Here is a 57671-nt window from a genome sequence, read left to right on the forward strand (position 1 = left end):
TCGACGCCCTCTACACCGACAACCTCATCCAGGAGACCACGCTCGGTCGATATTGCATGCACGACCTGGTACGCGAATACATCCGCGCCCTCACCGCCGCGTCGCCCAGCGACGGAGCCGGTGCGCTACAGCGACTGCTGGACTATTACCAGCGCACCGCGGCGGCGGCGGACCGATGGCTGACGCGAAAAGCGCGCCCCGCAGACGGCAACCACACCGCTGGCGTGACCGGTGCCCTGGTGCGGGAATTCGACGACGCGGTGCCCGCGCTGGCCTGGATGCGTACCGAACGAGCCAACCTGCTCGCCTGCGTCGAGTACACCGGAGAACACGATCCGGTGCGAATGGTCGAGCTGACCGAGGTGCTTGCGGAATTGCTGGAACGCGAAGGACCGTGGCCCTCGGCCCTGCGACTACACCAGCGCGCCGCCACGGCCGCGGACCACCTCGGCAACCACCTCGGCCAGGCCAACGCCCTCACCAACCTCGGCGTCCTGCAGTGGCAGACCGGAAACTACGACCGAGCCATCGACCTGCTCTGGCAGGCACGCGCCTGGTACCGGGAAACCGGCTACCCCCTCGGCGAAGCCGACACCCTGGCCAACCTCGGCGGCTTCTACCGATACGCCGGTGACAACGGGCAGGCCGCCGACATGCTCCGGCAGGCGCGCACCCTGTATCAGGCGGCCGGTTATCCCGCCGGCGAAGCCGGCGCACTGACGAGACTCGGCGGCGTACTCCGAGACAACGGGGACTATCGGCAAGCCGCTGACCTGATCCAGCAGGCCGTGATCCTGTTCCAGGGGACCGACTCTCCCCTCGGTACCGCCGACGCCCTCGGCTTCCTCGGCAGCGTGCGCCGCGAAACCGGGGACTTCGAGCAGGCCGCCGACTTGTTTCTGCGCGCCACGACCGCATTCCAGAAGATCGGCCATCGCAGAAGCGAAGCCCGCTGGATCGGCAACCTCGGCCTGGTGCGCCGGGATACCGGCGACTACCGCCAGGCCGCCGACCTGATCCAGCAGGCCTTGGCCATGTTCCGGGACATGGGCTACCGCCTCGGCGAAGCCATCAACCTCAACAACCTCGCCACCGTGTACCAGGAGACCCGGGACTACGAGCAGGCTGCCGATCTCTCCCGTCAAGCCCTGACCATGTTCCGCAAGGTCGGTTACCGCATCGGTGAGGCCGAAGCACTCGCCAACCTGGGTGCCGTGTGCCGGGAAACCGGGAAACACGCGGAGGCCGCCGACCTCTCCGGGCAAGCCCTGGCCTTGTTCCGCGAGATCGGTTACCGCATAGGCGAAGCCGACGCACTGAACGACATCGCGAAAATCCTACTGGCCACCGGCGACCCCGGCGAGGCGTTGACGATGTTCACCGACGCATTGAACATAGCCCTCGACACCGACAGCCGAATCCAGCAAGCCCGTGCCTCGGAAGGCCTCGCCCGCTGCCACGCCGCGCTCGGCGACAGTGCCACCGCCGTCACCCACCTGCGCCACGCCATCGACCTCTACCGCCACCTCGGCGCCGCCGAAACCGATACCGCGACAACCTATCTCGCCACGCTCGAACCCCCACCGCACCAAGGGTGAGAGGTCGTCTCTCATGCGGCATAAGCCTGCCTGCTGCGGCATTGCTCGTCGGCCGTCCTGCCGGGCGATTACTACCGAACAAGTTAGCACGCTAGGCTAGGCAAACCTAAATTTAAACCTTGCTCGAGGATTGTGTTCCTGCCCGGCGGCACCTTCGCCGAAGGCCTTGTTACAGCTCGGAAGTCGTGGAGAAATTACCAGATGGAAGGTACGCGCGCACGGACTAGGCGCTGGCCGGGGTGGCTGCTGGCGGCTGCCGTACTGATGGCCGTCTGTTTGCTCAGCCTCATGGTCGGCACCAAGGCCATTCCGATCGGGCAGGTGTGGGATGCGCTGTCGGGCACCGACGGGTCGGCGGACGCGCTGGTCATCACCGAGTATCGGGTGCCACGCACACTGCTCGGACTGCTCGCCGGACTGGCGCTGGGCGTGGCAGGCTGCCTCATGCAGGGGTTGACGCGCAATCCGCTGGCCGATCCCGGACTGCTCGGCATCAATGCCGGAGCGGCGTTCGTCATCGCGATGGCGGTCGCTTTCCTGGGCGTCACCCAGATCACTTCGTACGTGTGGTTCGGGTTCATCGGTGCGGCGGTGGCCTCGGTGGTGGTGTATCGGCTTGGCACCGCGGGCAGGCAGGGGGCGGATCCGATCCGGCTGACGCTGGCCGGCGTCGCGATCACGGCCGTGCTGTCCGGAGTCACCAAGGGGTTGATACTGCTGAACCCCAAGGCCTTCGACCAGATGCGGAACTGGGACGCAGGCGCGTTGACCGGGCGCGGGCACGACGTCATCGCAGGCGCCACGCCGTTCATTCTCGTCGGCCTGGTGGCGGCGGTGATCGCCGCGCGCTCGCTCAATGCCGTCGCCCTCGGTGACGACCTCGCCCACGCGCTCGGAGTGCACATCCGGCGAACCCGGCTGCTCACCGTCGCGGCGCTGACCCTGCTGTGCGGCACCGCGACCGCCGCGGTGGGGCCGATCACCTTCGTCGGCTTGGCGGTGCCGCATATCGCGCGCTGGATCGTCGGACCCGACCAGCGCTGGATCATCGCCTACTCCATGCTGCTCGCACCGATTCTGGTGCTGGGCGCGGACATACTGGGGCGGATAATCATTCGGCCCGATGAAGTGGCGGCGGGATTGGTGACCGCCTTCCTCGGTGCCCCCGTCCTGATCTGGCTGGCGCGGCGGCCCCGGGTGAGTACGCAATGACCGCCATCGATTTCGGCCGTTCGGTGCTGGTGGTCCGAACCCGCCGCGTCGCGGCTCGCGTGGGTGTGCGCACCGTGGTGGTGTGCGCGATCCTCGTCATCGCGGCGCTGGCCGTGGCCGTATTGTCGCTCGGCACCGGCGATTACCCGATTCCGCCGGATCGGGTGCTGCGCGCGCTGTTCGTCGGGGATCAGCGTTTCGACCGACTCGTGGTGTGGGACTGGCGCTTTCCGCGCGTGGTGCTCGCGCTGGCGCTGGGCGCGGCCCTCGGCGTGAGCGGCGCGATCCTGCAGTCGGTGACCCGTAATCCACTCGGCAGCCCGGATCTGGTCGGCTTCACCACCGGCGCTTACACCGGTGCGCTCGTCGTCATGCTGGTGCTCGGCGGCGGCGGATTCCAGACCTCGGCGGGGGCGTTCGTCGGCGGATCGGCTGCGGCCCTTGCCATTCAGCTGCTGGCCTTCCGGCACAACGTCACCGGCTTCCGGCTCATCATCGTCGGCATCGGCGTCAGCGCCATGCTCGCCTCGGTCAATACCTGGCTCATTCTGCGCGCCGATCTCACCACCGCCATGTCGGCGGCCGCCTGGGGCGCGGGGTCGCTGAGCAAGGTCACCTCGGCACAGGTCGCGCCCGCGCTCATCCTGCTCGCGGTACTGGGCGTGGCCGCGGTCGCCGCCGCGCCCCGCCTGCGGATCCTGGAATTGGGTGACGATCTGGCGCAGGCGTTCGGCCTCCGGGTCGGCCGCGACCGCCTGCTATTGATCGGGCTGAGCGTCGCGTTCTGCTCGGTGGCCACGGCCGTCGCCGGACCCATCGCCTTCCTGGCCTTGGCCGCACCACAATTGGGCCGGCGCCTGGCCCGCACGGCCTCCACCGCATTGGCTCCGGCCGCCGCCATGGGTGCGCTGCTGCTGGTGACCTGCGACTGGATCTCGCAGCGGATATTCGCACCGACCACGCTGCCGGTCGGCGTCGTCACCGTGTCGGCGAGTGGGCTATATCTGGCGTATGTGCTGGTCGCCGAGGCGCGACGGAACTAGGGGGAAGCGACGATGAACGAGAACCACAGCGCGGGGATCCGAGTGCGGGCCGACCAGGTGCGCCTCGGCTATCGCGGCCGAACCGTGAGCGAGCAACTCTCGGTGGATATTCCGGACGGGGCCTTCACGGTGATCATCGGCCCCAATGCCTGCGGGAAGTCCACTCTGCTGCGGGCGCTGGCGCGGTTGCTCACCCCGGAGGACGGTGCCGTGCTGCTCGACGGCAAGGCCATCACCGCCTATCCGGCCAAGGAGGTGGCGCGGCGCATCGGTCTGCTTCCGCAGTCCGCCACCGCGCCGGACGGCATCCGGGTCGCCGATCTGGTTGCGCGCGGCCGTTATCCGCACCAGACCCTGCTCCGCCAGTGGTCGCAGGCGGACGAGGACGCAGTAACCGCGGCCATGGCGGCCACCGGCGTCACCGACCTGTCGGCCCGCTCGGTGGACGAGTTGTCCGGTGGGCAGCGGCAACGCGTCTGGATCGCGATGGTGCTGGCGCAGGAGACGCCGATCGTGCTGCTCGACGAGCCGACCACCTACCTGGACATCGCGCATCAGATCCAGCTGCTGGATCTGTGCCGCACGCTCAACCGGGAATCCGGCCGGACCGTGGTCGCCGTGCTGCACGACCTGAACCACGCCTTCCGCTACGCCGATCACCTCATCGCCATGCGGGACGGCCAGGTGATCGCGGCCGGTGCGCCGCGCGAGATCGTGACGGCCGAGCTGGTGCGGGAGGTCTTCGCCCTCGGCTGCCGGATCATCGACGACCCGGAAACCGGTGCGCCACTGGTGATCCCGCTCGCCGAGAATGCGGCGGGCGTGAGCTGACGCCGCATCGGGCAGCGGCCGATGCGGTGGTGCGGGATTTCTATTTCCCATGGGAATTGAATTTAGGTTAGCCTATGTTTCCCTCCTCCGCCGGTGGACTCGCGTCGAGCCCCGGGCGGACCGAGGGTGGGGTCGCAATACGTTGATGGTGAAGGGGTTGGGGTGGGACTGGTGGAAGTGGTCGACGCGCGCGCAGGTCATCCCGGCTTACCGCGCACCGGAGCGCAATTGGACTGCTGGCACGCCCGGCACCTCGACCCCGCATCGCCCAGTTACCCGCGGGTCTGCCCGACAAGACAGAAAGAACACCCAGCCATGTCGCTTCACCGAATGACGGCACGCGTCCGTGCCGCCGCCGCTCTGCTCATCCTCGCGCTGGTCGCGCTGCTGGCAGGCTGCGGAAGCTCGGCCTCCGACGAGTCGAGCAAGTCCGGCACCCGCCAGGTGCAGACCGCCAAGGGCGCGGTCACCGTGCCCGCCGATCCGCAGCGGATCGTGGTCGTCAACGGCGGGCTCGCCGGATTCCTCTTCGACCTGGGCGCGAAGGTCAAGGCCGCGGATCCGCGCATCCTCGGTGTCACGTTGAAGCCCGGCGAGTTCCCCACCGCCTGGGCCGCGGACGCCAAGCAGCAGGGCACCGTGACGGTGCCGTCCGGTGACAGCATCAACATGGAGTTCATCGCCGCCCAGCAGCCGGACCTGATCATCGGTGGCGGGCCGGGCTTCCCGGGCCAGCAGTCGATCAACGACTACGACAAGCTCACCGCCATCGCGCCGACCGCACTGGTGCCGTCCAACTTCAGCAATTGGCAGGACCAGCTGAAGTCGGTGGCCGACATCGTGAATCGGTCCGCGAAGGTGGACGACCTGATCGGCGCGTACAACGACAAGGTCGCGAAGGTCAAGGCCGGGCTGAAGGCGCCGAAGGGCGCGGCGTCGGTGTTCCAGTCGCGCGGCGATCTCAAGCCCTCCGTCATCGCCCCCACCACGCCGCTCGCTTCCCTGCTGACCGCGGTCGGCATCACCGTCGACGACAAGGTCGAGGCGAAGGCAGGCAACCCGAGCCGCCCCGCGGCCGCCGACTGGGTGTCCTTCAGCCCCGAACTGCTGAGCACCGTCGTCGACGCCCCGGTGCTGTTCGTCGTGCGGCTCGACGGCGGCCGGACCGTCGCCCAGCTGAAGGATGATCCGATGCTGGCCAAGCTGCCGGCGTTCCAGGCGGGCCAGGTCTACGAACTGCCCGCGACCAGTCAGCGTCCCGACTACCGCAACGCCATGGCCACCCTCGACCTGCTGGCAGAGCGCTTCAAGTGACAGCCGTGGGGGGCCTGCTCATCGATACCACGCCGCTGCGCGCCAGCCGGGAGTTCCGGAATGCGTTCGCGGCCAGGCTGATATCGGTACTCGGGATCGGCCTGCTGATGGTTGCCCTGCCCGTGCAGGTCTACCAGCTCACCGGATCGTCCCTGCACGTCGCCGGCGTCACCGCCACCACCGCGGTCGCCCTGTTCGCCGGAAGTCTGGCGGGCGGGGTGATCGCGGACCGGTACGACCGGCGCGATGTCATCCAATGGGCGCGTAGTGCAGCGGGTTTCGGCTTCCTCGCCCTGGGGCTCAACGCCCTGCTACCGCATCCGAGCCTCGCCGTCATCTATGCCGCCGGTGTAGTGGACGGACTGGCCGGTGGGGTCAGCGGATCGGCGCTGATGGCCCTCGTCCCGATGCTTGTCGGGCGGGAGAAGGTGGCGGCCGCCGGGGCACTGACCTCGCTCACCACCGATCTGGGCACCATGGTCACCCCGGCGATCGCCGGTCTGCTGATCGCGAAAACCGGTGTGGCACTGCCGTTCTTCCTCTGTGCGTGCGCCACCGTGGCCACGGTGGGACTGATCCGATCCATCGGGCCGCAGCCACCACCCGTCCGGGACATCGCGCATCCGCTGCGCGAGCTGGCCATCGGCATCGCGTTCGCGGCCCGGCACAAGGTTATTCGGGCGGCCCTGTTGACCGGCACCATCGCCATGATGGTGAGCGGTCCGCTGGTATTGCTGCCCGCCTTGGCCGAGAACGAACTCGGCGTCGGGGACACCGCGCTCGGCCTGCTCTACGCCGCACCCGGTGCCGGTGCGGTACTCGGCTCACTTACCAGCGGGTGGATCGGCCGCAGTCACCGTCCTGGCCGCGCACTGCTGATCTCGTTGGCGCTCATGCCGATCGGCGTCATCGTCGCCGGGCTCGCACCACACGCCGCGCTGGTATTCCTCGGCCTGGCCGGATTCGGTTTGGCCCGTGCGCTGAATATCGTGCTGCGCTACGCGATTCTGCAGCGGGACGCCCCCGAGGAACTGCGCGGCCGCATCTCGGGCCTGCTCATGGTCCAGTCCGTCGCCGGTGCCGCCGTCGGATCCATGGTAGCCGGGATCGTTGGCCAATTCTTCACGCCCGCAACCGCTCTCGTAGTTTACGGACTGGCAACACTGATACTCGTCGCAGTGACGTCGCTGGCCTGCGCGCCGCTGTTGGGAAAGGAAATGCCTTGATGGATCGTGCCGCCTACGCCGAACGCATCGTGGAGGTGCTGTCGGGTGAACACGGAGCCAAGGTCGGATATCCGATCGGATTGTGCGAGGTGGCGGTGCTCCGCACCGAAAAGGTCGGTGCGGGCCTGCTGCGCATCACCTTCGGCGGCGCGGATCTGGCCGGATTCCACAGCTACGTTCCGGATGAGCATGTGCGCCTGATCTTTCCGGACGAACAGGGTGTGCTGCTGCTGCCCCGCAAGGACGGGCTCTCCCTCGAATGGGGCTCGCCGCGACCGATATCGCGTGAATACACGGTGCGCCGCTTCAGCGCCGAGGACCGCGAACTCGATATCGATTTCGCCATCCACCCCGGCGGCCTCGCCTCGGACTGGGCGCTGAACGTGCAGCCGGGCACCAGGATTCACATCGCGGGCCCGCCCGGCGGTGTGGTGGTGCCGAAGACCTACGACAAGTATCTGCTCGTCGGTGACATCACCGCCCTGCCCGCCATCGCCCGCTGGCTGGAATGGTTGCCGCGCACGGCAGCCGGGTGGGCGATCATCGAGGTGCGCGGGCCTGAGGAGGAGATTCCCCTCGATCCACCTGCCGCCGTCGACGTGCGCTGGGTGCATCGCGGCGCGGCCGAACCCAGCACCGGAGATGCCTTCGAAAAGGCGGTCCGCAGTATCGAAGTGCCTGCCGGAGAACGGGTTTACGCGTGGCTGGCCAGCGAGTCCGGCGTGCTGAAACCCTTGCGCCGCTGGGTGCGCAACGACCTCGGCATCGATCCGAAGGACTACCTGATCGCCGGGTACTGGAAACGCGGCGTCGCCGATTACGACCGAGACGAATAAGTAACGTCGACAGCGAGGTCGACCTCGGGAGTTGGTCGACAGGAGGGTTGAGCACCTTATGAACGAACGTTCCCCGCGCCACCGGCCGGAGCGGTCCGCCCGTCGACGGGTACTGCGGGCTGTGGCCGGTTGTGCGGCGGCGGTGTCGGTGCTGCTGGCGACGGGCTGCACCACCGGCGGGCAGTCCACCGACACTTCCAGCGCTCCGGCTGGCGGAGGCTTCCCGGTCACCCTCCAGTCGGCGCTCGGACCGGCGACGATTCCCAAGGCGCCGAAGCGAGTGGTCACCCTCGGGTGGGGTTCCACCGAGGTGGCCGTCGCGCTGGGCGTTACCCCGGTCGGCATGCCGAGCATGAAGTCCGATTCGGGTTCCGATGACTCCGTATTGCCTTGGGTGCGAGAGAAACTCGGATCGGCGACCCCCGAGGTGTTCGAGGCGACGAGCAAGTCGATGCCCTACGAGAAGATCGCCGCCCTGCGCCCGGATGTGATCTTGGCCGTGCAATCCGGAGTCACCGCGGACCAGTTCGCCAAGCTGTCGGCGATCGCCCCTACCGTGGGTTACCCGGGCAGGCCGTGGCAGACCAGCTGGCAGGACCAGACCATGCTGGCAGGCAAGGCCCTCGACAAGGAGCAGGAGGCCACCGCGCTCGTCGCTGAGGCGAATGCGCAACTCGCACAGGCACGTTCGCAGCACCCCGAGTTCGCCGGGAAGACCGCGACGGTGGTCAGCGCGACCAAGCCGGACGGGCTGAACGTCTACCTGGATACCGATCCACGCATCGAACTGCTGAAGACCCTCGGCTTCACCCCGCTGCCCGAACTCGCGCAGCTGCGCCAGCAGACGGATCCGGCCAAGTTCGCCGCCGAGGTCAGCTGGGAGAACATCCCTCGCTACAACCCGGATGTGCTGCTCAGCTGGTATCTGCAACCGGCTCTCCAGTCGAGCGTGGAGGCCAATTCCATCTTCCGCTCGCTGACCGCGGTGAAGGGGAATTCATATGTGGCGCTGACCGATCCGCCGCTGGTGTACGCGATCAGCGCGCCGAATGTGCTGAACATCCCCTGGCTCGTCACGCACGCACTGCCGAAGCTGAGCGCCGCCGCTCATGGCACGCCGTAGCCGCACCATCGCCGCACCGCTCGCCCTCGGGCTACTGGCGGCGGGGCTGGTGGCGGCCATGGCGCTGTCCCTGGTGATCGGGTCGGGATCGCTGACACCGGGGCAGGTGTGGGACGGCTTGTCCGGTGCGCCGGGTGAGGCCGCCGATATCCTTGGCACGATTCGCATTCCACGCACCGTCTTCGCGGTGGTCCTCGGGGCGGCACTCGGCCTCGCCGGTGCCCTGACACAGGGGTACACGCGCAATCCGCTGGCCGATCCCGGCCTGCTCGGCATCACGCAGGGCGCGGCGCTGGCCGTGGTGCTGGCGATCACCGTATTCGGTTTCACCTCCCCTACGGCCTACGTCTGGTTCGCGTTCCTCGGCGCGGCCCTAGCTGCGGCAATGGTTTTCGCCATCGCGGGGCTCGGGTCTGGTGCATCGCCGCTGTCGGTGGTGCTGGTGGGGGCCGGTATCTCGGTGTCGCTGTCGGCGGTGACCGGTGCGATCGCGCTGAGTGACCGCACGTCGATGGATGCGCTGCGGTTCTGGGGCGCCGGATCGGTGGGCGGCTTGGCCTGGCCGGTGCTGCGGGTGGTGCTGCCGTTCCTGGTGGTCGGCTTCGTGCTCGCGGCGCTGTGCGCGCCGGTGCTCAATGCGCTGGATCTGGGTGATGATGTCGCGGCGGCATTGGGCGTCCATGTGTTTCGGGGTCGGCTGGTCGGCATCTTGACCGTTACCCTGCTCGCCGGAGCGGCGACCGCGGCGTGCGGGAGTATCGCCTTTCTGGGACTGATGGTTCCGCAGTTGGCGCGCGCGCTGACCGGACCCGACTATCGGTGGCTGCTGCCGTGCTCGGCCCTCATCGGTGCGGTAGTCCTGCTGGCGGCCGATATCGTCGGCCGCGTGACGGTGCGGCCGGGCGAGTTGCAGGCCGGGATCGTTGTCGCGTTGATCGGGGCTCCGTTCTTTCTCGCGGTCGTGCTGTGGCGCAAGGCTGGTACGCGATGACCGCGCAGCTCGAGGTCCGGCGACCGACGTCCGCCGTACGCATACCGGGTACTCGGATCTCGGTCCGCTGGCGCTTGCGGCCTGTTGTGGTCACCGTGACGGCCGCCGTGACGACGTTCGCGCTGTTCTGCGTGAGTCTCGGCACGGGTGATCTCGCGATCTCACTGCCGGATGTGCTGGCCACCCTGTTCGGGCGCGGAGACACTATGCACGCCTTCGTTATTCACGATCTCCGGCTGCCGCGCGCCGTACTCGGCGTGCTGGTGGGACTGGCGTTGGGGGTGAGCGGAGCGATCGTGCAGACCATCGCCCGCAATCCGCTCGCGTCACCCGACGTGCTGGGTGTCACCGCTGGCGCGGGCGCTGCGGCCGTCGCCGTGGTGACCGGGGTCGGCGGCCACACCATATCGACGTTGTCCGCGCTCGGCCTACCGCTGGCCGCGATGATCGGCGGATTGCTCACCGGGATATTCGTTCTCGCGGTCAGCGCCCTGAGCAAGGGGGGAAATCAGCGGCTGGTGCTCGTTGGCGTGGCGGTCACCGCGATCATGTCGGCGCTGACGCAGTGGATGTTGGTGAAGGCCGATATTCGCGACGTCGGCCAGGCGCAGCTGTGGCTCGTCGGGGCGTTGGAGCCGCGACAGTGGTCGCAGGTGTGGATGACGTTGTGGGGCATCGGCGGGCTGACGATTCTCGCGATCGCCCTTGCCTTTCCGCTGCGTGCGATCGCCCTGGGCGAGGATGTCGCCGTCATGCTGGGCGTCCGGCTCACCGTCGTGCGGCTGTCGCTGTTGCTCACCGCGGTGTTGTTGACAGGTATCGCGGTCGCGGCGGCCGGACCGGTCTTCGCCGTGGCATTGATCGCACCCCAGGTGACGGTCCGGCTGAGCCGACTCGCGTCGCCGCCGCTACTCGCCTCCGGAATCATGGGTGCGCTGCTGCTGACCGCGGCGGATCTCTGCTCCCGGACCATGTTCGCCGATCCACTCCCGGTCGGGGTGGTGACGGCGGCGATCGGCGGTCCCTTCCTGGTGTTGGTGATCCTGCGCGCGAACCTGGCCACCGCCTTCGGGCGCGCGCCGTTGCGGCGATGGTGGAAATCGCGGAAGTGAAAGTGCTGGGGCACAGTGCAGTTCAGTGGACGCAGTGCAGTTCAGTGGACGCAGTGCAGTTCAGTGGTCGCCTTCGTCGTCTTCGTCGAAGTCCGCCTGCCCTGCCTTCCAGTAGGCCGACACCTCGGCGTCGCCGGGCTCGGCTCGCAGAACCTCACGCACCCACCGACGCAACGGACGGACCACGCCCGCCTCCGCGGCGATCCACGCGTACACCCGCTCGCCCTCGGACAGCGATACCGCGCGCACGGCCTGCTCGAGCAGGTCCGAACGCTCGGCAGGCACGGCACCGCGATGCAGCCACTGCACCTGAACGTCTTCGGGGGCTACCAGGTCGATCTCTTCACTGGCATCGACCACCTCGATGAACACCCAGCCTGCCGCGTCCGCGGGCAACGCCTCCAGCCAGGCGGCGATGGCGGGCAATGCGGTGATGTCACCCGCGAGCAGGTATCGGTCGTAGGTGAACGGCACGATCAATCCGCCGGGTGGGCCCGCGATGTAAACGGTGTCCCCCGGCGCCGCCGCCGCGGCCCACTCGGCCGCGTGCCCACCGGGATGCAGCGCGAAATCGATGTCGAGTTCCCCGGCGACCGGGTCGTAGCGGCGCACCGTGTATTCCCGCGAAATCGGCAGCGGGCGCGGCCATTTCAGCCTGAAATCGACCTGCTCGGGTAGGCGCAGCGTGCCGTCGGCGTCGGGATAGATCAGCCGGACGTGCTCGGTGGGCGCGTGATTCTCGAACCCGGCCAGCTCCGGCCCGACGAAGGTCAACCGCCGCAGTCCGGCACCGACCATCCGCGCGTCCCGCACCGCCAACTCACGCAGCCCGATCGGATACGGCACCTTGGCCGCACCGGCCGCCCCCTCGAGCACCTCGGCGATTCGTTCGCGATGAGCAGCTCGGTTCATTCGGCCGCGCCGATCTTTGTCATGTGCCTGATATCCCTTGCGTTGCACGGAAACCCATCGACCGGACGGGTCGACCGTGCGCCCTCTAGCGCAAGAAAGAAGGTTAGCCTAACTTAATTTTAGGAGCAAGGTGGCCGTGCTCAGCGCGCCGGTTGGTACCGGTTCTTCAGGAAGTAGTCGACGACCGTGCGGCCGAGGGTGTAGCCGTTGTCGAGGGAGAGCCGGAAACCCGCGGACTGCTGCTCGAGGTGATCGAGCACGCTCTGGCCGGGATAGGGCTGGTCGAAGTTGCTCACCGTGCGCAGCGACAGATACCGGTCGAGGTAGCCGTGACGGTCCAGCACGGCGGCGGTGGCGTTGTCTTCCATCTGCGTCGTGCAGTAGTTGCCCTGGCCGTTGGTGCGCACGCCCATGATGTGGCGCGCGGTGTCGGAGAGTTCCTTGCCGGAGTACCAGTTGTCGCCGGTCATGGTGTCGCACTTGACAACCGACGGCTTGCGGTCGCCTTGTCCGAACTGGGCACGTTCGGCGCCAGCCGCGGGACTGTCCGCCAGGGTGGCGTGTTCGGTCAGGCCGAACGCGGTGTCGACCAGCTGCTCGTTCAGGTGGTAGGCGGCGGTGTTGTAGTTCTCGACCGGGCGGTAGCCGTGCGGCAGGCTCGGCGCCTCGGCCGGGACGAGGTGGTTGCCGAGGTCGAAGTCGACGATCCAGCGGGCCCAGGTCGCGGAGCCGAGGGTGGCCTGGTCCGGCGGCGCGCCCGCGGTGCCGACGGTGAGGAAGTGGGCGTTGCCGAAGTCGAGTTTCGGGCTGTCCAGCACGGCCATCATGGTGGCCGCGGCATTGGTCTTGCCCTGTCCGGTCTCGGCGACGCACAGTCCGTCGGCGTTGCAGTGCACCGGCTTGTACGAGGTGGGCACGTCCACGGTGATCGGCAGCGACTCGCGCTGCAGCCACGGCTCGACCTCCGGATCGAACATCGTGATCACCAGCACACCGACCTTGACCGGTGCCACGCTCGACTCGCCCCCGCCGCCGCAACCGGCCGCCATGGCGACCGTCGTGAACACCGTCAGTGCGACTATCCAGCGACGTAGAGGCATCGGATGATCCTATGACAAGCCCCCCTTGTCACCATCTGGCGGACCGCGACCTGCCCGAACGCCTGCTCGCGCCAACCGAGGCCGACCCGACAAGCGCGAAACGCCACCCATGTAGGTTGGACGGCAGGTTCTCTTGCGGCACAAGCGGAACCATCGGACCGTCGCTACCTGCGGTTTCGGTGGGCTCGCTTGGTCGAGCGGTCAGCTGCACGCTCGTTTGTCGAACAGTCGGTGGAGCGCGGCGAGGTCCGCGCCGAGTGAAAGGCCCATCAGCATGACGTCATCGGCGGGATCGAACGCACGCGCCCACATCGGGGTTACCGGCCTCGCAGTGATGGGGAGCAATATCGCGCGCAACTTCGCCCGGCACGGACACACTGTCGCGCTGCACAACCGCAGCATCGCCAAGACCGACGCGCTGCTCGCGGCGCACGGCGACGAGGGTGACTTCGTCCGCACCGAGACGATCGAGGAGTTCGTCGGCGCGCTGCAGAAGCCGCGCCGCGTGCTGATCATGGTCAAGGCCGGCGACCCGACCGACGCGGTGATCGAGGAGCTCGCCGCCGCGATGGACGAGGGCGACATCATCATCGACGGCGGCAACGCGCTGTTCACCGACACCATCCGCCGGGAGAAGTCGCTGCGTGAGCGCGGCCTGCACTTCGTCGGCGCCGGTATCTCCGGTGGCGAAGAGGGCGCGCTCAACGGTCCGGCCATCATGCCGGGCGGGCCCAAGGAGTCCTACGAGGTGCTCGGCCCGCTGCTCGAGTCGATCGCGGCGCAGGTCGACGGCACCCCGTGCTGCACGCACATCGGGCCGGACGGCTCGGGCCACTTCGTGAAGATGGTGCACAACGGCATCGAGTACGCCGACATGCAGCTCATCGGCGAGGCTTACCACCTGTTGCGCGACGCGCTCGGCTTCGACGCCAAGCAGATCGCGGACGTGTTCACCGGCTGGAACCAGGGCGAGCTGGAAAGCTACCTGGTCGAGATCACCGCCGAGGTGCTCAACCAGACCGACGCCAAGACCGGCAAGCCACTCGTCGACGTCATCCTGGACGCGGCCGAGCAGAAGGGCACCGGCCGCTGGACCGTCAAGGCGGCGCTCGATCTCGGCGTCCCGGTGACCGGCATCGCCGAGGCCGTGTTCGCCCGCGCGCTGTCCGGCGCCACCGATCAGCGCCGCGCCGCCGTCGGCCTCGCCTCGGGACAGCTCGCTGAAAAGCCCACCGACACCGAGCAATTCACCAAGGACATCGAGCGCGCGCTGTACGCGTCCAAGGTGGTCGCCTACGCCCAGGGCTTCGACCAGATCGCCGCCGCCAGCACCGAATACGACTGGGACCTGCACCCCGGCGATCTCGCCACCATCTGGCGCGGCGGCTGCATCATCCGCGCCCAGTTCCTCAACCGCATCAAAGACGCCTACGACACCAACGCCCAGCTGCCGAGCCTCATCCTCGACCCCTTCTTCCAGGAAGCCATCGAGAACGCCATCGACAGCTGGCGCCGCGTCGTCGCCGCCGCCGTCCAACTCGGCATCCCCGTCCCCGCCTTCGCCTCCTCCCTCGCCTACTACGACGGCCTGCGCGCCAAGCGCCTCCCCGCCGCCCTCACCCAGGCCCAACGCGACTACTTCGGCGCCCACACCTATGAGCGCATCGATATCCCCGGCAAGTACCACACCCTCTGGAGCGGCGACCGCACCGAAATCCAAGCCGACTGACCAACCCCCAACCCGAGTGCCCGGCGGACCAATCGGCCGGGCTCTCGCCATTTCTCCCCAAGTCCATGCCGCGCAACACTTCGCCCGCCGCATTCGATTCAGCCAATGATTTCGCGCACGCTGCCCGAAAAGACTTGCGTGACAGTCGGTCTCGACTACGTGTCGATGGTGGCGCAGTGCGCGGCCACGGTGTCGACGAGCCGCGTACGCAATGGCGCTAATAGGGGGTAAGTGGTGCCGCGATCGACATCGGCCAGTGCCCCGGGCAGTCCGGCGGCGATCTCACGTGTCCGTACGACGAGTCGATCAGGATCCGTCCCCGCCTTCTGCGCGAACTTCTCGACGTGATGCAAGGTGACCTCACCGAACTTCGACCGACCACCGATCGGCATCGCTACACGACCCAGATCCGATCCGCGTTCTGGATCGTATGGCAGTGAACTCGCTACGTCGTAGATCGGTGCAAGGGTGATGTCGAGTCCGTTGAGGAGCACCGAGTAGTTCTTGGCGTGAGCATCCGGTGCGCCGAGCAAGTATTGGGCGACAACGATATCGGTGAATCGGTCGACGTCGCGCTGACCGGCCTCGCGAGCGAGCAGGCCCGCGATCGCAGTGGCCGACGGCCCACCTTCGGAGGCATATTTGCGCTCGGGCGGCACCGACAACGCTTGGCACATGTCCTCCTGATGTAGCCGGAGCACCTGGCCGTCCGCACCCCGTAGCCGGTCGTACCGCTCGACAACAATCGCCGCGACGCCATCGAACTCGATGAATTCAGATGCCGCTGCAACGATCCCGAGCGCCTCCAGTGCACGCAGGCACAGATGCTCGTTGAACGCCTGCCCCGGAAAGCGTTCGATTCCCGGTTTGATGATGTGCGTGCTGGCCGCGTTGCCATGCGCATATCCCCACCCGCCCCCGGTACGCACGGCAGCGAACTTGGACTGCGCTCCCGCCAAACTCCAACGCTCGTCGGAGCGGGTCCACTGCGCCGGCGCACTCCGCAGGCCGCGCAACCGCGCACCGATCTGCACGTCAGTGACTTCTTCCACGCTGCCCGGCCGGGTCAGCACATCCTCGACGTCCTCGGGTGCCGCCAATTGCACAGCGCCGGCACAGTCGCGACCGATGTGTTCGAGCAGCGCGGTCGCACTGCGCGACGACACATCGAACTCGCGGGCCAGCCGCTCGCGCACATTGGCATCGTCGGGCAGCAGGTTCATCAGCCACGGCGCAGTGACGCGATGGTCGTAGGTGCGTCCCACCGCCGGAGGCATCGACAGCGACAACGGGGTGGCGTCGAGGTCGACGGCGTAGTCGTCGACGTAGGTGAAGCGGGGCCGCCCGCCGGCATGCGTGACGGCGCCGACCAACACTCCGTTGAGGATCACCACCAGATCACTCATGCGACTCCAGCGATTCCAGGTTTTCCGGGTTCGGCGGCTCCGCACCCTGCTGGATCCGGGCGAAGACATCCTGAATCGCCTGTTGATCACGTGAGGTCGTGGTGCGGGGCGACATGGGCACAGTGACCACTTGCAGGCCTAATGCACTGGCGATTTGAATGACACGACCGATTTCTCCGTTCGGGCTACCGGTCTCGACCCGACTGACAAGTTGGCGGGAGACCCCCGCCAACTCCCCCAGCTGATCCTGAGTCAACCCCGCGTCAACGCGCGCCTTACGCAACGCCGCGCCGAGCTGGACCAGCTGGCGTCGTGTCCGCGGTTGCGTCATGACGTTACGGTACCATCACCAGCACAGCATGTTGTGGATCTATAACATTGCCTGTAGCAGAAAGGGCTCAGCAGTGCATAATGTTCCAGATCCATTACATTGTGCACGTGTTATAGATCCATAACACAGACGGCGCATAACAGTGCCGGTCAGCTGGCTCACACGATCGCGAAGTCCGGCTGGAGGGTCAGCTGGCTTGGTACTCGGCGCTGCATTCGCCGTTGGTGTAGTTCAGGCCTTCGCCGTGGTTGAAGACGCCTAGGTTCAGTAGGATTCGGCCGGGCTTGGCGGGGAGGCCGATGATGGTGAGGGTATTGTCGGGGCCTTTTACCCGGGCGGAGGTGTCGGCTACGCCGCTCTTACCGGTGGTGATGTTTGCCCAGTTGACGGTTAATTTCTGGTCGTAGGCGAAATCTGTGCCTGCATTGGTGTGCAGTTTCAGGTCGACGGTGCCATTGCTGGAGGTGGCGAAGACGTCGCTGGTGGCCGGGGTTTGGAACGGTTCCACCGGGACCGGGTAGCTCATTGTGCATATCGGCGCCGAGGGATCGTTCGGGGCGGCGAAGGCGGCGGGTGCGCCTGCGGCGGTTACGGCGATCGCGGCGATCCGCAATAGGGCAGAGCGGGTTCCTGAATTCATCGAACCGTCCCATCAATCATCGAGATGTACTGGATGAACGTGGTTGCCGCGCTGTGGAATAACGGTCGACAACGTCGGCAACCGACACAAGCCTAGCGAGCACAACGGCGGCGTGACAACGCCCGAGAATTCGAAACATGCTCTAGCAAAAGGGATCTCGACCAGCAAGACCTCAATATATTTGGGGCACAGCAATTCTGGTGATGACCTGCTAAGACAGCGCTAACGGTCGCGCTGCGCGCCGCGCCGCTCGCGAACCGATCACCGTTGTCCGGCGGGTCCGAATCCGTATTCGGCAAACCCGGCCGGGCGTCACGAGTGTGATCCACGACACGATCGCCGGAGAAATTGCTGGCAGCTTGCAGTTGTCCCGGTCGCCGTTGCGCATCGGGGTGGCGGCACTTTGCACGTCAGGCGCGAATTTTGCCGAACGGCGCGGCATCATGGCAGATATGCGCGTACTTATTCAGCTTCGTCCGTCCGTCGATCTGATTACCGCAGTGGCCGACCGTGCGGTTCCGGTCGCCTCCGCCGATGTTGCCGGGCATCTGCCCGGGATCGTGTTGGATCACTCCTATGCACCGGTCGCGGTGCCGAAATCCGTTCCCCGGGTGTCCGATACCGGTCCGCTGCGCTATTCGCTCGACCCGGCGGACGCCTCGGTGCTGGTGCGCGGCGAGATCGACGATGACGGCATCGCCCATAGCGTGTCGCAATTGTCGGCGGCGCGAGGTGTCACCGGAGTTTTCGCCGATCCGGTTGTCCAGACCAACCTCACGTGTGGCGACACCCCCGCGGTCGGCAACTGGCACGATGTCGAAACCCTGTTGCACCACGGCGATCTGGCGGCCGCAGGGTTGGACGGTACGTCGGTGGCCTTGGCCATCGTCGACACCGGCATCAACGCCGCGAAGGTCAAGCAGGTGCGCGGCGGGCAGGTGACCATCGACAAGGCGCGCAGCTGGAATCCGGCCGGGGTCACCGGCACGGCGGGCGAGTTCCCGGTGGACCACGGCTCGATGTGCGCGTTCGACGCGCTCATCGCCGCCCCGAAGGCGACGCTGCTCGACCTGCCGGTGCTGCAGAGCAAACGGCAGGGCGGCACCGTGATGGAGGGCCTGCTGTCGGACGCGCTGGCCGGGTACGCCCACCTGCGCACGGTGCTCACCGATCAGCCTGCCGCGTCGCGGGCCTTGGTGATCAGCAACAGCTGGGGATCGTTCTCGCCCAGTTGGGATTTCCCCGTCGGCCAGCCCGGCAACTACTCGGACAATCCGTCCCATCCGTTCAACGTGATCGTCGGCTCGCTCGAGGCCGCGGGCGCCGACATCCTCTTCGCCGCGGGCAATTGCGGACGCGAGTGCCCGGACGGCCGGTGCGCGTACACCGACAAGCCGATCGGCGGCGCCAACTCGCATCCGAGCGTCCTGTCCATCGCGGGCGTCGACACCAAGGGCCAGCGGGTCGGCTATTCCTCGCAGGGCCCCGGCCGATTGACCGACCGCAAGCCGGATATCTGCTCCTACACCCACTTCCTCGGGTCGACGGTGTTCGGCGCCACCGAACCGGACACCGGCACCTCGGCGGCCACGCCGGTCGCGGCGGGCCTCGTCACGGCCATCCGTACCCGATGGTCGGCCACCGAGCTGCCGCCCGCGCAGCTGCGAGCGTTGTTGCAGCGCACCGCGATCGCGCAGGCCGGTGGCTACAACTACGACTACGGATACGGCGTCGCCGACGCCGCCGCGATCCTCGCGGAGCTGAATCGAACGGCGGCCCGCGCGTAACGTAGGGGCCATGCCGTTGCTCACCATTCGGCTCCCGCAGGAGGCGACCCTGGAGGCCGCCCTGCGGGAGCTGAAGCTCACCGCTGATGACGTCGATACCGCCTACGGCCTGGTCGCCGTGGATCCAGCGAACGGTCTGTACGCGCTGCGGGTGACCGACGCGGCCGCCGCACGCATGACCACCGCCGGACCCGGCGTCGTTGTCTTCGCCGACCCGCGCATCGAACCGGGCAACGGATCGATCGATCCGAAACCCCGTACGTAAGAATAAGTTCCGAAAACCGGCGGCACCGATCGGTGCCGCCGGGACGCGGACTGCTATCGGGCGATCGAGTCCGCCCAGTCGATGACGGCCGCCCGATACTCGGCCGTGTTCGGTGCGAGATTCACCGAATGCCCGGCACCGGGCAAGACAAAGGTGCGCAACTTCGCGTCGGGACCGAAGTACGGCGCCTCCGCCGCCTGCAGGGCCGCGCTATCGGTGCAGATCGAGAAACCCGGCCCGCAGGACAGGATGTCCTTGCTGCCGTTGACCACCATGGTGGGTGCGGTGATGAAGCTGGACATGCCGGGCAGCGTGGACAGCAGACCGTCGGGATATTCGGTGAGCGAGAAGGTTTCCTTGGTCGCCTCGTCGGCCGCGACCACCTGCGGATCGAAGTTGTCGGGACCGTAGAAATCGGCTCGGCGAGCACCCGGCCGCGACACCAGATAACCGGGGTCGTATCCGCGACCGGCGAAGGCCGGATCCTGGACGGCCGGGTAATACGTGCTGATCACGCCGAGGACCCCGGGCACGTACAGGGTGTGTGAGTATCCGGTGAGCAGCACACCGTCGACGTCGTGATACTTGGTGGCCTCCATGACGGAGGTGCCCGAGCTCAGCGAGTGCCCACCGGTGATGATCTTGCCGAACGGCCGTGCGCCACCGAGACCCTGCCGCAGCTGCTGCACGATGAGGTGCAACGCTTCCGCGGTGGCCGTGGCGGTCAGCGTCACGCTCGGCGGCCGAGTGCTCGCGCCGTTGCCGAGCCGGTCGACCACGAGCGTCGCATAGCCCGCGCCGTTCATCGCACGCCGGAAGTTGTAAGTGTCCGGCTGGTATTGGAAATCCCAGTACGAGCCGTTGTAATTGGAACCCGCCATCAACACCATGACGGCGTCCGCCGGCTTGTCCGTCGCCTGGCACAGCGTCCCGGCCAAAGTTCCCTGCGGCACCGGGAAAGTGATCTCCCGGCATTGATCCGGTGGCGAAACTTGATCGGCCAGGGCAACTCCCGGCGTCAGACAGAGAATTGTTGACATGACAAAAGCCCGTATTGAGGCCCGCACGCGACGCGCTCCCCTCGGAGGTACACGAGGATAACCACTTTGGCATCCTTGTTGAGTCATCAACCGGGAGGCTAACCCGCGCCCCGGTTGATGCGCAATACCTATCGCGAAGAGATGGCTACCTCGACGGCGCGCCGCCGACGACGCAGATGTGTTGCCGCACTTGGCAACCGGTGCTACCGGTCGGGCAATCGGGAGGACTTCACTTTTCGGGCAAGCCGGGCGGCAACCGCCTGAGGGCGGGAGCCGCACCGGCTCCCGCCCTCAGGTCGGTAGATTGTCGTCAGAACGTCGAGGCCAGCCAATCCCTAACTGCGGCTTGATAAGCCGCGGTGTTCGAGGCGAGATTCACCGAATGCCCGCTACCGGGTAACACAAAGGTGCGCAGCCTCGCAGCGGGAGTGAAATACGGTGCCTCTTCGGCCGCCAACGTCGCGGTACTCGCGCACGCGTTCAGACACAACCGATCCAGACTGCCATTGACAACCATCACCGGGACATTGATGAGATTGGTCGCGGGCGGCAGGGTGGACGTCAGACCATCGGGATACTCGGTCAGCGAGAAGACTTCCTTGGTGGCCTCATCGGTCGCGAGTACCGCGGGGTCGTAGTCACCGGCACCGTAGAAATCCGCCGCCCTGGTACCGGGTCGAGTGGTCAGATAGCCGGGGTCGTAGCCCTGGCCTGCGAAATGCGGATCTCCGGCCGCCGGATAGTAGGTGGCTACCACGCCGAGCGTGCCGATCAGGTCGAGACTGTGCGAAAACCCGGTCAGCAGAACACCATCCACATCGTGGTGGGTGCTCGCCTCGATCACCGCGACGCCGGAACTGAGCGAATGGCCGCCGGTAATGATCTTGCTGAACGGCTGCACACCGGGCAGCCCCTGCCGTACCGCGCCGACGAGCTGATGCAGGGCGATGACCGAGCCGGTCGCCGTCAGCAGCGCGCTCGGCGGCCTGGTGCTCGCACCGTCGCCGAACCGATCGACCACCAGCGTCGCATAGCCCGCCGCGTTCATCGCGCGCCGAAAGTTATACGTCTCCGGCGCATACGGGAAATCCCAATAGGTGTGGTTGTAATTGGAGCCCGGCATCAACACCAGGATGGTACTCGTCAGTGTCGCCGGCATGCAGAGAGTTGCGGCCAACGTGCCCGTCGGCGGCACCGGAAAAGAAACCGCCGTACAGGTATTCGGTGGAGGGTTGTTGTCGGCGTGGGCAACCCCAGGCACCAGACACAGAATTGTTGACACGACAAATGCTTTTAAGAAGGCCCGCACGAGACGCGCTCCCCTCGGTGTTACACGAGGATAACCATTTTGGCACCCTACTTCAGTGATAAACCGGAGGCTAGCTCGCAATCTGGTTGATGCGCAACACCTATCGCAAATATCTACACCCATTCGTGACTGTCGGAACAGCCGACGGAGAGACTTTGCGACACTTGCAAATACCGCACCAACCAGTTGGACAAATGCTCAGTTATTGATCGGCGGAATGATTTTCGCGAAGTCGACCTCGAAGGCGTCCGGATTCACCGCCCCGGCGACGACCTCGAAGGCCCGCGCGTCCAGCGCCGTACAGCCCAGTTCGGCGAGGCTTGCGAACCGAAACTCGCTGCCGGACTCCCGCATCGCGTTGTCGAGGTCTTCCTGTGTGTCGTAGATCGTGATGGAGAAGATCTGCCGCGCACCGTGATCGGCCATAGCGTGCGGGCTGATTGTGCTTCGAGCCATCATTCGGCGAATCATGCTACTCCCCAACATGATTCGCGGCAGCCGTATGGTAAAGCAGGTCGAGCACGCGGCCTCCCGTCCGCGAGAGGTAACAGTACGACAACGAGTCGTATCGCACAGCTCGCACGATCGCGCGCAGCAAACCGTCGGTCTAGTATCCGACCATGGGTACGCGAGCGGTGCACTTCGTGGGAAGTTTTCCGGCCGAGAGCACTGACGCAGCGATGAGAGCGATGCTGGACAGCGCCGGGCCACAGCTACGGACACTGCCCACGGGCGAGACGGCCCGCTACGAGTTCTACATCCGCCCCATCATCGACGATCTGGTGCGGCAGGGCGCGCTGGAATCGAAGCGACCCGGCCAGTGGCGCACGAGCCGGGAACGGACTATTTATCAAGGCGCGGGCGGCAAGAAGCTCACCGGCGACATGATGGATCTCGGATATTTCCGCGAGGCCGAGGAAGCGCTGCCGGTATTCAACGCACTGCGCGCCGAGCGGGATTTGTCCGGTATCACCCTCCAGCTCGGGATGCCGACCGATTTCACCATGGCGTTCATTACGATGGGTGCCGCCGGTCTGCTGCGCAACAAAAAGGCCTTCACCGACGCGACGGTGCGCGACATCGCCGCGATTCGTGAATTGGCCGGGGACGACGTCGTTTTCCAGTTCGAAGCGACCGCGGAACTGGTGCTGATGGCGCAGACGCAGCCGCTGCACAAACTCGCCAACCGAGTGCTGGGATTGGGCAAGGGCATCGCCGAACTGGCTGCGGCCTGCCCGCCGGGTACCCGCTTCGGCGTGCACCTCTGCCTCGGCAGCATGAACAACAAGGCCCGGGCAACGTTGCGGAATGTGCGGCCGTTCGTGGATCTCGCCAATTCGATAGTCCGGCATTGGCCCGCGGATCGCACCCTGGCCTTCGTGCACGCACCGTTCGCGGCCGGCGACATCCCGCCGTCTGAGCGGCCCAAATTCTATGCGCCCCTTAAGAATCTGTCGCTCGACGCGGGCACCGACTTCTATGCGGGCATGGTGCACGATACTCCCACCGAGGCGGAGCAGCTGCACACGTTGCAGGTCATCGAGCAGGCGCTGGGCCGGCCGGTCGATGGCGTGGCCACCGCATGCGGTCTCGGCCGCCGCCCACGTCCGGTGGCCGACACACTGATGGCAAGAGCGAATACACTTGCCGCGAAAGGGTGATTCGCCAAGTGGTTTTCGGCGCGTATGCGCCACTGTGGCATAGCACAACATCCAGCCGGGAAGATCGCTACGATTGTGGTCGAGGATCGGGAGGACACCTTGTCGGACGTAGACCGAGCGCCAGGACTCAATCCGAACGTGCCGAGCTCGGCCCGGATCTATGACTACATGCTCGGCGGCAAAGACAACTACGACATAGACCGCGAAATCGCGCACCGCATGCTGGCCATCGCCCCGGACACCAAGACCTTGGCGTGGTTCATCCGCCAGTTCCTGGTGAAGGCGGTCGAGCTGGCCGCCGACGCGGGCGTCCGGCAGTTCATCGATCTGGGTGCGGGCATCCCCACCTCGCCGAACGTGCACGAGACGGCGCGCAAGATCGAACCGTCGTCCAACGTGGTCTATATCGACAACGATCCGATCGTGCACGCGCACTGCGATGCGCTGCTGGCGCATTCGCCCGGCGTGACCGCGTTGAAGGCCGACATCCGCCAGCCGGACGACATCATCGATCGGCTGAAAACCGGCTCGCTCATCGATTTCAACGAGCCGGTCGCCCTGCTGATCATCGGCGTGCTGCATTACGTGATGGACGACGAAGACCCGTACGGGATCGTCGCCAAGTTCCGCGATGTGATGGCGCCGGGCAGCTATCTCGCACTCACGCACGGCTCCAACGACACTCACCCCGACTTCATCAGCCAGTCGCAGGACGACACCAACCACAGCCCGTCTCAGGTCTTGTACAGATCGAAGGAACAGACGGAGGCGTTCTTCGACGGCTTCGACATGCTCGCTCCCGGTGTGGTGCCTGCGCAGGAATGGCTCGACGACGATCTGCCTGCCACCCGACTGGTGATCTACGGCGGCATCGGCCACAAGTCGGCCTGACCCGTCAGCTGCGGCGACGACGCCCGTCCGCCTGCTCCATCGGTGGAAGCCGGAAACCGATCCGTGCCCCGGGACCGTGCTCGGCGAACACCGTGCCGTGATGTGCGGTGATGATGTCTCCGACGATGGCGAGACCGAGCCCGGAACCCGGTGTGCCCTGGGTGTTCGCGGCGCGATAGAACCGATCGAAGATCGCGGCGGTGTCGTCGGCGGCGATGCCGGGTCCCTGGTCGCGCACCGTCAATTCGGTGCGGTGAATGTGCACGTCGACCGGGGTGTCCGGCGGGCTGAACTTGATCGCATTGCTGAGCAGATTGTCGATGCACCGGGCGAGGGCTCGCGGCCTGGCCAGCACGGGTCCGGGATGGTCCGCGGTGACGGTGATGGTGCGGCCGCTGCGGTGACGGAAGCGTTGTGCGCAGTCCTCGGCCAGCGTCGGCAGGTCGAGTTCGGTGGGTTCCTCGGCGGTGTGCTGGTCGGTGGCGAGTTCGACGAGCTCGGCGACCAGATCGTCGAGCGCGGCCGACTCTTGCACGAGGGTGTTGAGGACCTGGGTTTCGTCCTCGGGTCCGAGTCGGCCGCGGGCGCGCTGCAGGAGTTCGGCGCTGCCGCGGATGGAGGTCAATGGGGTACGCAGCTCGTGGCTGGCGTCCTGAACGAGCCGGTGTTGCTGCGCGCGGGAGCGGCGCAGGGCGGTCAGCATGGTGTCGAAACTGCCGGTGAGCCTGCCGATTTCGTCGCGGCCGGTGGGCGGCAGCGGCACCGACAGGTCCTGGGTGGAGCTGATGTGCTCGGTAGCGGCGAGCAAGCGGCGGACCGGTCGCAGGATGCGGCCGATGGCCAGCCAGCTCAGCAAGGCCGACAGCGCCACCGCGATCGCGGTGATACCGCCGGTGCGCCACAGGAATTCGTTGTCGATCCGTTCCGGCTCGTGATAGCGCTGCGCCACCATCACCGCACCGCCGCCGGGGCGCGGCTTGGTGAGGATCCCGTAGGGCTCGCCGTCCAGGTCGAGATTGTATTCGGCGGTGCCGCTACCGGTTCGGGCCACCACGCGATCCGCCTCGGCCACCGGCAGCGGCATCCGGTCCGGTGCCAACGGGTGGGCCGTACCGTCGGCCGACAGCAGCTGCTCGATGGTGTCGGACCGCTCGGGCAACACCGCGGGCAGCACGGCGACGACGGCGTCGACCCGGTCGTTGAGGCTGCGGTCGATCTGATTACCGACCAGCTCACTGACCCCGCGATACGACGTCGCGAGCGTGACGACGATCGCCGCCACCACGGCGACGATGACCACGAGGGTGATCCTGGCGCGCAGCATCACGCGGGACGAACGGCGTAACCGACGTTGCGGACAGTGTGAATCAAGCGGGATTCGCCCTCCTGCTCGGTCTTGCGGCGCAGGTAACCGATGTACACATCGAGCGAACGGGAATCGGTGTCGAAGTCGAATCCCCAGATGTGTTCGTAGATCCGACTGCGCGTCAACACGATTCGCGCGTTGCGCAGCAGCAGCTCGAGCACGTCGAACTCGGTCTTGGTGAGCTCGATGGCCCGATCCCCGCGATGCACCTCGCGGGTCGCCGGGTTCAGCGTCAGGTCCGCGACGGACAGCACCTCGGTGTCCTCGTCCTGGGTGCTGCGCCGCAGCAGCGCGCGCAGCCGGGCGAGCAGTTCATCGGTGGCGAACGGTTTGGGCAGATAATCGTCGGCGCCCGCGTCCAGCCCGGCGACCCGATCGCCGATCTGGTGGCGCGCGGTGAGCACCAGGATCGGCAGCCGATCCCCGCGGCGGCGCAGCAGCCGGCACAGCGACAGCCCGTCCATCCGCGGCATGACCACGTCCACCACGGCCATGTCCGGCTGTATTTCGGCCAGCATTTCCAGCGCCTGCTGCCCGTCCGCGGCCAGGTGCACGGTGTAGCCCTCGAAGCGCAGCAGCTGATCGAGGGTGCTGCGCACGTGCGGGTCGTCCTCTACGACGAGCACCGATGCGGCGGGTACGGACGAGTTCGGTGTGGTCACGTTGCCATTGTTGCTGGTGAGTAGCGAGTTCGCGGGTATCGGGCGGTTCACTTCGTGACCGCTATCACCAGCACGCCTACCTGGCATCATCTGCACGCATCCTTTCATTGCGGCGAACCCGCACACCCCCTACCTTCGCCGACCTACGGCAAGGAATCGCGAACCGGACGAAAGAACCGCGTAAGAATCCGGAGCGCGGCACCCGCCGCGGATTCTTACGTGATTCTGTCGCGGCCCTCGCCGAGCATTGACTTCTACCGCCCAGGATTCTCCTCAACACCCCGCCCAACGCGGGAGTTGCACTGAGGGAAGGAATTTCGAGATGCGCAAAGGAATGCGGGCAGTCGCATGTCTGGTAGCCGCACTCGCCGCCACGACTCTGGTCACGGCATGCGGCGAGACCAAGCCGGCCGGCCCCGACTGGTGCCCGACCGTGCCGGGACATCAGGTCGATTGCGGCGTGCAGTCCCGGCCGCTGGTCGCGGATAAGCCCGAATTGGGCACGGTCGCAGTGAGTTACGCGCTCATCAAGCGCAGCAAGCTGGACGCGCCCGCCGCGGGCACGATCGCCCCGAACCCGGGCGGGCCCGGTGTCCCGCTGATCGACCATGCCGAGCAGGCCACCCAGCTGTCCGCGCACTTGCTCAACGATCACGACCTGCTGCTCATCGACCCGCGCGGCACCGGCCTGTCCAGCCCGTTGGACTGCGGCGCGGACGAGGCGGGCTACGAGGTCGGCACCCGCGAATACCAGCAGCAGACGGTGGCCCGCTGCGCCGAACAGCTCGGCCCGCGCGCCGCCGGCTACACCTCGGCCGCCACCGCCGACGACTTCGACGCGATCCGCGCGCGGCTCGGCATCCCCAAACTGGTGCTCTACGGCATCTCCTACGGCACCTACCTGATGCCGATCTACGCCGAACGCCACCCCGACACCGTGCAGTCCATCGTGCTTTCCGGCGCCTACCCGCCCGAGATGGACCTGCTGTCGCGGCCCAATGCCGAAGCGGTATCGCTTGCGCTGCAACGGATCTGCGATCGCAGCCGGGCTTGTGACGGCGCGACCGCCGTCGCCGATCTGCGCACCGTTGCGCAGCGATTGGCCGTTGCGCCGCTGACCATCACCGGCCGGACTCCGTTGCAGCTCAGCGAGAGCAAGCTCGCGACCCTGGTCTTCGAGGTGGCCAGCACCAATGTCGGCGCCGATCCGACCCAGCCGACCTTGATGGGCGCGCTACCCGCCGCGCTGCACGGCGCCGCCAACGGCGACGACACCGGGCTGCGGCAGTGGGCCGAGCAGGCAGGCAGTGAGCCGACCGCCGAGAACATCGACCTGTTCATCACCGTCGCCTGCAACGACTACCCCAACTCCTGGAAGCGTCAGTCGTCGCCGTCCGAGCGGATGCAGCAGTACCGGGACGGGCTCGCCACGGCCGGACCCGACGGCGTCGGCGCCTTCAGCGCCGAGGGATTCAACGCGGGCCTGCGCGACGGCGGCGACGCCTGCATCCAGTGGCCGGCCGTCACCAGCGCATACCCCGGACGCCCGGCCGCCGCGCTGCCGAACGTCCCGGTGCTGGTCATGTCCGGCGACCTCGACGCCATCACTCCTGACGCGAACGGCAAGCGGGTAGCCGCAGGCTTCCCGAACGCGACCTTCCTGTCCGTCCCGAACACCGGCCACGTCCCCGACCTGGAGCCGAGCGGCTGCGTCACCGACCTGGTAGCCCGCTTCATCCGAACCGGCAACACCGGACCGACCGCCTGCGTGGATTCGATCCCGGCCATCGCGGTCACCCCGGTCCCCCGCTGATCCAGCCTGCCCAACGCCCAGCCCGGACACAGCGCGCGCTGATCGAAAGTCGAACAGCCGCAATGCCATTCCCGTGACAGCGGGAGGCAGAAGCTGTCGTCGGGGCTGGGCGCTTCCGCATGTTCACGGCCTCGACACTCGCGTGTCCCCAGTCACTCCTCTCCACTTGCGTGACCGCCATCACTTGGTTATCTTGTGCAATGTCACACGTCACATGACATTCGGATCGGCTGCTGATCCGGACAATCGCGCAGATGGAGGCCTTACATGTCCGAACCGATCACCTCAGCCGTGACCAAGCCTTGGCACGGCATCCTGGTCGCGACGACGCTGCCGTTCGCTGCGGACTACTCGGTCGACTACGACGCCTACGCTCAGCACGTGCAGTGGCTGGCCGCGAACGGCTGCCACGGGGTGAGCCCGAACGGGTCGCTCGGCGAATACCAGACCCTCGACGACGAGGAGCGGGCCAGGGTGGTGACGACGGCCATCGCGGCCGCACCGGACGGCTTCACCGTGATGCCGGGCATCGCGGCCTACGGGGCATTGCAGGCGCGCAAGTGGGCCGCGCAGGCCGCCGAGGCCGGGGCGCAGGCCGTGATGCTGTTGCCGCCGAACACCTATCGCGGCGGACGCGACTCGATCCTCGATCACTACCGCACGGTGGCCCAGGTGGGTCTGCCGATCGTGGCTTACAACAACCCGTTCGATACGCGCATCGACCTGACGCCCGACATCCTGGCCGAACTGTACGGCGAGGGCTTGATCGTCGGGGTCAAGGAGTTCACCGGCGACGTGCGGCGCTTCTACGAGATCAAGGAACTGGCACCCGAACTCGACGTCCTGGTCGGCTCGGACGACGTGGTCCTGGAACTCGGCATCGCGGGCGCGGTCGGCTGGGTGTCCGGGTACCCGAACGCGATCCCGCGTTCGACGGTCGAGCTGTACAACGCCTCGGTGAACCGGGATCTGGACAAGGCTCTTCCGCTATACCGCGAACTGCACAAGCTACTGCGCTGGGACTCGAAGCCGCAGTTCGTGCACGCCATCAAGCTGTCCATGGACCTGGCCGGTCGACCGGGCGGTAAGTGCCGCCCACCGCGGGTTCCGCTGGCGCCGGAGCTGGTCGCGAAGATCAGCGAGGACACCCGCGACGTGCTCGCCAAGGGCTACCGGTAGGCAGTTCGTAGCCGGTGCACACGAAAGATGAGGAGGCAGGCGATGACCGAGAGCACGGTCGAATCCGTTCGCGACACCACCGCGGCGGAGGTCGATGCCATTGCTGCGGCAGCCGCCGCGGCCGCAGGGCGTTGGGCGGCAATGGCGCTGACCGAGCGAGCCAGGTTGCTACGCGATATCGCCGACCGGCTCGATGCGCATGCCGCCGAGCTGATTCCGTTGGCGATGCGGGAGACGCACCTGTCCGAACAGCGGCTGGTCGGTGAGCTGAAGCGCACCAGTTTCCAGTTGCGACTGTTCGCGCAGGTCGTGCTCGACGGTGATTTCCTCGACGTGCGCATCGACACCGCGGACGCCGAGTGGCCGATGGGTGCGCCGCGGCCGGACCTGCGGCGGATGAATATCGCGCTCGGCCCGGTGGTCAACTTCGCGGCGAGCAACTTCCCGTTCGCCTTTTCGGTCGCGGGTGGCGATACCGCCGCCGCGCTCGCCGCGGGGTGCCCGGTGATCGTCAAGGCGAGCCCCGGGCATCCTGCGGTCTCCCGCGCGGTCGGGCAGCTGATAGCTCAGGCGCTTGCCGAATGTGGTGCGCCGAGTGGGACTTTCGGGCTCGTCTTCGGCCGCGACGCCGGGGTGCAGGTGCTCACCCATCCTGCCGTCGCCGCCGCGGCGTTCACCGGCTCCGCTGCGGGCGGGCGGGCGCTGTACGACCTGGCGTCGCGTCGGCCGGTGCCGATCCCGTTCTACGGTGAACTCGGTTCCATCAACCCGGTATTCGTCACCGACCAGGCCGCGCGGAGCCGAACCGTGGAGATCGCGTCGGGACTGCTGACTGCGGTCAGTGCGAGCGCGGGTCAGTTGTGTACCAAGCCGGGATTGGTCGCGATACCCGAGGAGTCAGCGGTTTTCAGCGAGCTGGCCGAGCTGATCCGGAGCCGTCCGGTGCCGACCGGGGACATGCTCAACGCGGAGATCGCCGCCGGCTTCGCCCGCTCGGTCGAACAGGTACGTGCGCACCCCAACGTGGAATTGCTCGCAGGAGGCGGGCCGGGCGAGGCACTGCTGCTCGCCACGACGGCGCGCACCGTGCTGGCCGATCGCGACGCGCTTTTGCACGAGATGTTCGGTCCGGCAACGCTTCTGGTCAGCTATCGGAACACTGACGAACTGCTCGAGCTGGCCCGCTCGGTCGGCGGCCAACTGACGGTCTCCATCTTCGGTGACCAGATCGACGACACCGTCCGCGCGCTGACCGCCGCCGCGGTGGGCGCGGCCGGGCGGGTGCTGTGGAACAGCTGGCCCACCGGACTCTCGGTGACCTTCGCCCAACAGCACGGCGGTCCCTACCCGGCGACAACGGCTCCGACGGCGACCTCCGTTGGTACCGCGGCGATTTCGCGTTTCCTGCGCCCGGTGACGTACCAGTCGGTGCCGGAAGACCTGTTGCCGCTCGAATTGCGCACGGACAACCCGCTTTCCGTGCCACGCTCGGTGAACGGGGCACGCGCACAATGACCGGAGCCTCGCCCGGCGCCACCTCCCTGCGGGGAACCGACGTCCTGATCATCGGTGGCGGCATGATCGGGTGCGCACTCGCGGATCGGCTTGCACTGGACGGTGCCTCGGTCCGGGTGTGCGAGCGGGGCGGGGTTGCCTCCGGCACCACGGCGCACGGTGAAGGCAATGTGCTCGTCTCGGACAAGGGGCCGGGCCCCGAGTTGGCGCTCGCCCAGTTGTCCCGGCGGCTGTGGCCCGCCGTCCTCGAACGGCTATCCGCCAGCGCGGCAGTCGAATGGGAACCCAAGGGCGGCATAGTCGTTGCCACCACCGATGCCGGTGCCACCGCGTTGACCGAGTTCGCCGACGGCCAGCGTGGCGCCGGGGTTCGTTGCGAGCACCTCGACGCGAATCAGTTGGCCGCGGCCGAGCCCGCACTCACTCGCGACGTGTGCGCGGCTGTGTACTACCCCGAGGACGCCCAAGTTCAACCGGCCGGTGCCGCGACCGCACTGCTCGAATCGGCAATAACGGCAGGCGCGGTCGTCGAGACCAGCTGCGAGGTCACCGGGCCACTGATCCACGGCGGCCGACTGATCGGCGTGCAGACCACCCGCGGACCACGGCACGCCGACGTCGTGATCAATGCGGCGGGCCCGTGGTCGGGCGTGGTGTCAGACCTACTCGGCGCGCCTATCGCGATCAAACCCCGACGCGGAGATGTGCTCATCACCGCACCCATGCCACCAACGGTGTTCCACAAGGTCTACGACGCGGATTATGTTGGCGCCGTAGGCAGCTCAGATGCGACCTTGCAGTCTTCTGCGGTGGTCGAATCGACCAGAGGCGGCCCACTACTGCTCGGTTCATCACGCCGTCAGTGCGGCTTCGACGATCGGATACGCCCGGACAGTCTGGCCGCCATCGCCCGAAAGGCCTTACGTCTGTACCCGATCCTCGCCGACGTTGCGATCATGCGGGCCTACGGCGGCTTCCGACCCTACGTAGACGACCACCTCCCGGTCATCGGCCCGGACCCAAGGCTCCCCGGTCTGTGGCACGCGACCGGCCACGAGGGCGCAGGCATCGGCCTGTCCGTCGGTACCGCCCAACTGATTTCGTCAGCACTGGCCGGACAACCAGACGAGGTCGACATCGCGGCCTTCGCCGTCGACCGCCCCGCCGTCCTCCCCAGTCCCACCGAACCGACCACCGCAAAGGTATCTCGATGACCGAACTCGCCAACCCCCACTCGACTGAAGGGCGCATTCAGTCGTCCAGACCGACCGAAAGCGCCCTTCAGTCGGTGGTGGATGTTCGACAGCGGGCGACCTTTGGTCGGTTGTACGGGGTGAAGGGCGCCTTCGGTCGGGATGGGGTGGTGGGGTGAGCGCGCGATTGGTTGGGGCGGAGGGTGATTCGGTTGGGCGGGATGATCGGGCGCTGGTGGTGACGGTCGATGGCACGCCTGTTGCTGGTGTGCATGGTCAGACGCTTGCGACGGTGTTGTTGGCCGATGGTCGTTCGCATTGGCGCACCGCGCCTAACGGCGGTCCGCGCGGTGTGTTCTGTGGCATTGGTGTGTGTTTCGACTGTGTCGCCACCGTCAACGGGGTGCCGGATATTCGGCTGTGCTGTCGTCCGGCTCGGGATGGCGACAGCGTCACCACGCAAAACCGGTCGGCCGCACAATGAGCCGGCATGTAGTGGTGATCGGTGGCGGTCCGGCAGGCACCGCGGCGGCTGAATCCGCGCTGCGACATGGCGCGACGGTGACGCTGATCGACTCGAACGAGGCGCTCGGCGGGCAGTACAACCGGCGTATCCCGGCCGCGTATGGAGTTCGTCAGCCGCTCAGCATCGGGCACGGATATGTCGCGGCCGCGCGCCGTGCCCGCCTGCTGGTCGAGCACCCGCGCTGCGAGTACCTGCCGTGGGCGGCCGTGTATCAGGTCGAGCGGCATCTCGAAGGTGGTTGCCCCGCAGTGCGTTTGCTGATCGGTGTTGAAGGAGACCGACGGGAGCATCGCGTAGTGCAAGGCGACGCAATGGTTCTCGCCACCGGCGCCTACGACCGGGTATGCCCGTTCCCCGGTTGGGATCTGCCTGGCGTCTATACCGCCGGTGCCGCACAGACTCTCGCGAAGACACAGCGGCTGCTGGTCGGCCGGTCCGTATTGCTTTCCGGCACCGGCCCGTTCCTCCTTCCGGTCGCACAATCGCTGGCCGAGAACGGAGCTCAGGTGCGGGCGGTGCTCGAGGCCAACCCCGGTCGCAGCATCGCCAAGCACTGGGCCACCAAGCCCTGGGAACTCCGGCACAGTGCGAGCAAAGCCCTCGAACTGATCGAATATGTGGCATCCGGTGTGCGGCACAGGATTCCGTTACGCACCGCGCACGCGGTGGTCGCGGTCGCGGGTGACGGCCAAGTGGAAGAAGCCACCGTCGCCCGGCTCGACGAGAACTGGACGCCGATCCCCGGCAGCCACACCACGGTGCCGGTGGACGCGGTCGCGGTCTCGCACGGCTTCACCCCGCAGCACGAGCTCGCCGTCGCCGCCGGGGCGATGCTCACCGCGAACGGCTTCGTGCAGGTCGACGACAATCAGCAGACCAGCGCCGAATGTGTTTGGGCCGCAGGGGAAATCACCGGAATCGGTGGTGCCCAGGTCGCTGCCGTCGAGGGAACCGTCGCCGGTCTGGCCGCTGCAGGCGCCGCCCCGGACCGGGCGCTGCAGGCACGCCATCGCACGTCCGAACAGTTCGTGGCCCGCCTCGCGGCCGCGCATCCCATCCGGCCAGGCGTGCTCACTTGGTCCCGACCGGACACTGTCATCTGCCGCTGCGAAGGCACCACCTGCGGCGAGCTGACCAGCGCCTGGTCCAGCGCCGCGGGCGACGGCTACCGCGCCGCCAAGCTGGCCACCCGCGCCGGACTCGGCCCGTGCCAGGGTCGGATGTGCGCGGCGAACATCGAGGCGTTGCGCGGCCGACCATCCGCCGACGAGGCCACCGCGACAACAGGTCTCGCCGCAGCCAGTCCCGCCTGGCGTCCGCTGGCCGCTCCCGTGCGCTTACGTGAGCTCGCCGAAATCGACAGTGACGCGGTGAGCGTGGCAGGCCCGGAGGCGGCAGCTTGCGTGAACTCGCCCAAATCGACAGTGAAGGACAGTCCTGATGCGTAGCAACACCATCATCTCCGCGATCGACACCCACACCGAGGGCATGCCGACCCGGGTGATCACCGGCGGCGTCGGCACCATCCCCGGTGACACCATGGCGGCCAAGCGAATCCACTTCATCGAGCACCTCGATGGATTGCGCAAGCTGCTGGTCAACGAGCCGCGCGGGCACGCGTCGATGAGCGGCGCCATCCTGCAGCAGGCGACCACCGACGACGGTCACTACGGCGTGCTGTTCATCGAGGTCAGCGGCCTGCTGCCGATGTGCGGACACGGCACCATCGGCGTCGCGACCGCCTTGGTCGAGGCGGGCATGGTGCCGGTCACCGAGCCGGTCACCGAGATCCGCCTCGACACTCCCGCCGGACGCGTCGTCGCCTCGGTCGCGGTCAGCGGCGGCCACGCGGATTCGGTCACCCTGCGCAATGTGCCCGCCTACTGCGACAGCCTGGACAACGAGGTCGAGGTCCCCGGCCTCGGCACGGTGCGCTACGACATGGCCTACGGCGGCAACTTCTACGCCATCGTCGACCTCGGCAAGCTCGGACTGCCGTTCGACCGCGCGCACAAGGACCGCGTCCTCGACGCGGGCCTGCGAATCATGGCCTCCATCAACGAGTTCCGCCGCCCGGTGCACCTCGAGGACGAGCGCATCGCCGGATGCAAACACGTACTGTTCCTCGACCCCGCATCCGAACCGGCGCACACCCGCCACGCCATGGCCATCCACCCCGGCTGGTTCGACCGCTCCCCCTGCGGCACCGGCACCTCCGCCCTGCTCGCCCGCCAGCACGCCCGCGGCTTCCTCAACGAAGACCAAGTGCTGCGGAACGATTCGTTCATCGGCACCACCTTCTACGCACGCGCCGTAGAAACCACCACCGTCGGCGACCGCCCCGCGATCGTGCCGACCATCACCGGCCGCGCCTGGCTCACCGGTACCGCGAACTACCTCCTCGACCCCACCGATCCCTTCCCCGAGGGCTTCGTCTTCTAACCATCGCCACCCGCTCCACAGCTCCTCGAAAGGCCGTCGATGAAGACAGTCACCAGACCCGCCCGCCCGCCGCTGACCAAGAGCGGCGTCATGCGCCGAATGCCGGTAATCGTCGCCGACACAGGCGATTTCAAAAGGAGCATGGGGCTGTGGCAACTGGTCGCGCTGAGCCTCGGCGGACTGGTCGGCGCGGGGGTGTTCTCGCTGGCCGGTGTGGTGGCCAACGAGGTCGCGGGTCCGGCGGTGCTGGTCTCGTTCGCCATCGCGATCATCGCGTCCGGTGCGGCCGGGCTCTGCTACGCCGAATTCGCGGGCATGGTCCCGCGTGCCGGTTCGGCTTACACCTACTCCTATGTGGCGCTCGGCGAGATCATCGGCTTCATGATCGGCTGGGATCTGTTGCTGGAGTACACCGCCATCGTGTCGGTCGTCGCGATCGCGGTGTCCGGGTACCTGAACTACATCACCCACTACATCGGATTCGATTTGCCCACTTGGGCGCTCGGCGCACCGGGCACCGGATCGGGGCACAAGGTCGACCTGTTCGCCGTCCTGCTCTGCCTGCTCTTGGCGTTCCTGCTGTCACGGGGCACCCGCGAATCCGCCCGTGTGCAAACGGGACTCGTCGCGTTGAAGATGGTGATCGTCGCGATCGTGGTGGTGGCGGGCGCATTTCATATCAAGTCGGGTAACTATCAGCCGTTCTTCCCGTTCGGCGTCGGCGGGGCGGTTTCCGGTGCGGCGCTGGCCTTCTTCGCGGTCTACGGCTACGACGCGATGAGCGCCGCGGCGGAGGAGTCCAAGGACGGCAAGAAGCTGATGCCCAAGGCGATCATGATCAGCCTCGGCATCGCGTCTGTGGTCTACCTGCTGGTCTGTCTCGTCATCGTCGGGATGGTCAATTACACCGACATCAATGTCTCCTCGCCGTTCTCCAGCGCGTTCGACTCGGTCGGCATGGGCGTCCTCGGCCTGATCATCGCGGTCGGCGCGGTCGTCGGCGTCACCACCTCGGCGTTCGCCAATATGCTCGCGGTGACCAGGGTCGGCTTCGCGATGAGCCGCGACGGCCTGCTGCCGTCCTACTTCGCCAAGTCCAGCCCGGTGCGCAAGGTGCCGTCGCGGGTGATCTGGCCGGTCGGCGTCGTGTCGGCGCTGATCGCCGGCTTCCTGCCGATCCGGGAGGCCGCCGAGCTCACCAATGTCGGCATCCTGATGGCGTTCATCGTGGTGGCGCTCGGTGTCATGCGGCTGCGCCGGACCCGCCCTGAGGTCGAGCGCGCGTTCCGCACGCCATGGGTGCCGGTGGTGCCGCTGATTGGCATCGTCTTCTCCGTCTGGCTGATCAGCCACCTCACCTGGGTCACCTGGCTGCGGTTCGTCGTCTGGCTGCTACTCGGCCTCGGCGTGTACGTAGCCTTCAGCTACCGGCAGTCGAAGCTGAACGACCTCGAAAGTTAACTAATCTGATAGAAGTCGTGCTCGCACACAGGAGAAACCCGGAGCGCCTTTGATGATCGAACGGTTGGATATACCCAAGCGGCCAACGCTGCGCGATCACGTGTCCGATGCGCTGCGGGCGGCGATCATCTCCGGTGAGCTCGAGCCCGGGGTGTTGTACTCGGCGCCGTGGTTGTCGGAGCGCTTCGGGGTCTCGCCGACGCCGGTGCGCGAGGCGATGCTGGATCTGGTCAAGCAGGGGCTGGTGATCTCGGTGCCGAACAAGGGTTTCCGGGTCACCGAGATCTCCGATGCCGATCTCGATTCGATCGCCAAGATCCGGATGCTGCTGGAGCCGCCGAGCGTGCGCTCGATCGTCGGCGATATCCCCGAGTCCGATATTCCGGGACTGCGGAATCAGGCCGACAAGATCGTCGATGCGGCCAAGCGGGGCGATCTGGTCGAATACGTCGACGCCGACCGGCAGTTCCACCTGATGCTGCTGGACTACTGCCACAACCCGCGGCTGTCGCAGATCGTCGGCGACCTGCGCGCGCAGACCCGGCTGTTCGGCCTCGCCGCGCTCGTCGAGCGCGGCGAGCTGGACAAGTCGGCGCAGGAGCACCACACGATCATCGACCTGATCGAGCAGCGCCACGACGAGCAGCTAGAGCTGTTCCTGCGCAAGCACATCGGCCACGTTCGCGGCATCTGGGCGGCGGGGAACGCACCGGACCAAGACGTCCCGTAGTCGCTATCGGCTGCGCATCTTTCGCGTCTCGAGGTCGCTGGTCACCTCCGACTGCAGCAGGTAATCGGCGGTCCGCTTCGCCAGCGCGTCGGCCCACCAGAACGCGCTGCTGATCTGGAGGAACCCGTGCACGTCGTAATTGATCGCCATGAACGACACCCGGGTGCCCTTGCCCGCGGCATAGAACAGCGTTTGGATGTGCAGATCATCGCCCGCGTCGATCAGCATTGCCATCGCGGGCTCGTGGTCGGTCAGCAGCCTGCGGGCGTCGCCGGGATTCAGCGCGCGCACCGTCCAGAACTCGCCGATCCCCGGCGTCTTGAAGTACCGCAGCCTGCGTTCGGTGAACGACGGCTTCTTCGTGGCCGCCATGTGCACCGCGGCGGCGACCGTGGTGATCGGTGCCGCGGCGGTGAGCACGACGCCGACCTTCGCGGGAGCGATCAGACCTGACATGCGGTTCCTAAGTTGAGCCATGTACGGCCAACGGTAGGGGTCGCAGCGACCGGTCTGTATCCGTCGTTCGACCGACTACGCCAATCGTCCTGGCTTGCGCCCGAACACCATTGATGTGGGCCCGATCAGATGCTGCCTCTTGATGTGCACGAAGCCCGCTTCCCGCAGCCAGCCCGCGCACTGGGTGGTGGTGGCCTCGAAGCCTTCGCGCATCTCCAACATGATGTTCAAGCTCGACAGGGAGCTGATCAGGTTGTTCTTGCGACCGGGATCGGTCATCGCGTCGTAGACGAGCAGTGCGCCGCCGGGCGGGACGGCCTCGTAGGCCTTGGCGATCAATTCGCGCCGCACGGTCTCGCTGTAGCCGTGCAGCACGTGGCCGAAGCTGATCACGTCCGCACTGGGCAGCGGACCGCCGAACATGTCACCGGACACGAACCGGATCCGGTCGGCGAGTCCGAACGACGCGACGTATTCCTCGAAGATCGGCTGCACCGCGGGCAGGTCGTAGCTGACGCCGCTGATGTGGGAGTGGGTGAGCGCGATCCGGACCGGCAGGGCCCCTTGGGCCGCACCGACATCCAAGAAGGTCTGGAACCGTCGCCACGGAAAGCGCGCGGCGATGAGCATCGCCTCGCCGGTCGAGATTCCGGTCATGCCCGCCAGGAACTTTCGCAGCGCAACTTGATCGCCGTAGAGCGAGGAAAAGAATTCGCTCTCCCCCTGTTCCTCTTCGGCTCCTGGCTTGCCGGTCCGGAGCAGATCCCCCAGTCCGGACCACAGGTCGTAGAGTCGCGTGCTCGACAGCTCCATCAGCCCGCCGATGTAGCTCGGCTTGGCGCGGTCCAGGAACAGTGCGGCCTGCCGCGAATTCGTATATATCCCAGCACGATCGCGCCGCAGCAGACCGATGTCGACCAGCGCGCTGAGGAACGGGCCCGCCGCGCGCGGCTGCCAATCCAGTCGGTCCATCAGCTCCTGCTGCGACAGCGGACGCACCGCCAGCTCGGTGAACACGCCGTACTCGACCGCGGTGAGCACGACCCGGGAGGGCCAGAACCCCATTCCGGTCTCCAGGATCTGTTGTGGATCGGCGAAGAGTCGCAGCAGCGGGCCGCCGATCCGGCTCTGAAATGCCCGCATCAGCAACTGCTCGCGGCGCAGGTCGCCCTTACGCGAGCCGGGGGCCGGGTCGAGCACGGCGGGAATCGCCGGATCCGGCACCGGTGCGCGGTCCTCGGTCGGGCTCTTGGGATGTGCCATCGTGCAACTCCTCAGATGTACTGACCTCGGGCCACTAGCTGCTGATCATCGGGCGATCACGTAGCCGTCGTCCGGGCGGTGGTCGCGGGAGCGGCGGAGGTCGGCCACGGCGAACGTGCGTTGTACCCAGCGGTCCGCGCCGTCGTAGCGGGGTTGGAAGGCGGTGCGGCCGTGCACGGTGACTCGATTGTCCACGATGACGAGGTCGCCGGGGGCGAGTCGGGTGATGTGCGCGACCGTGTTGCAGGCCTGGCCGAATTCGGTCAGTGCCGCTTCGGCGCGCGGGGTGAGCGAGGTGGTCGCGATGGTGGCCATGCGGATGTCCGGGTCTTCGATGGCGCCGGACAGCAAGGGTTTCGGTGCGCGGGCTTCGCTGTCCGACGGGAAGGACGGGGGCGGCGCGGTGATGAACTCCGGGGCGAACAGCGTTTCGCGGCTCGCGGATGTCAGCAGTGGCAGCACTTCGCGCAGACAGGCGGTGCGCAGGCCGGCGATCCGGTCGTGGTCGGCGCGCAGGCACAGCAGCAGTACGTAGTCGGGTTCGTGCTGGTGGAAGGCGTTCTCGTTGTGGAAGGTCAGCAGCACCGAACCGGCGTTGCCCGAGAAGGTCTCCTTGCCGCGCACCGGCACGACGTCCTGCACGAGAGCGCCGGACTTCTCGGCGAGGTAGGCGGCGGGATCGCCGAGCCCGCAGGCCAGCATGGTGAGGACTGCGGCGGAGACGGTCGCCGCTCGCTGCACCGAGTCCGGTGTCGACGGCGTGGCGGGCAGCATCGCCTCGTCGACCGGCAGGCCCTTGATCACCAGCGTGCCGCGCAGGCCGGAACGGCGTCGGAATTCGCGCACGCCGCGACGCAGCGGAAGCGGCAGCGCATCCCAGGAATGCCTTGCGCGAGCGACCCATTCGGGATCGTCCACCCGATCCTGCGCACCGCAGAGCGCGCGCGCCAACTGGTCGATCTCAGCCGTGTCGCCAGGGGCCAATTCCACATCGACGGCAGCGGTTTCGGTGATCTCGTACGTCAACGCTCGCTCCTGGATCGGAAATATAAAGGCGGCGAATCACTCTCGACTGATCAGCGATGCCTGCGGGTCGTTATGACGTCGGCGAGGTAGTGGTCGCCGAAGCGGATCAGCGGAGCGTATTGGGCGGCGCGACGGTGCCGCATCAGCCGGAGTTCGCCGACGGCGTTGTCGGGGCCGGAAGGCAACTGCGCGATGGAGCGCCGCAACCGCACCATCGAATAGGCCAGCGTGACATGGCGTTCGCTGTCCACCAGGTCGGCTTCGAGCAACGCGTCCCTGGCTTCGGCGAGTTCCGGGTCGCGGGCATGCAGCTCGGTGAAGGTGTCCGGGACCACGGCGAGCAGGTCTTTCATCGCGCCGCGGAAGGTCTTGTAGCCGCGATGTTGGCGGCCGCTCAACGGCATCGAGACATCCGGCGGCTGCATGGTCGGTCGAACCGAGGCCATGTAGTACTCCACCGGGATGGTGCTGGCGTGCGTCATCGCCGCAGGGAAGCCACGCACGTAGGTGGTCGCGTGTTCGAGTCTGGCCAATGCGGCCTCGGTCGCGCCATCGCGAAGATGTTGTGCGGCATCGGTTACCGCGACCGCAGCGCAGATGTTGAACAGGACGTGGACTTGGTGTCCGACGAGCCAGCGCGCGGTCCACTCGCGCTCCAGCGAGATGTTGTCGGTTGCTTGCGAGTCGGGCAGAGCCTCGATGGGCGGCCCGTCGGAGGCGGAGGCGCCGGTGAGGTCGAGCGCGGCCTGCCGCATTCCCGCGACCTCCACCGCCAAGTCGGCACCGGACAGCGGCGCACGACACAGGTCACGCAGACCGCGGTGGACAACCAGGACGCCGTGCAGGGCGGCCTGCTGGTCGGTCAGGTCTACCTCGCGGACCCGAAAGAACGACTGGCTCACCGATTCCGCGGGCAGCTTCTCGCCGACGATGGCCCCTGCCTCCGCTGCCAGCGCGTTGACCAGCTCGCCTGCGGCGGCCGCCGCTCGTTGCAGAGCCGCGGTGCGTTCACTCGGACCGGCGTGCGTCGGCACTTCGGTCAGTGTGCGCGCTGTTCGTTGTGCTTCCGATCGAATACGAGAGTTCAGCTTTGGGACGGTTCCGCCGTCCTTCAGTCCCCGGAATACGGCCACGGGCGGATGCGGGTCTGCCACGGAGGTACCCATGCGATGAGGATATCCGGAACAAGGTCGTTCCGCTGGGTTGTCGCATTGGTCGATGCCACGAATTCCGTTGTCCGGTCAGCTATCTCGAGCGCGGCTCGATCGACCCGGATGCTAGGTGGTCTGCCTGCGGCGCGGTTCGGCTGATCGCGTGCAGCAGGTAGCCGCCGGTCTGTCTACCCGGTGCTCAGTCTTCGATCCAAAGCCATCACAAAATGGATGCGGCTGCGCTTTTTCTGCCGTGCAATAAGAGCTCCATTCAGCAATAATAGATCTTGCTAGTAAAACCGTTCAGCAGGCATCCAGCACCTGCCAAGATCGCGAATTACCTTGCGCGGCCAAGGGTCTCGCTGAGCAGGCTTTTCGAGCCATTCTACGCCGATTACCCTGCATGTGATAATCCAGCAGGAGTTAATGATTTCGATGTAACCCGACGTCTCAGCTATTGATGTCATGTAGTTATGGCCGGTAACTTTTAAATCGACAGCATGTTCAATTCGCTGCCACGTTGTTCATTCGATTCACTGTCTTTGCTCAAAAGGAGTGTGTAATGCTCAGCAATCTATTCTTCGCACGGGTGGCGCTCGCCGCGGTGAGTTGCACAGCGGCCGCGGTGGCCCTCGGTGCCGGTCCGGCACAGGCCGCGGGCTCGACCACGGTCGGCCCGGCCGGCGCTGCCGTCTCGGCCGTCAATGTGGGAGCCGTGACGGCCACAGCAGGCCCGGTGACGGTCACCTGCAACACCGTCACCGCGACCGGTACGGTGCCGGCGGCACCGAACAATCAGAACCCTGGCGGCCCGGTGACGGTGCAGATCGGGGCGCCGAGCATCAGCAACTGCACAACCAACCTGCCCGGCCTCACCGCCACCGTGACCACCACCGGCACCTGGTCGGTCTCGGTGCAGAACGGATCGCCGATCGTCGGTAGCCTGACGATTCCCCAGGGCGGAATGACGGTCCACAACAGCGGGTTGGCCTCCTGCACCACCGTTGTCGCGCCGAACGGGCCAGCGACGGTGCCAGGCACCTTCACGAACGGAAACCCGTCGAAGGTGACCAGCAATGGTTCGGCACCGGTCAAGATCACCGGCGGTTTCCTTTGCCCGACGAATTCCACCTCGGGAACGGTCTCGGCCACCTTGGCATTGACGAACACCAGCAACCCGTCGCAGCCGATCACCGTCGGCCCGTAACTCCGCTCGAATCCGGCCGCGGGGCCCACATACAGAACTTTGTATGCGGGCCTTGCGGTTTCGTCACTTCGATATGCGCACCCTCTGGGTAGAATCCTCAGTTGCCCGATACCGGCATCGATCAGCTGGTGAAGGCGACCTCGTCGGCGTTCGCCACTGCGGCAGTGCGCCCCGGCGCCGCCTCGTAGCGCCAGTAAAGATTCGTGTGCGCGATGACCTGCTCCGGCGGCGGGGCACCCCACTGACTCTTGTCGAAGGTGGTGTGCGCGTCACCGACGAGGGTGACGTCGTAGCCGCGGGCGAAAGCGCCGTGGATCGTCGACCTGACGCAGGCATCGGTCTCGGCGCCGGTCACGATCAGGCGTCCGATGCCACCCTTCGACAGCACCTCTTCCAGGTCGGTATCCTCGAAGGAGTCACCGAACATCTTCTGCACCAACGGTTCCGACTCCAGGCGAACCAGCTCCGGGACGTACTCCCAGCTCTCACTCCCCCGCGCCAGTTCCTCGGAGTTGTGCTGAATCCAGACGACCGGCACACCTTGCTCGCGCGCCTTCTCGATGAGCGCGGCGATGGTGGCGACGACGGCGTCCCGCTGGTGCGCCTCGGCCACGACGCCGTTCTGGACGTCGATCACCAGCAAAGCGGTGTTGGGTCGATCTGACAGCACGGTCATGAATGGTCTCCTCTGCTGGCCTGACAACGCGGATCACGGTAGACCAGGCCACCGACAATTACCGTCGGCCCGAGATGTCCGGCGAACGAATTCACCGACGCTCGGCGAGTTCGGCCAGTCGGTCGAGCGAGGCCCGCAGTTTGTCGGCGGTGGTGGCGCGGGCGCGGACCTGGCGCTTCTCGTCGGTCAATTGCGACCAGTCGTAGGTGTGGGTGACCCGGGTGCGCGCCGCATCGATGGGCTCGACTTCCCAGCGCCACAGGTGACCCGGCGGCTGCTCGCCCGGTACAGAGGGCAGCCAGGCGATGCGACGGCCCTCTTCGAACTCGACGATGTGGTTGTCGCGGTCGGCGCCGGTGGTGAGTGTCATGGTGAATACGTCACCCAACGCGCGAATCCGTTGTTCCGTCGCGGCTTTCGCCAGATTTTCGTTGCCGTCCCACAGCGGTTGCTGTGTCGGGTCGGCGATCAGCTCGAAGACCTGTTCCGGTGTGGCCGCGATGTCGCGGCCAGCGGTCACGGTGCGCGAAGGCTCGATGTTGTCCGTCATGCTCCTGATCGAAGCATCTCGCGGCCGACTCGCGCCAGGTGTGCGGCCGCGATCACCTCGCCCGTGTCGCCAGGCCGTGCATCAGACCCGGAGGTGTCCGCAACCTCCTGTTTGCCCGAAAGAGGGGGATTCGTCCCATGTTCACCGCGCGCAGTTCGTTCAGCCCAGTTAAACGTTGTCACTTCAATCCACCGGACAGGGGAGACTGTAAGTGAACGATCGTTATACCCAGCTGTGTATTTCCAGGCGCGGACTGCTGGTCGGCGCGAGTGTCCTCGCCGGGAGCCTGGCGCTACCCGGTATCGCCAACGCGGACAGCAAGTTTCCGATGCCGACGGGCCCGGACATCACCGTGCTGATCACCGGTGACGCGGGTACCGGTGAGGCCGGGCAGCGCGCGGTGGCCACCGCGGCGAAGCGGATCTGCCAGGCCGAGGGGGTGTCGCTGGCGGTGGGGCTCGGCGACAACATCTACGAGGACGGCGCGGAAACCGATGACGACGACGAGTTCTCGACGAAGTTCGAACAGCCCAACGCGGGCATCGACGTGCCGTGGTTGATGGTGCTCGGCAATCACGACTGCAGCGGGACTTTCCCTGGCAGCGGCGGAAATCCGAGCAAGGGCGATCACGAGGTCGCCTACCATCGGCGCTCCGCCCGCTGGTACATGCCGTCCCGGTATTACCAGGTGGCGCTGCCTGCCTCGGGTGAGCCGCTGGTCGAATTCTTCGCGCTGGACACCGTTCCCGTCTCCTCGACGGTGCTGCAGACCGATCCGAACTATCAGTGGAACGGGCCCTACATGCGCCAGCAACGTCAGTGGCTGGATCGCGCGCTGACCGCATCCCGTGCGACGTGGAAGATCGTGCTGACCCATCATCCGTATCGCAACAACGGAAAGCACGGCAACGCAGGCGCTTACGACGGAGTCACCGTCGGCGACTACATGAGCGGCAGGCACCTGAAGGAGCTCTTCGAGGAGGTCGTCTGCGGGAGAGCGGATTACATTCTCTCCGGCCACGACCACACCTTGCAGATCCTCGACACCGCCGGCGCGGCCCGTGGCACCCAGCAGATCATCTGCGGCGCCTCCGCCAAACAGAACGACGGTTCGTCCGCGATCACTAATCAGTCTTTCTGGCAAGACTTTTCGAGTCTCGGCTTCATGATCGCCAAGATCCGACGCGGTGCGGTCACCCTCGACGCCTACACCGTCGATCCCGCGAACGGCACGGCGAGACCGGCCTATACCCACGTCCGTCAACGCTGATTTTCCCCAGTTCGCAGCCCAGCAGGTGAAGTCAAACTTGTTGGGCCACTTTGCGCTACCCCGCACAATCCCGAGAGACGGCCCGGCTCAGGATGATTCGTTCAGTTTGCCATCGATCCGACGTCCGATAACGGACGGATGATCATGAAAACGTCACGAACGCGTCATCGGCGCCTGGTCGGATCACTTCTGCCCGATCCGGAATCTATGAGATTCGAGGAAGTGCCATGCCGCTACCAAAGCCCACCCGGCTCAGCATCATCGCCGCACTCGCCACCACCCTCATGGTGGGTGCCCCGCAGGCCTCCGCAGCACCCGCGTCGACCCCTGAGCTCAAGGTGCTGACGTACAACACCTTCCTGATGAGCAAGAACCTGTACCCCAACTGGGGCCAGGACCACCGGGCCGCGGAGATCCCGAAGACCGACTTCTTCAAGGGCAACGACGTTGTCGTGCTGCAGGAGATGTTCGACAACGAGGCCTCCGACGCGCTGAAGGCGAAAGCCAAGGCGGAGTACCCGAATCAGACGCCGGTCGTCGGCCGTTCGAAGGACGGCTGGGACGCCACCGGCGGCAAGTACAGTGCCGCGACACCGGAGGACGGCGGCGTCACCATCCTCAGCAAGTGGCCGATCATCCGCAAGGAGCAGTTCATCTTCGCCGATGCCTGCGGCGCCGACTGGTGGGCCAACAAGGGCATCGCCTACGTGGTGCTGTCGGTCAACGGCAGCAAGGTGCACGTGGTCGGCACGCACAGCCAGTCCACCGACTCCGGTTGTGGCGCCGGCGAGGCCGCGCGCGATAGGTCGTTGCAGTTCAAGGAGATCGACGCCTTTCTCGCCGCGAAGAACATCCCCGCGACCGAACAGGTGCTACTGGCAGGCGATCTGAACGTCGACTCGCACAGTGCCGAATACAACTCGATGCTCGCCGACGCCCGCCTCGAGCCCGCCACCGCCCGCACCGGCCACCCGTACTCCTTCGACACCAAGGAGAACTCGATCGCGAACTACCGCTACCCCAGCGACCCCCGCGAAGACCTCGACTACGTCCTGCACCGCAAGGGCCACGCCAAGCCCGCGAGCTGGCAGAACCGCGTCGTCAAGGAATCCTGCGCCGCCTGGACGGTAACCAGCATGGGCAAGGACTACACCTACACCAACCTGTCCGACCACTACCCGGTAACCGCGGGCGTCTGATCCGCTGAATGAACCGGCCCGCCCCACAGCCCGGGGGCGGGCCTGGTTTCCGCTGGTGGGGCCCAGAATTCTAGGCACTGGTTTCGGCGTGGTGGTGGGGAGTGAAAGTTGTTGCCACGGAACCGGGTCGCGCGTCCTATGATCGCCACACAGCGAGAGTGGAGATCGTCCCATGACCACAGTTGCCGACGCCGGTGCCACCGGGTATGCCCGCGTAATCGCGCCGCCGGGGTGGAGCCGTTGGCTGGTGCCACCTGCTGCGTTGTCGATTCATCTTGCGATCGGGCAGGCGTATGCCTGGAGTGTGTTCAAGCCGCCGTTGGAGAAGGCGATGGACATCTCGGGGACCGGGAGTGCGCTGCCGTTCCAGATCGCGATCGTGATGCTGGGGTTGTCGGCGGCCTTCGGCGGGACGCTGGTCGAGCGGCGGGGGCCGCGATGGGCGATGACCGTTTCGCTGGTGTGTTTCTCGTCCGGGTTGCTGATCTCGGCGGTCGGCGCGTACGCGAATGCGTACTGGCTCATCGTGTTCGGGTACGGGTTCGTCGGCGGGATCGGGCTGGGTATCGGTTACATCTCCCCGGTCTCCACGCTGATCCGCTGGTTTCCCGATCGGCCCGGCATGGCAACGGGTTTCGCGATCATGGGCTTCGGTGGTGGTGCGTTGATCGCGTCGCCGTGGACGACTCAGTTGCTCTCGAACTTCGGCAAGGACAACGTCGGCATCGCCCAGACCTTCCTGGTCATGGGCTTGGTCTACGCGGTGTTCATGTCGGTCGGCGTCCTGCTGGTTCGGGTGCCGCCGCCGGGGTGGCGGCCGACCGGCTGGGTGCCGCAGGCGAAAACGACGAAGCTGGTCAGCGAACATGATGTCGCGGCCAACGACGCGATCCGGACGCCGCAGTTCTGGCTGCTGTGGATTGTGTTGTGTTTCAACGTGACCGCGGGCATCGGCATCCTGGAGAAGGCGGCGCCGATGGTGGTCGACTTCTTCAAGCAGACCTCGACCCCGGTGACGACGGCCGCCGCGGCGGGTTTCGTCGCGGTGCTGTCCGCGGCCAATATGGCCGGACGGATCGGCTGGTCGTCGCTGTCGGATGTGATCGGCCGCAAGAACATGTACCGGATCTACCTCGGCGTCGGCGCGATCGCCTACGCGGCGGTGTGGTCGGTCGGGCAGACCAACAAGCCGCTGTTCATCCTGGGCGCGATGGTGATCCTGTCGTTCTACGGTGGTGGATTCGCCACGGTTCCGGCGTATCTCAAGGATCTCTTCGGGACCTACCAGGTGGGCGCGATCCATGGTCGGCTGCTCACCGCGTGGTCGGTGGCCGGTGTCGCCGGGCCACTGATCGTCAACGCCATCGCGGATTCCGGTGCGCGGCACGGTAGGACGGGGCCGGAACTGTACGGACCCTCGTTCGCCATCATGATCGCCCTGCTCTGCGCCGGCTTCATCGCCAACGAACTGATTCGCCCGGTGGCGGCGAGACACCATCGGAAGGTCCCCACGGAGGCCATTCGTACGGAGGGAAGCCCGGCATGACCGAACTCGACAACGCCGAAACGGCTGCGCCGCGGCGCATTCCGCTGTTGATCTTCGCCTGGCTGTGGGTAGCCGCGCCCTTTGCCTATGGGCTGGATCGCTTGATCGTGAACTTGCTCAAGCTGTTCCAATAAGTCAGATGGTTGTGTCACCGGTGTAGATGTGCAGCGGGTGTAGTCCCCACGACCTGGCGACTTTCTTAGCATGGTCGGCTAGTTCAGCTGCAGTATGCGCCATCTCGGGCTTGAAGCTTTCCAGCGCCCAGTGGATCTGGCCGCCGGATTCCGACAGCCAGGTCGCCAGCGCCACCGGTTGCCTCGTGGTGCGTGGTGCGTCGAGGCCCTGGACCACGGCGCGCTTCATGTGCAGCGACGGCTCGAAATGGCCGAGTTGCGGCGCGATATACGAGTCGAGCACGCCCATGTTGGAACACATTCCGACGGTGATCGGCACCGTCTCCAGCAGTCGGTGCACGACGCCGTCGGGCAGCACGTCGAGCAGCTCGGGTGGCATCTGGCGCGGCTGCGAGAGCACGCCGGAACCGACCGTCGCGACCGCCTCGAACGCCGCCTTGCTCACCGCGCGCAGCGAGGTCAGGTCGTGGCTGTCCAGCCATTCGCGCTGCACCACCACCGGCACCCTGGTGAACGAATTCGCGTCCTGCTGATCGTGTTCGCGCAGGACTCGCACGGCGGGCGTCAAGACCGGCGGGATGTTGTCGATCAGTGGGCAGCGGCGCAGCAGGTCGGCGGTCAACGCGAGATACAGCGTGTTGGGTGTGCCGCCGTCGCGTTCGGCCGCCGACTTCCATTGCGCCGCATCGAAGGTGACGACCGCCGACTGCTCGCGCCAACCCTGTGGGTCCGGTGCCGGCTCCGGCGTGTGGGAGAACAGTGCCGCGCGCACGGCCGCGCGATGCCGCGGATCGCGAGCAGCTCGCCGCATCTCCGTAAAGGCCTGTCGCGCAACGGTGATGCCGCGGTGCGCACCGTCGGCCAGTTCGTCCAACATGCCGACCCTGGCATCGAGACCGCCGCTCGTGGCGAGTTCCGGGTCGACCAGACCGGCCTCGGCCAGCAATCCCGCGTGGCCGTCGGCGACCGCGTGCGACTTGGTCAGGCAGACGACCATGCCACCGGAATGCGTTGGCACCGCAGACAATCGCCACCCGTATCCCCCGTCGGGATCGAGGCGATACTGCCCCTGCTCGTTCGCCCACGTCAACGCATCGGCTTCATCGATCGGATCCGGCGCGACATACAGCGGCAGCGCGGTATCGGCATGCACCCAGCGCGCCCGCGCGAACGGCACCGCCGAGCGGTGCACCCGCCGCGTCAACGGCCCGGACTTCAGCAGTGCATACATCGCATTCAGCTGCTCGTCGCTCGGCCGACGGCCGAGCACGGTCAGCGTCTGCGTGACAACGGGCATGCCGTAACCGTGGTGCAGCCGCAGGAACGCCTTGTCGGTGAGATTGACATACACCGGCGCAGCCGACGAGGCTCCACCCTGGCGACTGATCTTGTGCCGATCGGCCCGGAAGCCGCGAGTGATGGTTGCCATGAACGCTCCTGTACCTCAGGCCGCGCGATCGATCACATCTTTCGTCCGCAGCCGACACCGACCCGCTCGTCGGTTTCAAGAATTCCGGGCAATACGCCCAATCAGCGGATTCCGGTTATTCGCACCGAATAGTCACGCATCCGACATAGGTTGTCTCCCCGCCGGATTGGAAAGCAATACGCTCCCACCGAATACGAGTACTCATTCGCCAATGTAGCGTAACCGCCGATCAAGAACACCGGTGATTACCACCACATAAATAACCCGTAAGTTTTAGTACTCCGGGCGGGGCACCCTCGGCGCGGCTCGATGTTGCGAGGGACGGCCGCTCGTCCGGTGTTTCGAACCCGCGTCGCCGGGTATCTGCCGGACGTTCGGTTCGACGGAGATGAGGGCGTCTGATGAGTGGGTTGTCGACTGGGACGGATCGTACTCGCGGGCAGCGCGGTGGGGGCGGGAAGTCGTCTGCTGCGGGGCGGATCGCGCAGAACGGGGTGTTCGAGCGGTTTGCGCGGGGCGGGTTCGTCATGACGGGGATCGTGCATTTGATCGTCGGGTACATCGCGATTCGGATTGCGCTCGGCGGGTCGGGAGGTAGTGCCGATCAGTCGGGAGCTATGGCGGAACTGGTCAGCAAACCTGGCGGCGTCATCGTCATGTGGATCGGTGTTTTCGCGTTTCTGCTGATGGGGCTGTGGCGGATTGCGGAGGCGATCTTCGGTAGTTCGTCGAAGCCCGAAGCCGATAGTAAGAAGAAAGAGGCGTTCCATCGGGTCAAGGCTTTGTCGCTGGCGGTGATCTATTTCTCGTTCGCCTTGTCCGCGTTCGGATTCGCGCGCGGCAGTGGCAAATCCAGCAGCCAGCAGAGTGCCGGAACCACCGGGCGGTTGATGCAGAACACGGCGGGCAAGGTTGCCCTCGTCGTTGCCGGACTGATCATCATCGGGGTTGGTGGATACCACGTGTACAAGGGGATCAGCCGAAAGTTCCTCAAAGACCTCGAGGGCAATACCGGTGACCTGGTGCGGCGGCTCGGTATGACCGGGTACGTCGCGAAGGGGCTTGCCGTTGCCGCGATCGGGTTGCTTGTGATCCTCGCCGTGGGCCAGGCGCAGCCGGATAAGGCAGCCGGGCTCGACGGGGCGCTGAAAACCCTTGGGGCGCAGCCTTATGGCGTGATCCTGCTGGTCGTGGCCGGCCTCGGCATCATCACCTACGGTCTCTACAGCTTTGTCATGGCGCGGTACGCCAAGATGTAGCAATCGGCGGTGGGGCAAGATCGGGGTATGGGCCCTACCACCGGACCGCCGGTACCCGAGACCGTGGACGATTTCCGCGATCTCGCGCGCACCCGGCTGCGCGAATTCCCGCACACCGAAGTTCCTGACGCCCCGGGTATTCGGCGGGCGGCCGTGCTGCTGTGTGTCGTCGGCGAAAGCGACGGCGCACCGTCGGTGGTGGTCATCAGGCGGGCCTACCGTGGGCGCAATGCCGGGCAGTGGGGATTGCCCGGCGGTCGGCTGGACGAGGGTGAGACCGCGGAGCAGGCTGTATTGCGCGAGCTGCACGAGGAACTCGGCTTGACCGCCACCTCCGCAGACCTGCTCGGCAGGCTCGATGACTTCCCAGCGGCATCGGGTTTCGTGATCACTCCTTTCGTCGCGGCATTGCCGGACACCGCCGAGCTGAAGCCGAGCCCCGACGAAGTCCACTCCGTGCACTTGGTTCGGCTCACCCGACTGGCCGCGGACGATGTGCCGCACTGGGTCGCTCGGCACGAGGCCGTGCCGCAATCCGAACTGCGCGGCCCGGCGACATCCGTCCCGGAAGACGTTGGCCTGCTCCAGATGCGGCTCGGCGAGGGCATGACCATTCATGCCCCCACCGGCGCGCTGCTCTGGCAGTTCCGCGAGGTGGTGCTACTCGGGCGCGATCACGCCAACGCCCGAGTAGCGCATTTCACTCAACCCGACTGGACTCAGCACTGACACCGAGTTCAGGCAGCGCGGCGGGCCATCGCATGCACGGTGCCGTCCGTGCTGAGCACGAACAACCAGTCACCCGTCACCGACATCGCCGAGGCGACCGACCCACCTAAGTCGTACTGGTTCAACACTTTTCCGGTCTTCCGGTCGAGCACAACCAGTCTCCCGTCCCAGGTGCCGACGTAAACCACGGTCTCGGTGGTCAGCGCGTGCATCGCAGGCGCGTTCGGCGCGGCCGTACACCCGGCCGCCACCCGCGCGGGATCATCGAGCGGACCAGTGCCCGGCAGATAGCCGATTCCGGTCTGCCACAAGGCTTCAGCCGGTTTACTCGCCGAGGTATCGAACGCACGGACGGTGCCATCGATGGCCGCGACGTAGACCAGCTGTCCGCGAACGGCGGGACTGGTTACCGGCGGCGGCCCCGGTTCACAAGCGCTGCCCGGGATGTCGGCGTGCCACAGTGCGCGCCCGTCGCGCGGGTCATGGCCACTGAGACCCCCACCGGTCATGGTGACCAGCTGACGATCTCCGTCGGTGAACGCCGGCGACGAGTGACTGAACAGTCCGCCCGCGGTATCGACGGAGTAGCGGCGACCGCAGGTGGTCAGGTCCATCGCGATGAGCGTCTGGCTCGAACCCGACTGCAGGTAAGCGGTTTTCGCGTCCGCGCCGCGCACGGCGGTGCTGTGGAACTCGCCCCACCCCGCAGGTGCGGCGAAGCCACCGTCGAGCCGCTTCCCGGTCCCGGCGTCGCGGCAGACGATCTGGTCGTACGCCTGGTAAACCGCGACCGCGCGATGCTGCTCGGGCAGGTCGAAGACGCTCACCGGACCACCTGCCCGCCCGTAGCGGCGCACGGTCTTTCCGGTGCGGTTCTCGTCATCGATGGTCTGCCAATCGACGGCACCGGTACGCGAGTTGAGCGCGTAGACCCGGCCGACCGCGGTGCTGAGATACACCCGGCCGCCCTGCACGGTCGGGAAGGACTCGGCATCACCGTCCAGATAGGTCCGCCACAGCTCCCTGCCGGTATCGCGGTGATAGGCCAGCACCTGGTTGTAGGGCGAGGCGAAGGCCTGGGCGGTCACGATCACGAGATCGCCGGCCACGGCGGCACCGTTGAGGCCGAAGTGCTCACCGGTGTTGGCCGACCACCGCTGGTCCAGCACGGCACCCGGGTCGGATGCCGCGGCGGAGCCACCGGATTCGGTACCGCCCTGGCGCAGCCAGTCGGCACCGGCCGCCGGTGGCGGGCCGACGGTTAACACTCGGAACGTGCCCTGCATCGCGGGCCATTTCCCGCCCGCGGTATCGGTTGCGGTCGCCTCGACGCGGTAGGTCCCCGGCTGCAGAAACGGAATGCTGCCGTGTGCGGTCGCCCAATTGGCGCGGATGGCCGGGCACGACTCGGCCCGCCCACCAGGCGGGGTGTAGCAGTTCACCCAGCCGGGCGGTGCTTGCGTGCTGCCGAAGCGCAGGTCCGCGCGCCACGCCTCGCCGCCGCGTTCGTCACGGACCAGCACCTGGGCACCAGCCGGAGTCCGACCTGCGTCCTCGACGTACAGGTCGACCGGGATGGCGGCACCTGCCCGATACGCACTGTCCGGTGCGGGACTGACCAGCGCCGTCCGGTCGCGCACGAAGAACTGCCGGTGCGTGCCGGAAACGTAACCGGTGTCCTCGTTCACCGGCGTCGCCGGATCGTCGGTGATACCGGCGAAGTCCAGCACCTTGTAGCCGGGCCGCGCGCCGTCGATGCCGTAGGTGGCGCCCATGTTGTTCACCTCCACCGAGCGCGGGAACGCGCCGCGGCGGAACTCGGTCTGCTGATTGTGGCCCGCGGCGAACATCCGCACGTCGTAGCGGGCGAGTTCGTCAACGATCGGCTGAATGGCTTGTCCCGCGCCCCATTTGGTGAACAGCGAGCGATGGGCGAAGACGAACACCTGTTTGCCGGTGGCATGGCGGCGCAGATCCTCGCGCAGCCATTGCAGTTGCGGGCCGAGACCGGAGGTGTCGTAGTTGTCCTCCAGCACCACGAGGTGACGGCCGTTGCGGTCGAAGCTGTACCACTCCGGTCCCATGTTGCGCCGATAGATCTCCATGCTCGCGGCGTACCCGTTGGTCTTTCCGGTCCCGCCCGCGTCGTGATTGCCCATCACCGGATAGAACGGCCGGCCGAAGCGGCCCTTGGTCAGGCCGGTGCGCAGGATGTCGTAGCTGCCCTGGCGACGCTCGGGCGCGGTGTAATCGGTGACGGTGATGTCGCCGGTCGCGATGGCGACGGTAGCTTCCCGGTTCCGCGCCATTGCCTCGACCTGGCCGGTCCACTGGGCCAGCGTGTTCGCCGCGGATGCGTCGCTGCGATTGTCGGTTTCACTGTCGGACAACATCAACCACGGCTCGCGTGGATCCGCCGCGCGCTTGTCGGGGACGAGGGCGAAGTCGATGTTGTCCTGCCGGGGCTTGCCCTCGTCGAGCGCGCGAAAGTAACGCGGGACCGAATCCTCCCGCAGCACCGGGGTGTACCCATCCGGTGAGACGATGTTGATCAGATCGGTTTCCCGCCGACCTGGATCGATCCGCAGCCGGTAGCCGCCGTCTTTCTCGGTCTTCGCCCAGACCGCTCCGTCGGTGACAGAGACGCCCCCCAGTCCTTGCTCGCCACTGTCACGAATTCCGTTGCCGTTCAAGTCGATGAATACCGTGCCCCGCGCCTCGACCGAGGCGTCCGCCGCGTACGCCGGACCAGGTGCGGTAATCATGGTCAGGATAATGAAAAGACCTATCAGACATTTCCACACGGAACTAATTCTATTGGAATAAACCCGCTGCGCCCCCCGCTCTCGCTACAGTTCGCCTGCCGTACCGCCGATGTTCAGTCCCCTGCGCCGAGAAGTCGATTCCAGGTCTTCCAATGGCCGAGAAATGCCCTCGGGCAGCTGGATTCGTTAATCCGCCGAAGTCCTATCCCTCCACAAAAGTCACCGCATCCCGACGTCGACGATCCACCGTCACCGTGAATACGTCGGGGCGGGAGTAGTGCCCCGTCGGGTCGAAATTCTGTCGTTCCCTTGCGACTTCGGCCGGATCGATATCGGCGATGACGAGACGCTCTTCGCCGATCACGGGTTCGACCAACCAACTGCCGTTCGGGCCCGCGATGGCGGATCCACCGTCGTAGCCCGCCGATTGGTCGAGCGCGAGCAGTTCGTCGCGGAACGGGAAATCGGTTGGCACGTCGGCATAGTCGAGCACGGCGCCGACCGCGAGCGAGTACACCCGACCTTCCATGGCGACGAAACGGGTGATGTCCCTGGTGTTTCGGACCGAGCCCGGCCAGGTGGAGACGTGCAGGGTCGCGCCGTCGGCATACAGTGCGTGCCGCGCCTGCGGCATCCAGTTCTCCCAGCAGGACAGTCCGCTGACCCGGAACTCGCCGACGTCGTGCGCGCGCAGCCCGTGCCCGTCGCCGATCCCCCAGACCATCCGTTCCTCGTGCGTCGGCATCAGCTTGCGGTGCGCGCTGACCACGCCGCGGGCCGGATCGATGGCGACCAAGGTGCAGTACACCGTGCCGCGAACGCGCTCGGTGATGCCGAGGTAGCAGAACACGCCGAGGTCGGCGACCGCCTCGCGCACTGTGGCGAGGTGCGGGCCGTCGAGCGTGACCGCCGCATCCAAATAGTAAGCGTAGGCGGCCTTTTGGGCCGGATTGTCGAATCGAGCTCCGCCGGTCCGCGCCAACCAGATCGGGTAGCCGGACAGGAACGTCTCAGGGAAGGCGACGAGATCCACTCCCGCCGCCGCGGCCTTGGTCAAGTAGTCGACAACAATCTTCGTCCCGGCCGTAGGGTCGAGCCAGGCAGGCCGTGCCTGCGCCGCAGCAATTCGCATGACCCGACACTAACCAAATCGCCAAATGCACAACGGCTTTGCCGTATTCAATTGCCCTCGCCGATCTGCCCGTTCATCCAGTCACCGAGCCACTGGATGGCGTTGCGGCCCGAGTCGTCGACAACGAGCGCGCCGTAATTGATGTGTGCGTTCGAGGCGAAAAAGCTTGCCGCGCTGAAGCCGTCGCGAATAAGGGCAAGCAGGTTGAGCCCTCGCGTCGGCGGCGCGGTCTTGGCGAGCGCATCACTCAGATCGTCGAGGTCGAGGTGCTGGGAGTTGTTGCTGGTGAGCAGGCCGGTCGCGACCGAGGCCAGCTCGAGGCCGACCGGCAGCAGGCCGGACAGCACGGCGGCGGCACCGGCCGGGTCGGCCGCCTGCCCGGGCGGCGGAGCCAGTTTCTCCAGCACGGACCACGCGATTTCCTGGATCTGGCCGACGAGGGTCGCCATCCGGATGACATCGACGTTGGACAGGATCGAGGTCATCGACGTCGCGATCTGGACGTAGCCCTGCGGGTTCGGCACGGTCGACAGCACCTGTGCGACCGACTTCAGGTCGGCGCTGGCGACCAGGTCGACCAATGGTTTGAACTGGTTGTTCAGCGCACCGGCGACCTGATGGGCGCCCTGGGCGTCCATCGCCGCCACCTTCTGCGGCAGCAGCGCGAGGTTGTCCAGGATCGCGCGGAAGTCGAGCGCGGTGACGTTGGCGACGGCATCGAGCGTCTGGTCAATCGCCACAGTGGGTTTCAGCATCGCCAGGATCTTCGCCGCCGAGTTGAGCAGGGCCGCGGGCAGGTCGGCCAGCGGTGCGACCTGACCGACGAGTGCATTGATCTTGATCGTCAGCGTGGCCGCGTCGGGCGAGTTCGCTTTGAGTGTCCGAATTCCCCTGCCCAACAGGCTGGTCGCGGTATCGGCGATCGCGCTCACCGCCGTCGCGGCGCCGGTCAGGTCGGATTCCTCGACCTTGGTCAGCACCTGGCCCGCATTGTTCTCCGCGGATCCAGCCGGGGCAGCGGCCAATCGATCGGCGGCGCTGGAATCTTGCAGACCGGCAAGGGTTTTGAGGGTGACCTCCAGCTTTGCCGCGGTGTCGCGGACGCGGGTCAGGTTGATGCCGCCCGGCGCGCTCAGGCTGGTGGACAGCTCGTCGACGGCACCGGCCAGGCCGGGGAGGTCGGCTTTGTTGACATTCGCCGTCAGGGTCTTGGCCATGCTGGAGTTGCCGAGCACCTTGCTCAGCAGCGAGCCGAGTTTCCCGAGTAACGGGTTGTCGCCCTTCTTGATCGAGCAATACAGGTCGCCCGGGTCGCAGATCGAACTGACTCGACCGCTGAGCTTGCCCATGCCCGCCGGCCGGGGATCGGCGATCCCCGAGCCCGCGGTGTGCGGGCCTACGGCGGTCTCGCCCTTGGTGCCTGCGGCGGGGTCAGCGATCAGGCCGACGGCCAAAACCCGGTCCGGCGGCACGGGTCCGCGGTCGTTGCCGATCTCGGCGGCGACGTCACCCGCGGCGTCCGCGCCCTGGCTGTAGCCGGTGATGGTGAATTTGGCGGCGGGACAACGTCTGTCGTAGTCGCGCAGCGCCTTGCGGGCATTGACCAGCGCGGTGTTCTTGCTGTCCGCGTAGGTGTGACCGTTGTCGAAGGCACGGGCCATGTATGGCGTGAAGTAGATGTCGGACTTCGGGCCCTGCTGACGCTGGATCGCCTCGGCGATCGGCCGGAGCATGCCGATCGGCTGTGCGGGATCGGCGTTTTCGTTGGTCTCCCAGGTGCCCGGGATGAACAGATTGAACGTCTCGGCGCAGTCGGGCGGTGCCGAGTGCGCGAAGGCCGGAGCGGCGACGGCAGCGGGAGCGACGGCCACCCCGATGGCCACTATCGTCGCCATCACGTAGCGATTGGACGAATGCAGGACTGACATCTGAACCTCACTACCGAGCTCGGTCGACCGCTCATCGCCGAACGGCAGAGTCGGCCGATTCGACCGGAGAACAACGGGGGAAGCGGGCGAGGAGGTATCGCGCGGAATTTCCTTGACACTGCTCACGCATATTCAGCGCGGCGACCGTTGACGCCGCGCTGAATATCGCGAATTACCGGTCAGGACACATTGCCGACAAGCAGGCTGAGCAGTTTCAGGGCCACCTTGGCGATATCCAGCCCGGTGCCGAGTGATCCGGTCGATGATCCACCGCCGCTGAGCGAATCGCCCGCATCGCTGGAGCCCGAGCTCGTGGCGATGTAATTAACGGTGTCCATAACGCTGAGGAGAGTCGACATGTCTCAAACCGCCTGTCTTGTAACGGTATTACACCGAGCAGCACCTGAGCTCAGGTGCCGTGACTATGGGATGTTGGCAGCCACAAGATTCCCCTGGGATCCCCGCCGCGTCCAGACGCTCAACTGGGGAAGTTGGACCCCCGTGCACCATTCGGAGCGAATGTCGGTGGCAGACCGGCAGGTTTTCTGATCTCCCCACTGTGGACTGGGGAACGCTGATGAGGCTTTTTCGTGGCGACCGGCCGAAGATTGCCCACCCCTTGCAACGGCGATCGAGTTGTATTGCATACTATGCAATATCGGTTGCGCCACTTGCGGACTGGTGTGACGTACGACATTCTGACCCGA

General features: G+C 66.5%; 52 protein-coding genes. 31 read left to right on the forward strand and 21 right to left on the reverse strand.

Features of this window, described 5'->3' with window-relative positions; translation table 11 throughout:
- From ACIBK2_RS44320 to ACIBK2_RS44365, 10 genes are all read left to right on the forward strand, one after another.
- Positions 1-1598: tetratricopeptide repeat protein (locus ACIBK2_RS44320; RefSeq protein WP_396977044.1), on the forward strand; the 1598-nt coding region annotated here is incomplete at its 5' end.
- A 201-nt stretch (positions 1599-1799) separates the two neighbouring features.
- Positions 1800-2810 carry an iron chelate uptake ABC transporter family permease subunit gene (locus ACIBK2_RS44325; protein WP_396977046.1) on the forward strand — a complete coding sequence of 337 codons (1011 nt, stop codon included), beginning with the start codon at positions 1800-1802 and terminating at the stop codon, positions 2808-2810.
- Positions 2807-3853 (forward strand): FecCD family ABC transporter permease, encoded by a 1047-nt coding sequence (locus ACIBK2_RS44330; protein WP_396977048.1) that lies wholly within the window; start codon positions 2807-2809, stop codon positions 3851-3853. The genes ACIBK2_RS44325 and ACIBK2_RS44330 overlap by 4 nt, the downstream gene beginning before the upstream one ends.
- A gap of 12 nt (positions 3854-3865) precedes the next feature.
- The gene (locus ACIBK2_RS44335) at positions 3866-4684 is read left to right on the forward strand and encodes an ABC transporter ATP-binding protein (RefSeq protein ID WP_396977050.1); all 819 of its coding nucleotides are present in this window, start codon (positions 3866-3868) and stop codon (positions 4682-4684) included.
- A gap of 330 nt (positions 4685-5014) precedes the next feature.
- Positions 5015-5998, forward strand: coding sequence for an ABC transporter substrate-binding protein (locus tag ACIBK2_RS44340; protein WP_396977051.1), 984 nt, complete (start codon positions 5015-5017; stop codon positions 5996-5998).
- Entirely contained in the window at positions 5995-7224 is a 1230-nt protein-coding gene (gene entS / locus ACIBK2_RS44345) for an enterobactin transporter EntS (RefSeq protein WP_396977053.1), read from the forward strand. Before ACIBK2_RS44340 ends, entS begins: the two co-directional genes overlap by 4 nt.
- Positions 7224-8060, forward strand: coding sequence for a siderophore-interacting protein (locus ACIBK2_RS44350; protein ID WP_396977055.1), 837 nt, complete (start codon positions 7224-7226; stop codon positions 8058-8060). The genes entS and ACIBK2_RS44350 overlap by 1 nt, the downstream gene beginning before the upstream one ends.
- A 58-nt stretch (positions 8061-8118) precedes the next feature.
- Positions 8119-9183 (forward strand): iron-siderophore ABC transporter substrate-binding protein, encoded by a 1065-nt coding sequence (locus ACIBK2_RS44355; protein ID WP_396977057.1) that lies wholly within the window; start codon positions 8119-8121, stop codon positions 9181-9183.
- Positions 9170-10174, forward strand: a complete 1005-nt coding sequence (locus tag ACIBK2_RS44360; protein ID WP_396977058.1) for a FecCD family ABC transporter permease — start codon at positions 9170-9172, stop codon at positions 10172-10174. Before ACIBK2_RS44355 ends, ACIBK2_RS44360 begins: the two co-directional genes overlap by 14 nt.
- Positions 10171-11286 carry a FecCD family ABC transporter permease gene (locus tag ACIBK2_RS44365; RefSeq protein WP_396977060.1) on the forward strand — a complete coding sequence of 372 codons (1116 nt, stop codon included), beginning with the start codon at positions 10171-10173 and terminating at the stop codon, positions 11284-11286. Before ACIBK2_RS44360 ends, ACIBK2_RS44365 begins: the two co-directional genes overlap by 4 nt.
- Positions 11287-11346: 60 nt before the next feature.
- Here the strand turns inward: ACIBK2_RS44365 and ACIBK2_RS44370 are convergent, their stop codons facing one another.
- Both ACIBK2_RS44370 and ACIBK2_RS44375 read right to left on the reverse strand, forming a co-directional pair.
- A complete protein-coding gene (locus tag ACIBK2_RS44370) occupies positions 11347-12198 on the reverse strand; it encodes a siderophore-interacting protein (RefSeq protein WP_396977062.1) in 852 nt (283 codons plus the stop codon).
- A 140-nt stretch (positions 12199-12338) separates the two neighbouring features.
- Complete coding sequence (locus tag ACIBK2_RS44375) at positions 12339-13298, reverse strand: purine-nucleoside phosphorylase (protein ID WP_396977064.1); 960 nt, start codon at positions 13296-13298, stop codon at positions 12339-12341.
- Between the two features lie 274 nt (positions 13299-13572).
- Between ACIBK2_RS44375 and gndA the strand changes: the two genes are divergently transcribed.
- Positions 13573-15027, forward strand: a complete 1455-nt coding sequence (gene gndA, locus ACIBK2_RS44380; RefSeq protein ID WP_396977066.1) for an NADP-dependent phosphogluconate dehydrogenase — start codon at positions 13573-13575, stop codon at positions 15025-15027.
- 155 nt (positions 15028-15182) lie between these two features.
- Here gndA and ACIBK2_RS44385 read toward each other — a convergent pair whose 3' ends face one another.
- From ACIBK2_RS44385 to ACIBK2_RS44395, 3 genes are all read right to left on the reverse strand, one after another.
- On the reverse strand, positions 15183-16433 hold the full coding sequence (locus ACIBK2_RS44385; RefSeq protein ID WP_396977068.1) for a type II toxin-antitoxin system HipA family toxin: 1251 nt from the start codon (positions 16431-16433) through the stop codon (positions 15183-15185).
- Positions 16426-16764, reverse strand: a complete 339-nt coding sequence (locus ACIBK2_RS44390; RefSeq protein ID WP_396977070.1) for a helix-turn-helix transcriptional regulator — start codon at positions 16762-16764, stop codon at positions 16426-16428. Before ACIBK2_RS44390 ends, ACIBK2_RS44385 begins: the two co-directional genes overlap by 8 nt.
- 187 nt (positions 16765-16951) lie before the next feature.
- Entirely contained in the window at positions 16952-17404 is a 453-nt protein-coding gene (locus ACIBK2_RS44395; protein ID WP_396977071.1) for a hypothetical protein, read from the reverse strand.
- 443 nt (positions 17405-17847) lie between these two features.
- Between ACIBK2_RS44395 and ACIBK2_RS44400 the strand changes: the two genes are divergently transcribed.
- Entirely contained in the window at positions 17848-19191 is a 1344-nt protein-coding gene (locus ACIBK2_RS44400; protein WP_396977073.1) for a S8 family serine peptidase, read from the forward strand.
- 10 nt (positions 19192-19201) lie between these two features.
- Positions 19202-19456 carry a hypothetical protein gene (locus tag ACIBK2_RS44405; RefSeq protein ID WP_396977075.1) on the forward strand — a complete coding sequence of 85 codons (255 nt, stop codon included), beginning with the start codon at positions 19202-19204 and terminating at the stop codon, positions 19454-19456.
- Positions 19457-19509: 53 nt separating this feature from the next.
- Here the strand turns inward: ACIBK2_RS44405 and ACIBK2_RS44410 are convergent, their stop codons facing one another.
- The 3 genes from ACIBK2_RS44410 to ACIBK2_RS44420 form a co-directional block, all read right to left on the reverse strand.
- The gene (locus ACIBK2_RS44410) at positions 19510-20496 is read right to left on the reverse strand and encodes an alpha/beta hydrolase (RefSeq protein WP_396977077.1); all 987 of its coding nucleotides are present in this window, start codon (positions 20494-20496) and stop codon (positions 19510-19512) included.
- Positions 20497-20806: 310 nt separating this feature from the next.
- Positions 20807-21655, reverse strand: a complete 849-nt coding sequence (locus ACIBK2_RS44415; protein ID WP_396977079.1) for an alpha/beta hydrolase — start codon at positions 21653-21655, stop codon at positions 20807-20809.
- A gap of 348 nt (positions 21656-22003) precedes the next feature.
- Positions 22004-22264: a hypothetical protein gene (locus tag ACIBK2_RS44420; RefSeq protein WP_396977081.1), complete on the reverse strand. Its 261-nt coding sequence runs from the start codon at positions 22262-22264 to the stop codon at positions 22004-22006.
- A gap of 161 nt (positions 22265-22425) precedes the next feature.
- On the opposite strand from ACIBK2_RS44420, the gene ACIBK2_RS44425 reads away from it, so the two are divergent.
- Positions 22426-23466 carry a hypothetical protein gene (locus ACIBK2_RS44425; protein WP_396977082.1) on the forward strand — a complete coding sequence of 347 codons (1041 nt, stop codon included), beginning with the start codon at positions 22426-22428 and terminating at the stop codon, positions 23464-23466.
- A gap of 99 nt (positions 23467-23565) precedes the next feature.
- Complete coding sequence (locus tag ACIBK2_RS44430; protein WP_396977083.1) at positions 23566-24357, forward strand: SAM-dependent methyltransferase; 792 nt, start codon at positions 23566-23568, stop codon at positions 24355-24357.
- Between the two features lie 4 nt (positions 24358-24361).
- Here ACIBK2_RS44430 and ACIBK2_RS44435 read toward each other — a convergent pair whose 3' ends face one another.
- Together ACIBK2_RS44435 and ACIBK2_RS44440 are read right to left on the reverse strand one after the other, a co-directional pair.
- On the reverse strand, positions 24362-25657 hold the full coding sequence (locus tag ACIBK2_RS44435) for an ATP-binding protein (RefSeq protein ID WP_396977085.1): 1296 nt from the start codon (positions 25655-25657) through the stop codon (positions 24362-24364).
- Between the two features lie 23 nt (positions 25658-25680).
- Positions 25681-26436 (reverse strand): response regulator transcription factor, encoded by a 756-nt coding sequence (locus tag ACIBK2_RS44440; protein ID WP_396977086.1) that lies wholly within the window; start codon positions 26434-26436, stop codon positions 25681-25683.
- A gap of 271 nt (positions 26437-26707) precedes the next feature.
- Between ACIBK2_RS44440 and ACIBK2_RS44445 the strand changes: the two genes are divergently transcribed.
- From ACIBK2_RS44445 to ACIBK2_RS44485, 9 genes are all read left to right on the forward strand, one after another.
- On the forward strand, positions 26708-28198 hold the full coding sequence (locus tag ACIBK2_RS44445) for an alpha/beta fold hydrolase (RefSeq protein ID WP_396977088.1): 1491 nt from the start codon (positions 26708-26710) through the stop codon (positions 28196-28198).
- Positions 28199-28465: 267 nt separating this feature from the next.
- Complete coding sequence (locus tag ACIBK2_RS44450) at positions 28466-29377, forward strand: dihydrodipicolinate synthase family protein (protein WP_396977090.1); 912 nt, start codon at positions 28466-28468, stop codon at positions 29375-29377.
- 42 nt (positions 29378-29419) lie between these two features.
- A complete protein-coding gene (locus ACIBK2_RS44455) occupies positions 29420-30892 on the forward strand; it encodes an aldehyde dehydrogenase (NADP(+)) (RefSeq protein WP_396977092.1) in 1473 nt (490 codons plus the stop codon).
- Positions 30889-32106, forward strand: coding sequence for an NAD(P)/FAD-dependent oxidoreductase (locus ACIBK2_RS44460; protein WP_396977094.1), 1218 nt, complete (start codon positions 30889-30891; stop codon positions 32104-32106). Before ACIBK2_RS44455 ends, ACIBK2_RS44460 begins: the two co-directional genes overlap by 4 nt.
- A gap of 214 nt (positions 32107-32320) precedes the next feature.
- Positions 32321-32569: a (2Fe-2S)-binding protein gene (locus ACIBK2_RS44465; RefSeq protein WP_396977096.1), complete on the forward strand. Its 249-nt coding sequence runs from the start codon at positions 32321-32323 to the stop codon at positions 32567-32569.
- Positions 32566-34059, forward strand: a complete 1494-nt coding sequence (locus tag ACIBK2_RS44470; RefSeq protein WP_396977098.1) for an FAD-dependent oxidoreductase — start codon at positions 32566-32568, stop codon at positions 34057-34059. Before ACIBK2_RS44465 ends, ACIBK2_RS44470 begins: the two co-directional genes overlap by 4 nt.
- Positions 34052-35053 carry a proline racemase family protein gene (locus tag ACIBK2_RS44475; RefSeq protein WP_396977099.1) on the forward strand — a complete coding sequence of 334 codons (1002 nt, stop codon included), beginning with the start codon at positions 34052-34054 and terminating at the stop codon, positions 35051-35053. Before ACIBK2_RS44470 ends, ACIBK2_RS44475 begins: the two co-directional genes overlap by 8 nt.
- A gap of 39 nt (positions 35054-35092) precedes the next feature.
- Positions 35093-36514 (forward strand): amino acid permease, encoded by a 1422-nt coding sequence (locus ACIBK2_RS44480; protein ID WP_396977101.1) that lies wholly within the window; start codon positions 35093-35095, stop codon positions 36512-36514.
- A 52-nt stretch (positions 36515-36566) separates the two neighbouring features.
- Positions 36567-37244, forward strand: coding sequence for a GntR family transcriptional regulator (locus ACIBK2_RS44485; RefSeq protein ID WP_396977103.1), 678 nt, complete (start codon positions 36567-36569; stop codon positions 37242-37244).
- A 3-nt stretch (positions 37245-37247) separates the two neighbouring features.
- Here ACIBK2_RS44485 and ACIBK2_RS44490 read toward each other — a convergent pair whose 3' ends face one another.
- The 4 genes from ACIBK2_RS44490 to ACIBK2_RS44505 form a co-directional block, all read right to left on the reverse strand.
- A complete protein-coding gene (locus ACIBK2_RS44490) occupies positions 37248-37700 on the reverse strand; it encodes a hypothetical protein (protein ID WP_396977105.1) in 453 nt (150 codons plus the stop codon).
- Between the two features lie 75 nt (positions 37701-37775).
- Positions 37776-38963 (reverse strand): methyltransferase, encoded by a 1188-nt coding sequence (locus ACIBK2_RS44495; protein WP_396977107.1) that lies wholly within the window; start codon positions 38961-38963, stop codon positions 37776-37778.
- Positions 38964-39008: 45 nt separating this feature from the next.
- A complete protein-coding gene (locus ACIBK2_RS44500) occupies positions 39009-39989 on the reverse strand; it encodes a TauD/TfdA family dioxygenase (RefSeq protein ID WP_396977108.1) in 981 nt (326 codons plus the stop codon).
- Between the two features lie 50 nt (positions 39990-40039).
- Positions 40040-41155, reverse strand: coding sequence for a hypothetical protein (locus ACIBK2_RS44505; RefSeq protein ID WP_396977110.1), 1116 nt, complete (start codon positions 41153-41155; stop codon positions 40040-40042).
- 547 nt (positions 41156-41702) lie between these two features.
- On the opposite strand from ACIBK2_RS44505, the gene ACIBK2_RS44510 reads away from it, so the two are divergent.
- Positions 41703-42347, forward strand: a complete 645-nt coding sequence (locus ACIBK2_RS44510; protein ID WP_396977112.1) for a hypothetical protein — start codon at positions 41703-41705, stop codon at positions 42345-42347.
- 121 nt (positions 42348-42468) lie between these two features.
- On the opposite strand, the gene ACIBK2_RS44515 is transcribed toward ACIBK2_RS44510, so the two are convergent.
- Both ACIBK2_RS44515 and ACIBK2_RS44520 read right to left on the reverse strand, forming a co-directional pair.
- Positions 42469-43023: a cysteine hydrolase family protein gene (locus ACIBK2_RS44515; RefSeq protein ID WP_396977113.1), complete on the reverse strand. Its 555-nt coding sequence runs from the start codon at positions 43021-43023 to the stop codon at positions 42469-42471.
- Positions 43024-43114: 91 nt separating this feature from the next.
- Positions 43115-43573 carry an SRPBCC family protein gene (locus ACIBK2_RS44520; RefSeq protein ID WP_396977115.1) on the reverse strand — a complete coding sequence of 153 codons (459 nt, stop codon included), beginning with the start codon at positions 43571-43573 and terminating at the stop codon, positions 43115-43117.
- Positions 43574-43784: 211 nt separating this feature from the next.
- Here ACIBK2_RS44520 and ACIBK2_RS44525 point away from each other — a divergent pair, with 211 nt between their 5' ends.
- From ACIBK2_RS44525 to ACIBK2_RS44540, 4 genes are all read left to right on the forward strand, one after another.
- Positions 43785-44843 carry a metallophosphoesterase gene (locus ACIBK2_RS44525; protein WP_396977117.1) on the forward strand — a complete coding sequence of 353 codons (1059 nt, stop codon included), beginning with the start codon at positions 43785-43787 and terminating at the stop codon, positions 44841-44843.
- 227 nt (positions 44844-45070) lie between these two features.
- Complete coding sequence (gene sph / locus ACIBK2_RS44530) at positions 45071-46042, forward strand: sphingomyelin phosphodiesterase (protein ID WP_396977119.1); 972 nt, start codon at positions 45071-45073, stop codon at positions 46040-46042.
- A 172-nt stretch (positions 46043-46214) separates the two neighbouring features.
- On the forward strand, positions 46215-47588 hold the full coding sequence (locus tag ACIBK2_RS44535; RefSeq protein WP_396977121.1) for an OFA family MFS transporter: 1374 nt from the start codon (positions 46215-46217) through the stop codon (positions 47586-47588).
- Positions 47585-47722, forward strand: coding sequence for a hypothetical protein (locus ACIBK2_RS44540; RefSeq protein ID WP_357377532.1), 138 nt, complete (start codon positions 47585-47587; stop codon positions 47720-47722). Before ACIBK2_RS44535 ends, ACIBK2_RS44540 begins: the two co-directional genes overlap by 4 nt.
- A 1-nt stretch (position 47723) precedes the next feature.
- On the opposite strand, the gene ACIBK2_RS44545 is transcribed toward ACIBK2_RS44540, so the two are convergent.
- On the reverse strand, positions 47724-49151 hold the full coding sequence (locus tag ACIBK2_RS44545) for a hypothetical protein (RefSeq protein ID WP_396977124.1): 1428 nt from the start codon (positions 49149-49151) through the stop codon (positions 47724-47726).
- A 527-nt stretch (positions 49152-49678) separates the two neighbouring features.
- On the opposite strand from ACIBK2_RS44545, the gene ACIBK2_RS44550 reads away from it, so the two are divergent.
- Positions 49679-50410, forward strand: coding sequence for a DUF1206 domain-containing protein (locus ACIBK2_RS44550; protein WP_396977126.1), 732 nt, complete (start codon positions 49679-49681; stop codon positions 50408-50410).
- A 27-nt stretch (positions 50411-50437) separates the two neighbouring features.
- The gene (locus ACIBK2_RS44555; protein ID WP_396977128.1) at positions 50438-51139 is read left to right on the forward strand and encodes an NUDIX hydrolase; all 702 of its coding nucleotides are present in this window, start codon (positions 50438-50440) and stop codon (positions 51137-51139) included.
- 8 nt (positions 51140-51147) lie between these two features.
- Here the strand turns inward: ACIBK2_RS44555 and ACIBK2_RS44560 are convergent, their stop codons facing one another.
- From ACIBK2_RS44560 to ACIBK2_RS44575, 4 genes are all read right to left on the reverse strand, one after another.
- The gene (locus ACIBK2_RS44560; protein WP_396977129.1) at positions 51148-53904 is read right to left on the reverse strand and encodes a PQQ-binding-like beta-propeller repeat protein; all 2757 of its coding nucleotides are present in this window, start codon (positions 53902-53904) and stop codon (positions 51148-51150) included.
- A gap of 202 nt (positions 53905-54106) precedes the next feature.
- Positions 54107-55036, reverse strand: a complete 930-nt coding sequence (locus tag ACIBK2_RS44565; RefSeq protein WP_396977131.1) for a carbon-nitrogen hydrolase family protein — start codon at positions 55034-55036, stop codon at positions 54107-54109.
- Between the two features lie 47 nt (positions 55037-55083).
- A complete protein-coding gene (locus tag ACIBK2_RS44570; RefSeq protein WP_396977132.1) occupies positions 55084-56964 on the reverse strand; it encodes a cutinase family protein in 1881 nt (626 codons plus the stop codon).
- A gap of 179 nt (positions 56965-57143) precedes the next feature.
- The gene (locus ACIBK2_RS44575) at positions 57144-57302 is read right to left on the reverse strand and encodes a hypothetical protein (protein WP_396977134.1); all 159 of its coding nucleotides are present in this window, start codon (positions 57300-57302) and stop codon (positions 57144-57146) included.
- Positions 57303-57671: the final 369 nt, after the last annotated feature.

It is taken from the genome of Nocardia sp. NPDC050175 (assembly GCF_044459885.1).
Taxonomy (GTDB): Bacteria; Actinomycetota; Actinomycetes; order Mycobacteriales; family Mycobacteriaceae; genus Nocardia.

Bases quoted from the DNA above. Each gene is read 5' to 3' on its own strand.
- ACIBK2_RS44325 (WP_396977046.1), top strand. From the start codon at position 1,800: ATGGAAGGTACGCGCGCACGGACTAGGCGCTGGCCGGGGTGGCTGCTG.
- ACIBK2_RS44330 (WP_396977048.1), top strand. From the start codon at position 2,807: ATGACCGCCATCGATTTCGGCCGTTCGGTGCTGGTGGTCCGAACCCGC.
- ACIBK2_RS44335 (WP_396977050.1), top strand. From the start codon at position 3,866: ATGAACGAGAACCACAGCGCGGGGATCCGAGTGCGGGCCGACCAGGTG.
- ACIBK2_RS44340 (WP_396977051.1), top strand. From the start codon at position 5,015: ATGACGGCACGCGTCCGTGCCGCCGCCGCTCTGCTCATCCTCGCGCTG.
- ACIBK2_RS44350 (WP_396977055.1), top strand. From the start codon at position 7,224: ATGGATCGTGCCGCCTACGCCGAACGCATCGTGGAGGTGCTGTCGGGT.
- ACIBK2_RS44355 (WP_396977057.1), top strand. From the start codon at position 8,119: ATGAACGAACGTTCCCCGCGCCACCGGCCGGAGCGGTCCGCCCGTCGA.
- ACIBK2_RS44360 (WP_396977058.1), top strand. From the start codon at position 9,170: ATGGCACGCCGTAGCCGCACCATCGCCGCACCGCTCGCCCTCGGGCTA.
- ACIBK2_RS44365 (WP_396977060.1), top strand. From the start codon at position 10,171: ATGACCGCGCAGCTCGAGGTCCGGCGACCGACGTCCGCCGTACGCATA.
- ACIBK2_RS44370 (WP_396977062.1), bottom strand. From the start codon at position 12,198: ATGAACCGAGCTGCTCATCGCGAACGAATCGCCGAGGTGCTCGAGGGG.
- ACIBK2_RS44375 (WP_396977064.1), bottom strand. From the start codon at position 13,298: ATGCCTCTACGTCGCTGGATAGTCGCACTGACGGTGTTCACGACGGTC.
- gndA (WP_396977066.1), top strand. From the start codon at position 13,573: ATGACGTCATCGGCGGGATCGAACGCACGCGCCCACATCGGGGTTACC.
- ACIBK2_RS44385 (WP_396977068.1), bottom strand. From the start codon at position 16,433: ATGAGTGATCTGGTGGTGATCCTCAACGGAGTGTTGGTCGGCGCCGTC.
- ACIBK2_RS44390 (WP_396977070.1), bottom strand. From the start codon at position 16,764: ATGACGCAACCGCGGACACGACGCCAGCTGGTCCAGCTCGGCGCGGCG.
- ACIBK2_RS44395 (WP_396977071.1), bottom strand. From the start codon at position 17,404: ATGAATTCAGGAACCCGCTCTGCCCTATTGCGGATCGCCGCGATCGCC.
- ACIBK2_RS44400 (WP_396977073.1), top strand. From the start codon at position 17,848: ATGGCAGATATGCGCGTACTTATTCAGCTTCGTCCGTCCGTCGATCTG.
- ACIBK2_RS44405 (WP_396977075.1), top strand. From the start codon at position 19,202: ATGCCGTTGCTCACCATTCGGCTCCCGCAGGAGGCGACCCTGGAGGCC.
- ACIBK2_RS44410 (WP_396977077.1), bottom strand. From the start codon at position 20,496: ATGTCAACAATTCTCTGTCTGACGCCGGGAGTTGCCCTGGCCGATCAA.
- ACIBK2_RS44415 (WP_396977079.1), bottom strand. From the start codon at position 21,655: ATGCCGGCGACACTGACGAGTACCATCCTGGTGTTGATGCCGGGCTCC.
- ACIBK2_RS44420 (WP_396977081.1), bottom strand. From the start codon at position 22,264: ATGATGGCTCGAAGCACAATCAGCCCGCACGCTATGGCCGATCACGGT.
- ACIBK2_RS44425 (WP_396977082.1), top strand. From the start codon at position 22,426: ATGGGTACGCGAGCGGTGCACTTCGTGGGAAGTTTTCCGGCCGAGAGC.
- ACIBK2_RS44445 (WP_396977088.1), top strand. From the start codon at position 26,708: ATGCGCAAAGGAATGCGGGCAGTCGCATGTCTGGTAGCCGCACTCGCC.
- ACIBK2_RS44450 (WP_396977090.1), top strand. From the start codon at position 28,466: ATGTCCGAACCGATCACCTCAGCCGTGACCAAGCCTTGGCACGGCATC.
- ACIBK2_RS44455 (WP_396977092.1), top strand. From the start codon at position 29,420: ATGACCGAGAGCACGGTCGAATCCGTTCGCGACACCACCGCGGCGGAG.
- ACIBK2_RS44460 (WP_396977094.1), top strand. From the start codon at position 30,889: ATGACCGGAGCCTCGCCCGGCGCCACCTCCCTGCGGGGAACCGACGTC.
- ACIBK2_RS44470 (WP_396977098.1), top strand. From the start codon at position 32,566: ATGAGCCGGCATGTAGTGGTGATCGGTGGCGGTCCGGCAGGCACCGCG.
- ACIBK2_RS44475 (WP_396977099.1), top strand. From the start codon at position 34,052: ATGCGTAGCAACACCATCATCTCCGCGATCGACACCCACACCGAGGGC.
- ACIBK2_RS44480 (WP_396977101.1), top strand. From the start codon at position 35,093: ATGAAGACAGTCACCAGACCCGCCCGCCCGCCGCTGACCAAGAGCGGC.
- ACIBK2_RS44485 (WP_396977103.1), top strand. From the start codon at position 36,567: ATGATCGAACGGTTGGATATACCCAAGCGGCCAACGCTGCGCGATCAC.
- ACIBK2_RS44490 (WP_396977105.1), bottom strand. From the start codon at position 37,700: ATGTCAGGTCTGATCGCTCCCGCGAAGGTCGGCGTCGTGCTCACCGCC.
- ACIBK2_RS44495 (WP_396977107.1), bottom strand. From the start codon at position 38,963: ATGGCACATCCCAAGAGCCCGACCGAGGACCGCGCACCGGTGCCGGAT.
- ACIBK2_RS44505 (WP_396977110.1), bottom strand. From the start codon at position 41,155: ATGGGTACCTCCGTGGCAGACCCGCATCCGCCCGTGGCCGTATTCCGG.
- ACIBK2_RS44510 (WP_396977112.1), top strand. From the start codon at position 41,703: ATGCTCAGCAATCTATTCTTCGCACGGGTGGCGCTCGCCGCGGTGAGT.
- ACIBK2_RS44515 (WP_396977113.1), bottom strand. From the start codon at position 43,023: ATGACCGTGCTGTCAGATCGACCCAACACCGCTTTGCTGGTGATCGAC.
- ACIBK2_RS44520 (WP_396977115.1), bottom strand. From the start codon at position 43,573: ATGACGGACAACATCGAGCCTTCGCGCACCGTGACCGCTGGCCGCGAC.
- sph (WP_396977119.1), top strand. From the start codon at position 45,071: ATGCCGCTACCAAAGCCCACCCGGCTCAGCATCATCGCCGCACTCGCC.
- ACIBK2_RS44535 (WP_396977121.1), top strand. From the start codon at position 46,215: ATGACCACAGTTGCCGACGCCGGTGCCACCGGGTATGCCCGCGTAATC.
- ACIBK2_RS44540 (WP_357377532.1), top strand. From the start codon at position 47,585: ATGACCGAACTCGACAACGCCGAAACGGCTGCGCCGCGGCGCATTCCG.
- ACIBK2_RS44545 (WP_396977124.1), bottom strand. From the start codon at position 49,151: ATGGCAACCATCACTCGCGGCTTCCGGGCCGATCGGCACAAGATCAGT.
- ACIBK2_RS44550 (WP_396977126.1), top strand. From the start codon at position 49,679: ATGACGGGGATCGTGCATTTGATCGTCGGGTACATCGCGATTCGGATT.
- ACIBK2_RS44555 (WP_396977128.1), top strand. From the start codon at position 50,438: ATGGGCCCTACCACCGGACCGCCGGTACCCGAGACCGTGGACGATTTC.
- ACIBK2_RS44560 (WP_396977129.1), bottom strand. From the start codon at position 53,904: ATGATTACCGCACCTGGTCCGGCGTACGCGGCGGACGCCTCGGTCGAG.
- ACIBK2_RS44565 (WP_396977131.1), bottom strand. From the start codon at position 55,036: ATGCGAATTGCTGCGGCGCAGGCACGGCCTGCCTGGCTCGACCCTACG.
- ACIBK2_RS44570 (WP_396977132.1), bottom strand. From the start codon at position 56,964: ATGTCAGTCCTGCATTCGTCCAATCGCTACGTGATGGCGACGATAGTG.
- ACIBK2_RS44575 (WP_396977134.1), bottom strand. From the start codon at position 57,302: ATGGACACCGTTAATTACATCGCCACGAGCTCGGGCTCCAGCGATGCG.